The sequence below is a fragment of the Acinetobacter higginsii genome (genome assembly GCF_000369845.1).
GTDB lineage: Bacteria > Pseudomonadota > Gammaproteobacteria > Pseudomonadales > Moraxellaceae > Acinetobacter > Acinetobacter higginsii.
Genome location: NZ_KB850216.1, coordinates 1 through 57671, shown reverse-complemented (window position 1 = coordinate 57671; position 57671 = coordinate 1). Strand labels below are relative to the sequence as shown.

Sequence of the window (57671 nt, the reverse complement as noted above, 5' to 3'; positions counted from 1 at the left end):
ACCGATTTAAAAATATTTCTTTTTTAGCCACAAAGACACACTGACCAGCGCAATCAATACAGGGACTTCAACCAATGGCCCAATCACCGTGGTAAATGCCACAGGTGAAGCCAAACCAAAGGTGGCAATCGCAACCGCCAATGCCAACTCAAAATTATTACCTGCTGCGGTAAATGAAATGGCTGTCGTTTTGGCATAGCCATTGCCTATCCACTTACTCATAAAGAAGCTGATAAAGAACATGAGTACAAAGTAAATGGTCAATGGAATCGCAATACGAAGTACATCTAAAGGCAAGCTCACAACCTCTCCACCTTTCAAGCTAAACATCGCTACAATGGTAAACAGTAAAGCCAACAAGCTGAGCGGGCTGATCTTGGGCAAAAACACATGCTGATACCAGTCTAAACCTTTGGCGCGTACCAAGATCAAACGAGTCAGAAACCCAAGCAAAAATGGAATACCCAGATACACCAAGACAGCATGGGTAATGGTCCAAAAATCAATATGGATCACTTGCCCTGCAATACCAAAGTACGGCGGTAAAAACGTGAGGAATAACCAAGCATAAGTACTAAAGAATAGAATCTGGAAGATACTATTGAAGGCAACCAAGGCCGCGACATATTGATTATCACCACAAGCCAAACCATTCCAGACCAGCACCATCGCAATACAACGGGCCAAACCAATCAGAATCAGTCCTGTCATATATTCTGGATAGTTATGCAAAAAAATAATGGCTAATGCAAACATCAGAACAGGCGCAATAATCCAGTTCTGCACCAAGGATAAAGTTAAGGTTTTCTTATCTTTAAACACTTGTGGCAAGGTCGCATAATCCACTTTGGCTAAGGGTGGATACATCATCAAAATCAAACCGATTGCGATCGGGAGATTGACTGAATCGACACTCATTTGGTTTAAGCTGACTGAGGCTTGTGGCATAAAAATACCAATGGCAATGCCTACAGCCATGGCGATAAAAATCCAGAGCGTTAGGTTACGATCTAAAAAGGACAGTGTTTTCATGGCATTTTAATCACAACAATTTTTGGGTGCTAAGCTGTGCAGGTCTGGAAATAGGGTCACAGCTTGCATCTCCAAAACCGATAAAATCTCATGCCCCCAAGCTGGTAGTTGTGGATTGATACGGTAATACACCCATTGCCCCTGACGGCGATCTTGCAACAAACCCGAAGCACGTAATAACGCCAAATGACGCGAAATTTTCGGTTGGCTTAATTGTAGTTTTTCAGTCAGATCACAGACGCACAACTCCTGATGCTGGGCTACCAACATCACGATATTTAACCTTGTTTCATCTGATAAGCATTTAAAAAAATCAACAGCTTGCATTTCTCGATCCCCTTTCAATCTGTAATCTCACGGCACCTATTTACTGAATTCGCTGACCATGTTCATCAATCACCTGTTCGCCATCTTCTTTGCGAAATGCGCCTTTTTGAGGGAATGGTAAAATGTCGAGTACAAGTTCCGATGGTCGACAAAGACGTGTGCCCAACGTGCTAACCACAAAGGGACGATTAATCAGAATGGGATGTTCAAGCATAAACTCGATCAGTTGAGCATCACTCCAATCTTCACGATCAAGTGCCAACGCACGATAAGGCTCAACATTTTGGCGAATTGCATCTCTGACAGTTAATTGTGCATCCCGAATCAATCCAACCAACTCATCATGGCTTGGTGGAGTAATAAGGTATTCAATCACGGTTGGTTCTACCCCAGTATTTCGAATTAAAGCCAATGTATTGCGGGAAGTACCACACGCGGGGTTGTGATAAATGATGATGTCTGACATGACGTGCTAATCTGATAAATTGAATGAAACCAATATATATGTTTTACCATATATATGTAAATCCATATATTAAAGCAAAATGAAGATACCTAAAAATATATGATTAAAGTCATATGAATAAGATTTTATAAATTTTCAATGATTACTGTTTGGCGAAGAGCGCTTTAGATTGATAACGGATGAAAACGCATCCTAAAATGAGCTAAATCGTTCTAACTCATCAATCAGTTGCTTCTTTAGTTCATCATCATAAAGGTTGAATTTTAAGGTTTGGGTATAATTATCAACAAAGATGAGACGACTAAATTCACTGTTGACCAAACCTTTAGCAACTAAGAAGGCCTGATAAGCCGAAAGTAACACATTCAAACGATGATTCAGCGGTTTTTGGTCTCGTATTGTGGGCACTTTATTCTGCATATAAACAACTCCTCAATTTTCTAAGTCCCGCCCCTTTATTTAAAATAATCTAAAGTTCTATGGATAAGTCGTTCTCAATTTTTGTTATTGCAGTTTTTATTATATAAATCACGATAATGTTTTTAGATGACACTTTTATGACAGCTCTAACTTTCAGCAAAAATCAATGAACATCAGCTAGATAAGTTTTCCTGTATAGACTATGCTGCTTAAGCCACTTAAAAGCGATATCTCACAATGAACGATACATGTCTTTTAACAGAATTAGATCTCATCATTAATTATTATGTGACGAGAAATGGCTATCGGCCGACCCGAATTATTTTAGGTTATAAGACCTATGGCACACTAATGCAGGATCAGCGTTTTGCCGATGAGGTCATAAACTCAGCCCTTGATCCCAATAAGCGTAAATATAAGAAACTGAAAATTAAAGTCACCAAAGATGATCACCAACTCGAGTTAGAATAATCTAAATCACCCAGCGTCAGTATCATTTTCCTATCGGAACTAAAACATAGAAATTCCGAATCAAATAGTAGAAAATTGACAGCTCTAAATATTTTAAATGTAGTCACGACATGATTATCAAAGCGTCTCAGGATGACCATCTTACTTTATTAAATATATGGGAAAAATCAGTCCGAGCGACCCATGATTTTTTACCAGAAACCATGATTGCTGAATTAAAACCGTTAATTTTGAATGAATATTTCCATCATGTTCAGCTAAATAAATATGTGATTGATCAACAGATTGTAGGATTTCTAGGTACCAGTGATGACAATATTGAAATGTTGTTTATTCTGCCTGAGTATCGAAGATCAGGGATTGGTAAAGCCTTACTCGATTTTGCAGTCAAACAACTTCAAATCTATAAAGTCGATGTGAATGAGCAAAATCTGCAAGCGGTTAACTTCTATCAGAAAATGGGATTCCATACTGTGAGTCGTTCCGAACTTGATGGTCAAGGTAACCCCTATCCGCTTTTACATCTACAAATTACAGCTTGAACGAACTTGAGCTAAGCTGAGTCTTGCTCAAAAATAAATACTTGCTCAATCCTCAGACCAAATGCATGTGCAATTTTAAAGGCTAATGACAGACTGGGATCATAGCGACCCTTTTCTATGGCATTAATAGTTTGCCTTGACACGCTCACATAATCCCCCAAGTCGCTTTGTGACCAACCTTTGTGCTTTCTTAAATCGGGTAAATTATTCTTCATCTATATTTCCAAGTTCCAACCGCTGTAGCAATAGACCAAAGCATTGCCATCATCGGCCAAATGATAAACATGGTTAATTTTGGAAATCCAACATTTTCTAAAAATCCATAGCTAAAGCTAATGAGAGCAGTGCCAACAAAAGCAAGACCCAAGGCTTGCAATTGTATCTTTTGCTGCAACTCATCAAAACGTTTGAATTGCTTAATAATGATCAATGCAATCATCAGTGCAGGCAATATTGGCATTAATGAAACAACAATTTTAAGCCATTGTATCTCAATAAAATTTAATGCCTTTAATGATCCCACCAAAACCACGATATATAGTGCAATTGCAGCAATCAACTCAAATGAATTCCGATAGTTTTTCATAACCCACCATGTAAAGTAAACTTTACATTAATATATGAGTTCAACTCTTCAATGTAAAGCTTACTTTACATATTTTTCATTCTTAAACAGAAAACTGGTCATCTGGTTCTCGTCGAATTGATCATTTTGAAAGACAAGTTAAGCAAATGAGTCACTGAGCAAATTTACTTTTTCTTCTAATATGCGCCTACTGAATAGTAACCTTCGAGCTTTAGGTTCACATGACTCAATCGCCAAAAGTTAAACGCAGTTTTCTCAAAACACAAACCGCGCAAAAAATGCTGAATAGCCCTGCGAGCCGTCAAGCACGCAAGATCCTCTCTAATGCGCGAGATCGTATTTTACGTGGACAACAGCTTGCGCTCTCAGGCAAAACACCTTTTGATATTGTGTACCAGCGTGAAATCATCAGCCTACGTCACTACACAGCTGCGACTGACAGCACGGTCAAGCATCGTATTCCATTGGTGATCGTGCCACCCTTGGCAGCCAATATGCTGATCTACGATTTGTTCCCAAATCGCAGCTTAGTCCGTTATTTTCTAGCCCAAGGTTTTGATGTTTATCTGATTGACTGGGGCACGCCGAGTCTACGTCAAGCCAAATATAATCTTGGCACTTACGTTAAAACTTTTATGCCAGACTTTATCGAAAAGATTCGAGAGCATAGTGCTCAACAACAACTGTCACTGTTTGGTTGGAGTTTGGGTGGGGCGTTATCGCTTTGCTATACAGCCTTATCACAAGATAAAAATATTCGAAACCTGATGATTTTAGCCTCACCGATTAACACGCATAAATCAGGTTATATGGGCAAGTTTTATCAGCGTCTCACCGTTCCTGCGCAATGGATTCGCAGTAATACCAAATTCCGTATTCACCAAGTACCCAGCCGTGTCTTTCATATTCATGGCTGGCAAAATACCTTGGGGTTTAAACTCACCGATCCGATTGGAAACTTTAAAAACTATTGGGAGTTGTTAAAGAACCTCGATGATCGCCAATTTGTGATTAACCATGCTACCTCAAGCTCTTTTGTGGACAATATGCTGGCTTACCCTGGTGGTGTCATGCGCGATATTATTTTGCGTTTCTGGATTGATAATGAGCTATCAACAGGTTCTGTTCAATTTGGTGAGCAAAGCGCGAATCTAAAAGACATCGATTGTTCAGTACTGGCAATTGGCGGTAGTAGCGACATTATCGTCACCGCAGAAGCAGTACGCCCACTCATGGATTTAATCAGCAGCAGCGACAAGCAATTTGAAATTGTACCGGGTGGCCATATGGGCCTCGTCTCAGGCAGTCAAGCACCACAGTTGGTCTGGCCTGTGGTCACACAATGGTTAGCACCACGTTCTGAATAAATTGCTTCATACTAAAAACAAAAAAGCTGCCATCATCGGCAGCTTTTTAATATCGATCTCGCTTAATCATGCAAAATGCTGATAACGATGCAATACCAAACCTTCAACATTGACAGGTGTACCTAATAAATAACCCTGTAACTGGTTACAGCCGAGACTGGTCAAAATATCTGCTTGCTGTTGGGTCTCTACCCCTTCTGCAGTGACAATTAAACCTAATTTTGCAGCCAAATGGATAATGCTTTCCAGAATCGCTTCTTCTTTTGAATTTGGTTTGAGATCAATTAAGAAGCCACGATCAATTTTGAGTTCATCGACAGGTAAATCTTTTAAATATAAGAAGCTTGAATACCCAGTGCCAAAGTCATCAATCGCAATGCGGATGCCAAGCTTACGCAAACGCTCCAAAGTACGAATACTGGAATCAATATGATGCATAGCCGTGGATTCAGTAATTTCAAGAATGAGATGATGCGGTTGGATTTGGTATTGTTCTAATAATTGTTCGAGGACACTAAATAGCTTTTTATTTTCGAATTGTAATGCAGAGAGATTAACAGCAATTGGATAAAACGGACTATTACTTCGTTCCCATTTCTGGATTTGCTGACAGGCTTGTTCCAGTGCCCAATACCCCATTGGAATGATCAAACCCGTTTTCTCTGCCCCTTCAATAAACATTTGCGGGGTCAGCAGTCCCAGTGTTGGATGCTTCCAGCGAATCAGGGCTTCAACACCACAGACTTCATAATTGCATGTAAATTTAGGTTGATAGAACAATACAAATTGTTGTTCATCGACGGCTTTGTACAGATCATTGATCAATTTAGACTGACTACGTACATCTTGCTGATCTGACATTGTATGGAACATGGTATAGGTATTACGGCCCTGATCTTTTGAGATCAGCATGGCAACATCAGCATTAATCAGTAAGTCTTGAACATTGGTGCCATGTTCAGGATACATGGCAATCCCGACACTGGCAGAAATATTAATATCTTTTGCCGCAATCAAATAGGTTTCTTGGATGCAATGCAAGATATCTTCTGAAAGCTGCATTGCTTCATTGAAATCTGTATCTTCCGAAATTAAAACAAACTCGTCACCACCAATACGAAACAGCTTATGATTATCACCAAGCTTAGTGTATAAACGGTTTGCCATCTGAATCAGTAGCTGATCACCAATATGATGCCCAAAAGCATCATTCACGGATTTAAAACGGTCTAAGTCAATATATAAAAATGCTGCTTTCTGGCCATTTAAGCGATGATGATTAAACACCACTTCGGCATGTTCAGTCAGGTATAAACGATTCGGTAGCTTTGTGAGCGCATCATGTAAGGACTGGGTAGCAAGCTCTTTGTTGATAAGCGTAAGTTGTTCATTGCGTTCTTCTAACCGTGCTTCGAGTACGGCAACCGCAAAGCCTGCAACTAACACCAGACTGGTAATAAAGATAATCGTAAATAATAAGACGCTTTGCTCTGTCTGCTCAGAAGTCAGGATTTGCGCTAGGCTTTCATCAAAATAAGTCGCAGCCATACCCGTATAATGCATGCCAACAATACTTAGCGCCATTAACACGGCAACCACTGCTTTGAGTAAAGTACGGTAGGTAACTGCGGTTTTATATTTAAAAATGAAAAAGAAACTTAAGCCTGAACCACTGATTGCAATCAATACAGAACACAACACCAGTAAAGGATCATAATGCATGGCATGATTTTCAATGCTCAATGCGGCCATACCGGTATAGTGCATCCCCGATATACCGAGTCCCATAAATACAGCGCCAAGGATTAAGCGTGGTATCGGCCAAGTCGGTCTTGAGGTCAGCCAAACAGCAAAAATAGAGGCAGCTGCGCCAATCAAATAAGAAAGTACAGTTAAATTAACATCAAAGTGATAGCCTTCCGGCAAATGGCTAGCCAGCATTCCCACAAAGTGCATTGACCATATCGCTAACCCCAAGATTAGCCCGCTCGCAATCAAAATGCTTTTTTCAAACTTTTTATAAGCACCTTTAAAAACGAGTTCTTCCATCGAAACTGCAGCGTAACATGTCGCGACTGCAACCAAAATGGAAACGATGACCAATGTGCTATCGTAATCAACGTGAACCATAAAGGACTTCCATGATTATTCAGTACTTTTTTTTATATGATGAGCAAAATGCCCGAAATCCGAACGACGTTTTACACCCAAAGAAGCCATGAATATGGTATTCATAAACTTTCCTTAACAATAACATCATCTAGCATAAGGTCAAGTCTTTTTCACTTTATAAATCAATAGAATAAAAGCACATTTTCATTTCAAACCAATGAAAAATCTTGTTTTTTTATTACATTTTTTTTACCAAAAGACTCATTTTATTTTGCTAAATCATTTTAATTTTTAAGTTATTTCAATTTGTTTGTTTTTAATCGTGCAGATACCCCAAAGCATGCAACACTTTTTAGTTTAAATCATCGCTGCAAATGAGCAACAATATGATCAAAACATAAACAATATAAGCTTATTTTTCAAGCTATATTGTTATAACTCTGTTATCACAGCCCATAAAAAAGCCCTTGTACAAACAAAGGCTTTTAAAGATTAAACTAGAACTTAGTTCTTCTCTTTATCTACGATTTTGTTTGCTTGAATCCAAGATACGAAAAAAGATGAAAGCACTGCTTTCATCTTTTTGAGGCGCGTAAAGATAAACATAAAAAACCCACTCAAATAGAGTGGGTCTTCGCGTTCAAATCAATTGATTCGAGAAATTAGTTTTTCTCTTTATCAACAATCTTGTTCGCTTGAATCCAAGGCATGAGTAGGGAAATAGAAAAGCATCGCTTTTCCCCTACGCAAGAGAGAAGCTATGCTTCGCTAACGTACGTAACATTAGGATTTTCCATAAAAAACCCTTGAATAAACAAGGGTCTTTATTTGACTTAGAAAAAATTAGTTCTTTTCTTTGTCTACGATTTTGTTTGCTTGAATCCAAGGTACGAAAAAAGATGAAAGCACTGCTTTCATCTTTTTGAGGCACGTAAAGATAAACATAAAAAACCCACTCAAATAGAGTGGGTCTTCGCGTTCAAATCAATTGATTCGAGAAATTAGTTTTTCTCTTTATCTACGATTTTGTTCGCTTGAATCCAAGGCATCATCGCACGTAACTTATTACCCGTTACTTCGATACCATGTGCAGCATTTTGACGACGACGAGCAGTCATTGATGGATAGTTCAACGCACCTTCTTGGATGAACATCTTCGCGTATTCACCAGATTGGATACGTTTCAATGCATTACGCATTGCTTCACGAGACTGTTCGTTGATTACTTCAGTACCAGTCACATATTCACCGTACTCAGCATTGTTAGAAACTGAGTAGTTCATGTCTGCGATACCACCTTCGAACATCAAGTCAACGATTAACTTAAGTTCATGTAAGCATTCGAAGTAAGCCATTTCTGGTGCATAACCAGCTTCAACCAAAGTTTCGAAGCCCATTTTAACCAATTCAACCGCACCACCACAAAGAACTGCTTGCTCACCGAATAAGTCAGTTTCAGTTTCTTCACGGAAAGAAGTTTCGATGATACCTGTACGGCCACCACCTACGCCTGAAGCATAAGAAAGTGCAACGTTACGTGCATTACCAGAAGCATCTTGATGGATCGCGATTAAGTCAGGAACACCTGAACCACGTTGGTATTCAGAACGTACCGTGTGACCCGGTGCTTTCGGTGCAACCATGATTACGTCTAAGTCTTTACGTGGAACAACTTGGTTATAAAGAATAGAGAAACCATGAGCAAATGCTAAAGTTGCACCTTCTTTGATGTTTGGTTCAATCACGTCACGATAAAGTTGAGATTGGAACTCATCTGGCGTCAAAATCATGACTAAGTCAGCTTGAGCAACCGCAGCTGGAACTTCAGAAACTTTAAGACCTGAGTTTTCAGCTTTTTTCCAAGAAGTAGAACCAGCACGTAAACCAACAGTTACGTCTACGCCAGAATCTTTCAAGTTAAGTGCGTGCGCATGACCTTGAGAACCATAACCAATGATTGCAACTTTCTTGCCTTGGATGATTGATAAGTCACAGTCTTTATCGTAAAAAATTTGCATCTGTTTTCTCCATGAAAACTTTAAAATATGTTGGGTATTTCCCCCTCACCCTAACCCTCTCCCCAAGGAGAGGGAACTCCTTCTCCCTCTGGGAGAAGGTTGGGATGAGGGTTTTTAAAAACTTAAATTGTTAAAACTTTTTCGCCACGCGCGATGCCTGATACACCAGAGCGTACAACTTCAAGAATGGTATTTTCTGCAAGCGCATCAATAAAACCATCAATCTTGTCCGTTGTACCTGCGATCTGAATGGTATAGGTCGTTGGTGTTACATCAACGATTTGGGCACGGAAGATGTCAGCTGTACGTTTAATTTCCGCACGTGCTGCACCCAAGGCTTTCACTTTGATCAACATCAATTCACGTTCGATGTGTGAACCTTCTGACAAATCAACCACTTTTACCACTTCAACCAATTTATTCAGTTGCTTGGTGATTTGTTCAATTTTGTGATCATCGCCATAAGTCGTTAAGGTTAAACGAGATAAGGTTTCATCTTCGGTTGGTGCAACATTCAGTGTCTCAATGTTGTAATTACGTTGAGAAAACAACCCCACCAAACGAGAAAGCGCACCAGCTTCATTTTCAACGAGTACAGAAATAATATGTCTCATTATGTACGCTCCCCTTTGCCTAACCACATATCTTGCATTGATTGCCCAGCAATCAGCATTGGATATACATGTTCTGTACGGTCTACCATGACATTAATGAATACACATTTATCATTAATTGCCATCGCTTCAGCTAATTTAGATTCCAGCTCATCCGCATGATCAATCTGAATACCAACATGACCGTAAGCTTCCATTAACTTGGCAAAGTCTGGTAATGAATCTACATAAGAACTTGAATGACGTCCTTCGTAGTTCATGTCTTGCCATTGCTTTACCATGCCCAAGGCTTGGTTATTTAAGCAAAGGATCTTCACATTCAAGCCATATTGCTTACATGTCGATAATTCTTGGATACACATCTGAATCGATGCTTCACCAGTAATACAAACCACTTGCTGATCTGGGAATGCTAACTTCGCAGCCATTGCATATGGCAAGCCAACACCCATGGTGCCTAAGCCACCAGAGTTGATCCACTGACGTGGACGTTTGTATTTGTAGTAGTTCGCACCAAACATCTGATGCTGACCAACGTCTGAAGTAATGATGGCTTCACCATTGGTCACACGATCTAATGCCTCAACCACTTGCTGAGGTTTCATTACACCATTTTGACCTGCTTCATAACGTAAGCCGTGTACTTTGCGCCACTCATTAATCTGAGACCACCATGCTGCAATTGCTTCAGGGTTTGGCTTAGATACATTCATTTGTTTCAATTGAGCCAACATTTCTTGAAGTACAGGTTCTACCGCACCCACAATTGGGATATGCGCCATAATCGTCTTCGAAATGGTTGCTGGATCAACATCAATATGAATCACTTTGGCATTGAGACAGAATTTTGCAGGGTTATTGGTTACGCGGTCATCGAAACGCGCACCAATGGCCAAAATCACATCTGCATTATGCATTGCCATGTTGGCTTCATAGGTACCATGCATCCCTAACATTCCCACGAATTGTGGATCGTTACCAGGGAAAGCACCTAAACCCATTAAGGTATTAGTGACTGGATAACCTAATAAATGTGCAAGTTCTGTCAATAAGCCAGATGCATTACCTTGAACAACACCACCGCCCGTATAAATCATTGGGCGTTTAGCCGTAATCAACTCATCAATCGCTTTACGAATTTGACCTGAGTGACCACGTGAAGGCGGTTGATATGAACGCATCTTCACTTTTTCTGGATATTCGTAGGCAAATTTTTCTGCAGGGTTGGTCGCATCTTTCGGAATATCAACAACGACTGGACCCGGACGGCCAGACGAAGCGATATAGAATGCTTTCTTAATGATTGCAGGAATTTCACTTGCGTGACGCACTTGGAAACTGTGTTTTACGATTGGACGAGAAATACCAACCATATCGGTTTCTTGGAACGCATCCTCTCCAATAAGATGGCTTGCAACCTGACCAGACAAAATCACCATTGGGATTGAGTCCATGTAGGCTGTTGCGATTGGAGTGACGGTATTGGTAGCGCCTGGTCCAGAAGTGACCAGTACCACACCTGTTTTACCTGTTACGCGTGAGTATGCATCTGCCATGTGACCAGCAGCTTGCTCATGACGCACGAGGTAATGGTTAATTTTGTCTTGTTGAAATAGCGCATCATAAATATGTAATACAGCGCCGCCTGGATACCCAAAAACATGCTCTACGCCTTCGTCCGCAAGCGCACGAACGAGCATTTCACCACCAGATAAAAGTTCCAACGTGATTCACCCTAGTATTTTGCACAATTTATGGGAGACATAAATTGTGTTCATTCATTAACTTTTGCACTTCTTATAAGTGTGCGTATTCTACTCGTTTTTGCTGCAATAGGAAAAATTTTCTGAGACTCATCAGCCGTATAAACTTGATGACATCTCGAATCAAAATGTGCTGGGATAAGCATATTTCAAAAAATCATTCTCTCGGCTAGAAAGAATGTCCATTGCAAGCCATGACATTTATTCGAAGGGTGATCAAATAAACACATATAAAACTTGAGAAAGCATTCTTGTTTCTTTCATAAGCAATGTCAAGAACAAAGAAAAGGATTTTAACGAATATTTTTTAGCTGCCGTTTTTTTAAACACATTTCACAGAATAATTTGGTCTTGTTAAACGCCCATTTATCAAAAAACTATTTTCTTTTTGCTTTAAAATAGGCATTGTAAACTGCTTATTTAGACACTTTGATCGAATATATTCAGCATTCTCTTGGGGAGATCAAATATGAAAATATCTTATTTAAAAACAATCTTATACACAATTGCGACAACAACATTGCTACTCTGCTCCAGCCAAAACTATGCGCAACAATATTACAAATGGGTCGATGCCAATGGTTCAACCCATTACACCACCACCCCACCGCCGAAAGGGGCAAAACGTTTGGACAAAGTTTCAACGTATGGCAATAGCCATCAAAGCACCAATCCAACGAATCAACAAAGCCATCAAGCGAATCCTGAAGTCACACCGAATGTAACACAGCAAACATCGCCGACAGCGCCATCCACTCCAGCGAACTCAGTTAAACCACAAAGTCCTCCTCCTGCCGCAGCATCATCAGAGCGCTAAATAGCGATCTAAACCTGCAAGGTCATCTTCAACACGGCGGCCTTGCAGATAAAATCCCGATCTAAAAACTGACATTTCCTACAATTTTGCGCTATGCTGTGCAGCAATCTTAACTTTACTTTTTTGTTGTATCGCATATCCCTATGACGACTTCTCACATTGACTCCGAATATCAAGCAAGTGCCATTGAGCCTCAAGTTCAACAAGACTGGGACAATCGCAAAGTTTTTAAAGTTGCAGACACTGTAGAGGGCAAACATCGCTATATCCTGTCGATGTTCCCGTACCCAAGTGGCAAACTGCACATGGGGCATGTGCGTAACTACACCATTGGTGACGTGATTAGCCGTTTCCATCGCTTAAAAGGCGAAACAGTATTACAACCAATGGGTTGGGATGCATTTGGTTTACCCGCTGAAAATGCAGCGATTGCTCACCAAGTTGCACCAGCAAAATGGACTTTTGAAAACATTGCCTACATGCGTGACCAATTAAAAAAATTGGGTCTGTCTGTCGACTGGGATCGCGAATTTGCAACGTGTACACCAGAGTACTACCACTGGGAACAATGGTTATTCGTACAACTTTATAAGAAAGGCTTGATCTATCGTAAGTTATCAACCGTGAACTGGGACCCCGTTGACCAGACCGTACTTGCGAATGAACAAGTTGAAAATGGTCGTGGTTGGCGTTCAGGTGCATTAGTTGAAAAACGCGATATTCCAATGTACTACTTCCGCATTACCGACTATGCACAAGAATTATTAGACGATTTAGATACGTTAAAAGATGGTTGGCCACAACAGGTCTTAACCATGCAACGTAACTGGATTGGTCGTTCAACGGGAATGGAAATTACCTTCCCTTCTGCCAATCCAGCAATCTATGCAGATGGCCTAACTGTTTATACCACGCGCGCGGATACCTTGATGGGTGTGACTTATGTTGCTGTTGCAGCAGAACACCCAATGGCACTAAAAGCGGCTGAAAACAATCCTGAACTTGCAGCCTTTATTGAAGAATGCCGTATGGGTTCAGTTGCCGAAGCAGATTTAGCCACTGCTGAAAAGAAAGGTATGGCAACAGGTTTATCTGTTAAGCATCCAGTGACTGGCGCTGAACTTCCTGTTTGGATTGCCAACTATGTATTGATGTCATACGGTTCAGGCGCTGTGATGGCGGTTCCTGCACATGACGAACGTGATTTTGAATTTGCCAATAAGTTCAACTTGCCAATCAAACAAGTGATCGATGCCCAAGATGCTGATGATGCAGCGTATTCTGCAACTGAATGGCAAGAATGGTACGGCTCGAAAGATGGCAAATTGGTTAATTCGGGCGAGTTTGATGGTTTAGCATTCCAAGCTGCTTTTGATGCCTTCCTTGCAAAATTAGAACCACAAGCTTTAGCAAATTCTAAGGTTCAATTCCGTTTACGTGACTGGGGTGTATCTCGTCAACGTTATTGGGGTTGCCCAATTCCAATGATCAACTGTAACAGCTGTGGTCAAGTCACTGTTCCAGAAGATCAATTACCTGTGGTATTACCAACCGATGTGGTTCCAGATGGTTCAGGTAACCCATTGAACAAGATGCCTGAATTCTACGAAACCAAATGCCCTAGCTGTGGTGGCGATGCTCGTCGTGAAACCGATACCTTGGATACCTTTGTAGAATCCTCTTGGTACTATGCACGTTATGCCTCTCCAGACTTTACTGGCGGTATGGTAAAACCTGAAGCAGCACAAAGCTGGCTTCCTGTGAACCAATATATCGGTGGTGTTGAACATGCAATCTTGCACTTACTTTATGCACGTTTCTTCCATAAATTGATGCGTGATGAAGGTGTGGTACAAGGTAATGAACCATTTACCAACTTGCTCACTCAAGGCATGGTGTTGGCAGATACCTTCTACCGTGAAGCAGAAAACGGCAAGAAAACTTGGTTCAACCCTGCTGACATCGAATTAGAACGTGACGAAAAAGGTCGTATCCTGTCTGCGAAATATTCAGGTGATGGTCAGGAAGTTGTGATTGGCGGACAAGAAAAAATGTCTAAGTCAAAAAACAACGGTATCGACCCACAAGCGATTATTGATCAATACGGCGCAGATACTGCTCGTGTCTTCATGATGTTCGCTGCACCACCAGATCAATCACTCGAATGGTCTGATGCAGGTGTTGAAGGAGCTAACCGCTTCTTGAAACGTGTATGGCGTTTGGCTGCAGGCTTCTTGGAAAAAGGCAATCAAGCAACAGCGATCGATACTGCAAACTTATCAAAAGATGCGCAAGATTTACGTCGTAAAACCCATGAAACCATCCAAAAAGTGGGTGATGACATCGAACGTCGTCATGCGTTCAACACGGCAATTGCCGCATTGATGGAATTACTCAATGCCAGCAATAAGTTCGAAGCAAAAGATGACAATGATGTAGCTGTTGCACGTGAAGCAATCACCACATTGCTCACCTTACTTGCACCATTTGCACCACATTTGAGTCAAACTTTGTTAACTCAGTTTGGTTTGGAATTAACGACGATCGAATTCCCGCAAGTGGATGAGTCAGCGTTAACCCGTAATACACAAACGATTGTTGTACAAGTGAATGGTAAACTTCGTGGTAAGTTAGACGTCGCAGTCGATATCTCAAAAGATGATTTATTGGCATTGGCAAAAGCCTTACCAGAAGTGCAACAATTCTTGACTGGCCCTACCAAGAAAGAAATTGTGGTACCAAATAAACTTGTTAACTTAGTAGTTTAATAATCCTTTCTAACCTCTCTTAAAAAAGAGAGGTTTCCCCCTTCTATAAGAAAAGGGATTAGAAGAGATTTCATTCGAGGAATAAATATGCACTTAGCGCAACGTGCAGCTGCTATCGTACTCACTTTAGGCCTAAGTGCAGGCTTAGTCGGCTGTGGCTTTCATCTAAAGGGAAGTAATCCAACAGCAGCGCCACTGGTCTATAACAAACTCACGCTCGCCATGCCTGCGAGTACAAGCGAACTTGAAAATAAGCTTAGTATTTATCTCAGCGCGACCGGTGTTCAACTGAGTAATGCCAATGATGCTTATGTACTTCGTATATTGGATTACACCCCTCGCCGCCAATTACTGAATGGTAAATTGACAGAAGTGTTGTTACGTTTAACAGTGACCTTCCAGATTGAAGACCGCCAAGGCAAAAAAATTACCGAACCCCGTACCTTAACCGCTTCTCGTACCTATCAATACGACGTGGCAACGGTCAACACTGATAACCAACAAGAAGCTTATCTAAACCGTATTGTGATTGATGATGTGGCGCAGCAAATTACGCGTCAAATCGCAGCCAATCGTTTACCTAAAGCTCAACCTTAATTTGTCATTATGAAACTAGATTATGTTCAAGCCTTAAAACGTGTTGATGAGGCTCGCGGTGCATGGATTATGCATGGACAAGAGCCTTTGCTTGAACAAAATCTGCTCGACACTTTTCGTAAAAGCTGGCAACAACAAGACGTTGAACGCCAACGTTATGACATTAGTAGCGTCAATGACTGGAAAAATGTCTTTAATGCACTCAACAGTTTATCGCTATTTTCGCAACAACTTGCAATTGAAGTACATGGCAATATCAAACCCGATGCCAACGGCTTAAAACTGCTGAAGCATTATATTCAACATAATGAACATAACCTCTTACTGATTGTTTTACCGAAGCAAGACAGCAGCAGTTTAAAGTCGGCTTTTTTCCAAGTGGTCGAAGCCAATGGTGTTGTGGTTGCGCTGACGGCGACCTACCCACAAGACCGACAACGTATTTTAAGCATCGAAGCCGAAAAACTGGGGATTCAACTGAATCATGATGCTTGGCAATGGTTAATGCAGCATCATGAACATAACTTGTTGGCTGCTAAAAACAGTTTAATGCGGGTTGCGGATACTTTCCCCGATATCCAACAGATTCAGATTGAACAATTGTATTCCTGCTTACAGGACCAATCGCGTTATACAACTTATGATTTAAGTGATGCCTTGCTTGCTGGAAACTTGGCGCAGTCAGTCAAGATTTACCAATATCTAATCGCTGCGGGTGAGCCTGATAGTCTGATTTTATGGACCCTAAGCAAAGAAATGCGCTTACTGATGCAGCTATTTGAACAGCCACATAATGCGATTCAACTTGGGATCTGGAAAACCAAAGTATCACAATATCAACAAGCTCTACGTCGTTTAAATCCGCGACAATTCCTAACTTGGTCTGATTTATTGTTGCGTATTGATGCTGCGATCAAAGGTATGTCCAAAGAAAATCCAGAACAGCTGATGCTACAAGCCTTAGCTGAACTGTGTGGTACTACACTGTTTGCTCAACCTGCTTAGAGCATTCATCTCCATCACATAATAAGAATAATGGATCAACGCATGTCATTCCATTTAAGCCCTGACCAAATCAAGCAGATCAAAAATCTATTCCAACAAGCTGACAGCCTGATCATCAGTGCAGGTGCTGGTATGGGCGTCGATTCAGGTCTGCCTGACTTTCGAGGTAATCAGGGCATGTGGCAAGCCTATCCCGAGCTAGGTAAACAACGTATCGATTTCACTGAAATTGCCAATCCATCCGCATTTAAACGGCATCCTCGTTTGGCTTGGGGATTTTATGGACACCGTCTGGCATTGTATCGTCAGACCACACCCCATTCAGGCTTTCTACAACTGAAGCAACTGGCAGAAATATTAGATCTACCCACTTTTGTATTTACCTCGAATGTCGATGGCCAATTTCAAAAAGCGGGATTTAATCCTGATCACATTTATGAATGTCATGGTTCGATTCATCATCTGCAATGTCTGGACGCATGTACACCGACCATTTGGCCCGCAGATAAATTAAGGCCAGAAATCGATCATCAAGACTGTCAATGGCGGGGGCAATTGCCACAATGCCCACACTGTAGCGGTCTGGCACGACCAAATATCTTAATGTTCAATGATATGGGTTGGTTAAGCCACCAACATGATCAGCAGGCAAAACGCTTAAAAGCTTTTCTAAAAGATCATCAGCGTCCAGTTGTGATAGAAATGGGTGCGGGTACAGCCATTCCAACCGTGCGTTATTTTAGTGAGCAATTTGCGCCAGGTCTGATTCGAATTAACCTACGTGAATATACGCTCCCAGTACAAGGTGGTATCGCCCTTGCAACAACAGCCGAACAAGGAGTGCGTAGTATTTATCAGATTTTTATAGAATAACTTATCGGCAAAAAAGCAAATAATTCTCATTCTAGATTAAAAATATTCACGCTTTATCCTTATTTCACTTTTATACTAAGTCCAGTTTTTCACTTTTGACCTGCTGCCATGCCAAAAACAAACGCAAAAAAAATCCAACCTCGTAAAATCATTATGATCGCTATCGGGGTGCTGATTATTGCAGCGCTCGGATGGATGTTCTTCAAACCCAAAGCCCAAGCACCACAATATATTAGCGCTGAAGTCTCTCGCGGCGATATCGAAAATTCGGTATTGGCAACAGGGGTACTGGAAGCCACTAAAATGGTGAGTGTCGGTGCGCAGGTATCGGGTCAGGTGAAAAAAATGTATGTGCAATTAGGCGACCAAGTTAAACAAGGTCAGTTAATCGCACAAATTGATTCCATTCGCCAAGAAAACGAACTCAAAACAGCCGATGCCAGTATTAAAAATCAACAAGCGCAGCTGGCAGTACAGCAAGCCAATTTAGCCAAAGTTGAAGCGGAATATAAACGCCAACAAGCCATGTATAGCCAAGATGCCACTTCGCGTGCTGAACTTGAAAGCGCATTGGCAAACTTTAAAACAGCTCAGGCACAAATTGCGTCAATTAATGCACAGATCGAGCAATCTCGCCTGACCTTGGCAACTGCGAAAGAAGATTTAGGTTATACCCGTATCGTGGCACCGATGGATGGCACCATTGTGGCGATCGTGACCGAAGAAGGTCAAACCGTAAACGCCAACCAGACTGCGCCAACGATTGTGAAATTGGCCAAACTCGACACCATGACCATCAAGGCACAGATTTCTGAAGCCGATGTCATGAAAGTTGAACAAGGTCAAACCGTGTATTTCACCACTTTAGGCAATAGCGATAAAAAACATTACGCTAAATTGCGCCAAGTGGAACCTGCACCAAATTCGATTAATACCGAAACCAGCAGTAGCAGCAGTTCATCAACATCGAATGCTGCGGTGTACTACAACGCTTTATTTGATGTACCGAATGAAGACGGCAAACTTCGTATTGATATGACCGCACAGGTTTATATTGTGTTGGCAGAAGCAAAGAATGCACTGACTGTGCCTGCGGCAGCCATCCAAACTCAACGTGGTAACCGTGCTAAGGGTAGCCAGGCCAATGGTGCTTCATCAGCTGATCAAGCGAAAAAACCGGATGCTGACAAGACACAACGTCCAAAACGCCTAGAGCTCAGTGAAGAAGAAAAAGCACTGGTTGCACAAGGCAAAGCTTCAACAGGTATGGTTCGTGTCTTACAAGCTGATGGTACGGCTCAACCGCAACCAGTATTGATTGGCCTGAATAACCGTGTCACCGCACAAGTGCTGAAAGGTTTAAAACAAGGTGATCAAGTGGTGATTGCAGATGCCTCAGACAGTTCAAATGAAGCAGCCAAACGTAGCAATCAACGTGCAATGAGAATGTAATATGACTCAAAATCAAACACATTCATCACAGCCACTGCTTGAGGTCAGTCAACTCACCCGTGAATTTCCTGCGGGTGAAGGCACCGTACAGATTCTCAAAGGCATTGATTTAAAAATTTATGCAGGTGAGTTGGTTGCGATTGTCGGGCAATCAGGTTCAGGTAAATCCACCTTGATGAACATCTTGGGTTGTCTTGATAAGCCCAGCGCAGGAAGTTACAAGGTCAATGGTAGAGAAACACGCCAATTAGAACCAGATGAACTGGCACAATTACGCCGTGAATATTTTGGTTTTATTTTCCAGCGTTATCACTTATTGGGTGATCTCAGTGCTTCAGGTAACGTTGAGGTTCCTGCAATTTATGCGGGTGTAGACAGCCATCTTCGCCAGGAACGTTCTGCCGAACTGTTATCCGAACTAGGGTTAGAAGAACGTTTGCATCATCGCCCAAGCCAGCTATCTGGTGGTCAGCAACAACGTGTGTCGATTGCACGTGCGTTGATGAATGGTGGTGATGTGATTCTTGCCGATGAACCCACAGGTGCATTGGATAAGAACAGTGGTATTGAGGTGATGCGCATTTTGCGTGAGCTGAATGCCAAAGGTCATACCATTATTCTGGTCACCCATGATCTCAATGTCGCCAAAAATGCGACCCGAATTATTGAGATCAGCGACGGTAATATTATTTCAGACCGTGCCAACACACCTGAGCATAATGATCCCGAACTTGAGCATCAAACCTTAGAGCGTAACCCGCAGAAGAAAACCTCTGCTTGGCGTTCGTTCTTCGACCGTCTTGGTGAAGCATTCCGCATGGCATTACTCGCCATGAATGCACACCGTATGCGGACTTTTTTGACCATGCTCGGGATTATTATTGGTATCGCATCCGTAGTTTCGGTGGTGGCGCTAGGCAATGGTTCACAGAAGCAAATTTTAGAAAATATTAGTAGTCTGGGCACCAATACCATTACCGTGTATCAAGGTCGTGGCTTTGGTGATAACTCACGGACCTCACAAGTCAAAACACTGGTTCCTGCCGATGCCGAGGCACTGGCCGAACAACCCTATGTCGATGGGGTTAGTCCTTCTGCCAATACCAGTTTAACCCTGCGTTATAAAGATACTGAGGCAGCGGCAACGGTGAATGGGGTCAGTTCTGATTTCTTCTATGTCCGTGGTATGACCTTTAAATCAGGACAGCCTTTCGATAAGGCAAGTGTGACTGAACGTGCCCAAGATGTGGTAATTGATACCAATACTGAAAAGACCTTCTTTGCAGATGGCACCAATCCTGTCGGTCAAGTGTTGCTATTAGGGAGTGTACCAAGTCGAATTATCGGCGTGATTGATGCCCAACAAGGCTTTATGGGAAATTCAGACAGCCTGAATGTTTATCTGCCCTACTCGACGGTCATGAGCCGTATGCTGGGGCAATCCAATGTACGTAGCATTATCGTGCGTATCAAAGATGAATACCCAAGTAGCGCGGCTGAAAACGCGATTCTGACCTTGCTGGAACAACGTCACGGCGCACAAGATGTGTTTACCCAAAACTCTGACAGTATTCGTGAAACTATTCAGCAAACCACTGCAACCATGACCCTGTTAATTTCTGCAATCGCTGTGATTTCTTTAGTCGTTGGCGGTATTGGGGTTATGAACATTATGCTGGTTTCTGTGACTGAACGAACCCAAGAGATTGGCGTACGCATGGCGGTTGGTGCTCGACAAAGTGACATTTTGCAGCAATTCCTGATTGAGGCGATTCTGGTCTGTTTACTGGGCGGTATCTTGGGTGTACTGCTATCTTTAGGCATTGGACAGATCATCGGACACTTTGCCAAAGGCATCATTGAAATGAGTTATTCGACCACTTCCATTGTTGCAGCTTTTGTCTGCTCAAGCATGATTGGTATTGTATTTGGCTTCTTGCCAGCACGAAATGCAGCACAACTCGATCCAGTTGCTGCTTTAGCGAGAGAATAACCAGCAAAAATTGATCTCAGAAGTAAGATACTCGGGAATGTCATCCGCAACCTGCGTGGTATCAACAAGATATTGTTTCTGTGAGAAGTTAGATAAATGAAAAAATAGAACAGGTTTTGCGGATGACGATGGTTTTGCCTACTTTTCCCGAAAGAAAAGTAGGTCGAGCCGAAGGCTTAAACTGGAAATGGATGAGAACTCGATAAGACACTGTCTCGATAATCATGCTCTTTCAAATTATTAAGGGAATGACGATCAATGTTATTCAAACAACATAAAATCGCACTTGCACTTTGTCTCAGCACATCCTTAGCTGGCTGTTCTGCTGTGGTTAAAACACCCTATAACGCACCAACCGTCCAAGTGCCACAGCAGTTCCAGTACGATGCACAAAAAAGTAAAAGTATCAATTTAACTGATCAATGGTGGACGCTATTTAACGATACCCAGTTGAATCACTTGGTCGATCAAGTGCTCGCTAAAAATAGTGATTTAAGCGTCGCAGGTATCACCCTGCAACAAGCCCGACTACAAGCAGGGCTCGCTGAAAATAAACAAGGAATTCGAACCAGTTCTAGCGTTTCAGCAGGTCATAATTATGATCTACGTTCTGGCGATGGCTCTGACCGTGGTTTATCGACTAGTGTTGGCGTCAGCTATGAGCTCGATTTATTTGGCAAGCTTGCCAGTCAAACTGAAGCAAGCCGATGGGAAGCCTTAGCCACTGAGCAAGATTTACAAGCGACTGCACAAAGTCTAGTTGGTACGACAGCAAAACTGTATTGGCAGTTAGGCTATCTGAATGAACGCTATCAAACCATTCAGCAAAATTTAGCCTCAACTCAAAAAACCTATTCTTTGGTGCAATCACAATACAAAGCAGGTGCGGTATCTGGTTTGGACCTCACCCAGGCTGAACAATCGGTGCAAAGCCAAAAAGCCAGTCTCAGTCAGATTGAACAACAGCGTGTTGAAGCACGAACTGCCCTTGCAGTCCTGCTGCATGAACCTGTACAACAACTGAATATTCAAGAGCCTGCGCAGTTACCTCGCAATGCCTTGCCGAATATCGCGGTCGGACTCCCTGCTGATATTTTATCGCGTCGCCCAGACCTACAAGCATATGAGTTACGCTTGCGCAAGACTTTAGCGAATAAGGATGCAACTAAAGCCAGCTATTATCCTTCGATTAATTTGACTGGGAATGTTGGCTCTTCCAGCACGTCTTTAACGCAACTGTTAAAGAATCCTGCTTTAACTTTGGGTGCGAGCCTGAGCCTACCCTTTCTTCAATATAATGATATGAAGAAAGACATTGCGATCAGTGATCTTGAATATGAAAAAGCCATTACCCAATATCGTCAAACGCTATACCAAGCTTTTGCCGATGTGGAAAATGCTTTATCCAATCGCACTCAACTCAATCAGCAAGTGCAGTTACAGCAACGTAATGTCGAGCTGGCAGATAAGACTGAACGTTTAACCGAAGTGCGTTATCGCAATGGTGCAATTGCCTTAAAGAACTTATTGGATGCGCAGGAAACCACACGTAATGCCCGACTCAGCTTGGTTGAAACCAAGCAGAATCAATACAATGCCTATGTGACCTTAATGCAAGCCATGGGTGGGAGTCCAGTTAAAGAGCTGCCGAAACAATAGTCCTAGTGCTATTGTTTTACTCTGTTATTCTTTCACCAGATCTGGATTATTCGGGATCTGGTGAATACATTTGATAAAGTGTTTTCCTTGATTCATCAGAATTAGCCGAAGATTTTATCGTCTACCTACATGAGTTCTTTAAAAAAAGAAAATATAATTCAGATTACAGAATGGAATTAATTATTGAGACTACCTCTAGCGGTAAAACCATATCTCGCTGGAAAGAAATTGACTCTAAAAAGGTAAGAGAAGTGCTTTCGTCATAAATACATACCAATATAAAATATTTAAATAAAATTTGACACGCGTAGCATTCGCTCAAAAATGAGATAAGAGAAAATCCTATGGCAGCATGGCAATTTAAAGTCTGCTTAATACCCAAAAGCTGGTTCGATACCAATGGGAAAGAAGTATCAAGCTTTTATAATTCAGAAGGTCATTATGATGTCTCTTTTACTTGGAAAAATTCAACAACAAATGGAGTAAAAGAAGAAATTATAAAATATTACCCATTATCTGAATCATGGCATGAAAACTTATTAAGTTTTGGTTGTAAAAAACGAACTGATGTTCAAGTATGGTATGAGAAAGGAAAGTTAGAAGATATTCAATTCCGAATAGATATCCGTGGTAATTTTATTTCAGATATTGAACAGATCATTGCTATTGCACAAAAGCTTTCTTGTGTATTTTTTATACCTGAACAAAAGTGCATAGTTGAGCCAAATATATTCGAAGTGATCAGTCATCTAAAAAAATCAAATGCGTATTTATTCGCTAAAGATCCTGAACAATGGTTTAACAGTATAGAAAAACATAATACGTGAGTTCAAAAGATGGCTTATATTTTCTAGAATTTCATCACGTTGTTAAAAAAACAAAGCCGCTATAAAAGCGGCTTTATCAAATAATTTAGAGCAATCTAATTATTCATCATCCATCATGCTTTGGCTCATACCAACCGTATTGAAACCACCATCGACATACATGATTTCACCAGTAATGCCTGAAGCCCACGGCGAGCACAGGAACAATGCTGCGTTGCCCACTTCTTCAATGGTCACATTACGTTTTAATGGTGCAATCTTTTCATTGGCATCTAACATTTTACGGAAAGATTTAATGCCTGATGCTGCCAAAGTACGGATTGGGCCAGCTGAAATTGCATTGACACGAATACCGTCTACACCCAAGCTTGATGCTAAATAACGAACACCCGCTTCAAGTGATGCTTTGGCCATTCCCATCACGTTATAGTTCGGCATCACACGCTCAGAACCTTGATAAGTCAAAGTCAATAAACAACCTTGGCGCGCTTGCAATAATGGTTTCGCTGCACGAGCCATCGCGATAAAACTATAGGCACTAATGTCATGTGCAATTTTAAAACCTTCACGGTCGGTCACATCAGTAAAGTCACCATCAAGCGTATGCGCTGGTGCAAAACCGATTGAATGTACCACACCGTCTAAACCATCCCAGTGTTTTGCCAATTCAACAAAGGCATTGTCAATTTCTGCGTCAACAGCAACATCACAAGGAAAAACCAGTGTTGAACCAAACTGTGCTGCAAAATCATCGACACGCTTTTTCAGCTTTTCATTTGGATAAGTAAACGCAAGCTCCGCACCTTCACGGTGTAACGCAGAAGCAATACCGAAAGCAATCGATAATTTACTTGCAATACCGGCAATTAAAAAACGTTTACCAGCTAAAAGTCCTTGTGACATCTTATTCTCACTCGAAAAATTTTCACCACATGATGCCAATATTCCGTCGCTTGCGGAATTGCATAATCCATCTTTTTTACAATCTTGCATAAAAAAATCGCCTTCAAGAGAAGACGATTGATATTTTATCTTGGTTTGAGCTTAGTCATCGCCACGAAGCAGACTGAGTAAACGCAAGAATGAATAATACATCCACACTAATGTTGCCAATAAGGCGATGGCACAGATCCATTCAAATGCCTTTGGTGCGCGTTGTGCAGCCGCATTTTCAATCAAGTCAAAATCCAAGATCAGATTTAATGAAGCAATCACCGCAACAAAGGCAGCAAAGCCAATACCCAACCAGTTGCTTTCAAAGATATAAGGAATACTTGAACCAAAAGCCAAACGTAAAATGATTTGCACCACAAATACCAAGGCAATGGCAATCGAGGCAGAAATCACAACCGCTTTAAACTTTTCAGTGGCACGAATCACTTGGAATTTATATAAGGCAAATAAAACCAATGTGGTCACGAAAGTCGCAAGCAATGCTTGTAAAGGAACACCTGGATATTTCAACTGGAAAATAAACGATACGCCACCTAAAAACGCCCCTTCAAATAAGGCATAAGGAATGGCTAAAGCTGGTGCAGTATTGGATTTAAATGTGGTAATCAAGGCAAGGATTAAACCACCGACTGCGCCAATAATTGTTGCAGCATAGGCAATCGAAAGATTTGCTGTCATCGCACAGTAGAAAAATAAGGCCATACCTAGAACGGCAGCAATCACGGTTAGAAGTACAGATTTTTGGATCGCACCCTGAATGCTCATTGGCTCTGCCAAATCTTGATAGGTTTCTACCCGTGTTAAAATAGGGTTAGTACTTTGCATGTACGCTCTCTTTTTTATAGTTTGCAATTAAACATCGAGTTTAAGCGATTTTTTGAGCAAGCCCAAATTTTTTCACGCATTAAAAAAAGGAGCCTCAGCTCCTTTTATGTATTACCCAATAATCGATTACTTATCGTTATTCATGATAAAAAAGTATTCGCGGTAGTATTTCAATTCTGCAATCGAATCACGGATGTCATCCATCGCCAAGTGAGATGCATTTTTCTTTAAACCACTCATAATTTCAGGTCTCCAGCGTTTCGCTAACTCTTTCACCGAAGACACATCTAAATTACGATAATGGAAGAATTGTTCCAATTCAGGCATCAAACGATGCAAGAAACGGCGATCTTGGCAAATCGAGTTACCACACATTGGTGATGATTTTGGACTCACCCATTTCTTTAAGAACTCAAGGGTTTGCTGTTCAGCATCTTGAGCCTTAAGTTTACTACGGCGTACCCGCTCAATCAGACCCGACTGGCCATGTTGCTTGGTATTCCACTCATCCATCGCATTTAGAATCAAATCAGATTGATGTACCGCTAAAACAGGTCCTTCAGCCAAGATATTCAAATGGTCATCTGTAATAATTGTTGCAATTTCAATAATCTTGTCGTTATCGGTATCAAGACCTGTCATTTCCAGATCGATCCAAATTAATCGTGTATCAGGGGTGCTACTCATGGATGGCGATTCTAAAGTGCTTAAAAACATCAATAGTAGCAAATTAATTACATCTTGGCTGTAATTCTATAGTGGCTTCGTGCTATTTTTGCGGTCTTCAAAGTGTGGATTTTTTGGGATATGAATGGCTTTAATTCGTAAGCGTCGTTTAACCGAACAACAGCAGCGTCGTATTGAGAAACAGCATAAATCACGTCAAGACGACATTGACACATCGCAAGATTTAGATGGACTGGTTGTTCAGCATTATGGTCGTCAACTCGAAGTACAAGCTTTATCTGTGCCTGAACAGCACCCTGAAAAACCACAAGTGGCTGAAGGTGAGCCAGAACCGTTCTGGAAACCGATTGAACTCGACAGTGTTTGGCGTTGTCATACCCGTACCAACCTAGAACTTTTGGTCACAGGCGATCGAGTTAAATGGCAGGCTGATCCAATTACGGGCTTGGGCATTATCACGGCGATTTATCCAAGACAATCTTTACTGACTCGCCCCGACCGTTATCACAAAGTGAAACCCGTCGCAGCCAATATCAGTTTGATTGTGATTGTATTTGCACCTTTACCAGAACCTGCACCCACATTGATTGACCGCTATCTGGTCGCTTGTGCCGATGCCAATATTCCAGCACTGTTAGTCCTGAATAAATCAGATTTACTGACTGAAAATGACCCGATTCTCACCTTGCTCAGTGAATATGAATCTTTAGGTTATGAAACCTTGATTTGTCATTCGCAAGGTGACTTATCTGTGCTTTCAAACCGCATTGATAATGAAACGGTGGCTTTCGTGGGGCAGTCAGGTGTTGGAAAAAGCTCACTGATCAATACCATCGTTCCCGATGCGGCCCAGAAAACCAATATCATTTCTGAGAACTCGGCACTGGGTCAGCACACAACAACATCGACACGTTTGATTAAATTTGGAACAAACGGTGCGTTGATTGATTCCCCAGGAATCCGTGAATTTGGGCTGTGGCATCTCAGTTTAGAAAAGGTTCGTACCGGTTTTCCAGAGATTGAAGCGCATTTAGGGCTATGCCAGTTCCGTAACTGCACCCATACCCATGAGAAAAATTGTGCGCTGAAACAAGCGGTTGATGCTGGCGAAATTTTGCCGCGCCGTTTAGACAGCTATTTACGTTTACTGGATGAAATTCAGGAAGCACAGCAAAAAAGTTAATTTTCTTCGCTGCTTGCCCTTGAACTAAAGATTTTGATCACCATTGAGATAAGTTATACTCAGGGTCAATTTTGATTTTAACTTTAGGTGACTTGTGGAACGCTGGTTAGAGTTTATGGGGAATCACCCCTTCTTATTTGGTGCGCTCGGCGTGTTAATCGTGTTGTTCTTTATTTTAGAAGGGCAACGCAATGGTCGTAAAATTTCACCACAATCTCTAGGTATTTTGGTCAAGGCAAAAAATGCCATCTTGATCGACTTACGTGATGGAAAAGATTTCCGTGATGGACACATCAGTGGCAGTCGTAACATTCCATACAGCCAGATTACAAGTCATATCGATGAATTAAAAGCAAGTGATCGTCCACTGGTCTTCATTTGTAACTTAGGTCAGGTTGCAGGCTCAGCATTGCAGAAAGTTGGTCATACCGACAGCTACCGCTTAGACGGCGGTATTAGCAACTGGAAAGCTCAAGGCTTACCTTTAGTGAAAAGCAAAACCAAAGCTTAAGGAGAGATAAAATGACTACGCAAAACGTCACCATTTATTCAACGCTTTCTTGCCCATATTGCGTACGCGCAAAACAATTACTTGAGCGTAAAGGCGTTGCTTATAAAGAAATTAATCTTTCTAATGAAGCACCAGAAGTTCGTCTTGAGTTAATGCAACGTACCAATCACCGTACTGTGCCGCAAATTTTTATCAAAGACCAATTTATTGGCGGTTTTGATCAACTTTATGCTTTAGAGCGTGAAGGGAAACTCGACCAATTATTAGCTTAACAACATCTAAATCCAAGATTTAAGGAAAAACAATGAGCGAAGAACAAGTTCAACCACAACTCGCGTTAGAACGTATCTATACCAAAGACATTTCTTTTGAAGTTCCAGGTGCACAAGTTTTTACCAAGCAATGGCAACCTGAACTGAACATCAATTTATCTTCTGCAGCAGAAAAAATTGATCCAACTCACTACGAAGTGTCTTTAAAAGTTGTGGTTCAAGCAAACAACGAAAATGAAACTGCGTTCATCGTTGATGTAACTCAATCAGGGATTTTCTTGGTTGATGGTGTAGAAGAAGATCGCCTCCCATACATCTTAGGTGCTTACTGCCCAAATATCTTGTTCCCGTTCTTACGTGAAGCGGTCAATGATTTAGTGACTAAAGGTAGCTTCCCGCAATTGCTGCTTACACCAATCAACTTTGATGCTGAATTTGAAGCAAACATGCAACGCCTACAAGCGGATGCAGATGCGCAAGGTCAAGCATAAGGCTTTAGCCTTGAATCAAAAAAACCACAGCAACTGCTGTGGTTTTTTTATCATAATAAAAAAGATCCGAATAAAACGAGAATAAACCATGACCACAACACTTTATCCGCTATGCCAACAGGTCTTTCCTGAACTAACACAGGTTCCTCATCCTGCTCATGCACACGATTTTCATCAATTTATCAATTGGGCCAACACCTTACATTCCAACATTCAATATGTTGAGTTAAAAGAATACTATGACAATGACACCGACAAGTGCTATCAACTACAACAAGCCCAAGTCGATATTGAACAACTGAATAATCGTATTGAAGCTGAGGTTGAACAAGTCTTCGCTGAATATGCAGAGAGCGCTCCAGAACAGCAGAATGAAATTGATTTTGCTGAACATATCTATGCGATTTTATTTGACAATATCTATGCGGTTGCAGAACAACATGGTCTGGCCTTGCTGCTGATCTCGAATGAAAATCCTTATTGGATGCTGGTTCCCGACCAAACTCAGCAGATTAATCACCTGATTGAGGCTTTTAATGCAACGTTTTCAGATGTTGAGCTCTATCACTATGTTTAATATTGAGTAGCCTTATTCCACAATGGTTCTAAAAGTCAGATTCACCCGTGCCATACTGACTTTTTTGGTCGGCGGTAGGCGATGCAACCAATAGGTCTGCGTGGTGTCTTTCATCACCAATAAGCTACCATGTTCTAAATAAAGTTCGACTTTTTCTTTGCTCTGCTTATGTTTAAATGCAAATTTACGCTCAGCACCAAAACTAAATGAGGCAATCGCGCCATCTTTTTTTAAATCCGTTTCACCATCGCTATGCCACGCCATCCCCTCTTCACCGCTATGGTAAAGATTGAGCAAACAAGAGTTGAATGTCTCCATCGTTAAACTTTCGGCCAGTTGTTTTAACTCCAGTAATTCCTGTGTCCACGGCAAAGCATATTTATTCATATTGGAATAGGTATATTCAAAGCGTCGATCTCCATACCACGCTACTTTACGTTTAGTCGTCAATAACTTTCCAAAGATCAGTGCCTGATCATTTTCCCATGCAATGGTCTGCATCAGTTGATCAAAATAATGATCTGCCGCTGCGGTCTGCACCACTTTGCCGTAGTACTGTACCGTGCCGTCATAAGGCAAATGATTCTGACTTGGATCAGCTTCAATATCAAATAGTTGCATCTTTCCACTTCTTATAGGCTTGCTGCATACAATGTCCACATGGTCGGAAACTTTGTGCAATTGCTTCTTGCTCATCGACAAAAAATACCCGATTGTTTTTCAGCATGCGCTTCCCTGAAGCACAGGTCAATCTGCCATAAATTTTAAGCTGTGCATTCCCAGCATACAAAATTTCCTGCTGTTTCAGTTTCAGATGCAGCTCGGTCTGAGTTAAATCGCAATGCCGCCACATCTGACTAACTCACCGCATCATGGAAAATGATGCCTAAGCTATAACGCTCCCCTTGATGAATTGGGCTGACACCATGTTTCATCTGCACCCGATAATAGCCTTGACTGCCTTTTTCAGGCTTAAATTGGGTGGTGAAAATCAACAGATCACCCTGCTGTGGCTGCATCACCATAGCCTTAGATTGAGCCCTAGGAGTTTGTTGGCTAAAAACCAATTCTCCGCCACTAAAATCCACATTCGGCTGACTCAATACAATCACCAACTGTATCGGGAAATACACCTCACCATATAAGTCCTGATGAAGCGTATTAAAGCCGCCTTGTCCATATTTCAAAATCAGTGGTGTTGCCAACGTTTGTCCCTGTTGATGGCACTGCTGTAGAAATTCAGGATGAAAGGATGGAAAGGAGTGTTCTAACTTCAGCACCCGAAACCATGCATTGGCAATTGGTACCAAATAGGGATAGATCTCATGCCGTATCCGCTCAATCAGATTCGGTAAAGGGTAGGTAAAATATTTATATTCACCTCGACCAAAACGATAACGCTGCATCTCTACGGTTTTACGATACAGTTCGGTTTGCGGATATGCCTGTTTCAGCATCTCACATAGCTCGGTCGATAGAACCTGCTCAATCAGGGCAAAGCCCTGTTGATGCATTTGCTCAGTGATGGCCTCCCAATCCGCAGCTTGAATCTTGTCAATCACGGTTTGGATTTGTGTCAATTCAGATGGCTGCATGGGTTTGTACACCTTCCCAACCGATCAATGCTGTTTTACGCAATGTTCCCCACTCGTAACCACCAAAAGCACCTGTAGACTGAATCACTCTATGACACGGAATCAGGAATGCCACAGGATTACTACCAATGGCGGTGCCGACCGCTCGTGCAGCTTTGGGATGCTCAATCGCCTTGGCCAACTCCCCATAAGTCGAGAGCTGCCCCATCGGAATCTTGAGCAGACTTTGCCATACTTTAAGCTGAAACTCGGTGCCTTTTAAATGCAGTTTAATCTCTGCCAGTTGAGGTTGATCCTTTTGAAATAAGGCTAAGGCACTTTGTTGAAATGCATCACTCTGTTCAATAATCACAGCCTGAGGAAATTGTGCGGTTAACTGCTGCAAAGCATCAGCCCGATTATCCACAAAACTCAGTGCACAAATACCTTTATGTGTGGATGCAATCAGTACTTCACCAAACAAGGTCTCTGCGAATTGATAATGAATCGTCAGGCTCTGTCCACCATGTTTATATTCGGCTGGGGTCATCCCTTCAATCTGAATAAACAGATCATGCAATCGACTGGTACTGGACAGACCTGTGGCAAAGGTTGCATCAAAAATACTGCCCTGCTCTTGCTTTAAAATCTTCTTGGCATGTTCAACACTAATATATTGCAAAAACTTTTTCGGACTAGTACCGACCCATTCAGTAAATAAACGCTGAAAATGTGCAGGACTTAGATGAATATGCGCAGCGACCTCATCCAATTGTGGCTGTTGCTGAAAGTTCTGTTGAATATAGTCAATCGCTTGAGCAATACGCTCATAATTACGTTGTTGTGAGGACATATCATCACCTCTCATCATTCATGTTTTCACTGTAGCAACTTTGCCATTCCATGAAAATCTGAATCATGCTCAGTCTCAGCTTTATGCTCTGCCAGCCTAAGTCCCAATAAAAAAGCCGTACTTCTTGAAGTACAGCTCTATCATGTCGATGAACGACCTTTATCGCTTAATGGGTGTAATATTTATGCCCTTGGTCACGTAACTCGGCAATCTTTTTGCCTTGCTTCTTAGCATCATCCAGCTTGCCCGCTTGAACCAGCAATTTGGCTTTATCAATTTCTACAATAATTTGGTCAAATAAAGCGGTAGAGGCTGGCACTTTTTCAGTGGTATTCGGCGCCAATTTATACTGTTTAGAATGGGTCGCAGCAGCACGCATATTATCCAAAGCTGAGGTTGCCGCTTGAGGGGTTGCCGCTTGGTTAAACGCTTTATAATTCTTGCCCAGCGTTTTCATGTCATCTTCTAAACCCGCAGCCATTGCCGTATGGCTAAATGCAAACGCGGATAACATCACAACGGTGGCTAAAGTTTTTTTAATCATTAGGATATCCTATCAAAAACTGTGGCTATGCTTAATTTCTTGACGCAAAACATCGTGCTTTAACTTTAGAGCATCAATGGCAATTGCTGATTTAGCATACATAAAAAATGCAACGAAATCGTTGCATTTTGATAAAAAAGATCGCGTTTAGACTTTATAGGCGACGGCGTAAAGCATCGGCAATCGACTCAACCAACTGCTGCGAAATCTCTTGTTTTGATGCCTTTTCCAACTCACGCTTTTTCATGTGATAAGACTGAGCAAAGAACACGGTCATGGCATTTTCATCTGAGGCAAAACCGATATCTGGACGTGACACATCATTACAGGCAATCATGTCCAGTTTTTTCGCCACCAGTTTACCCGCAGCGTATTCTTCGACATTTTGCGTTTCAGCAGCAAAGCCAACCATGAATGGACGTTGTTCCTGCTGTGCAATGGTCGCTACGATATCAGGATTTTTGACCAAAGCCACCGCGAGCTCATCACCTGCTTTTTTAATCTTATGCTCAGCCACTTGTGCCACACGATAATCCGCCACAGCTGCCGTTGCAATAAAGATGTCACAGCCATCTTTGAGTTGATTCATACTGACATCAAGCATCTGCATTGCAGAACTGACATTCATACGTTGCACACCATTCGGCGTATCCAAGCTAACAGGACCAGCCACCAAGGTGACTTTTGCCCCTGCTGCATAACACGCCGCTGCCAGAGCAAAGCCCATTTTGCCAGTGCTGTGGTTGGAAATATAACGTACAGGGTCAATCGCTTCACGCGTTGGCCCAGCGGTAATGGTGACGCGCTTGCCTGCCAGTAAACCAAATTTTTCAGCCAAGGCACGTTGTGCTTTATGGAAATAGGCTGCAACTTGACGAGCCAAATCTTCGGGCTCAGGCATACGGCCTAGACCCACATCGCCGCAGGCTTGCTCGCCTGCATCTGGCATGATCACATGAACGCCATCTTCAACCAAGGTTTGCAAATTGCGCTGTGTGGCTTTTGCTGCCCACATTTGCTGATTCATGGCCGGTGCAACCCAAACAGGTGCTTTGGTTGCCAAATATAAAGTGCTGAGCAGATCATCTGCCAAGCCATTGGCAAATTTTGCAATGCTGTCACAGCTGGCAGGTGCCACCAGAACCAAATCGGCCCAACGTGCCAATTCAATATGTCCCATGCCTGCTTCGGCTTCAGGATCAAGCAATTCGGTATGCACAGGATTGCCTGAAAGTGCTTGAAAAGTAAGTGGGGTAATAAATGCTTGTGCGCCATGGGTCATGACCACGCGGACATCAAAACCGAAATCTTTTAAACGGCGCACCAAGATGGCACTTTTATAGGCAGCAATACCACCCGTAACCGCTAATATAATGTTTTTATGGGGAATAACACTTAGATCGAAGCTCACAAACAGGATACCTTACTGTTGCAGTGGCGCTCACAATAGCATTAAATAAGTGGATACCCAAGTAGCACCCTCAACATTTCAGCACGGACGATGATCGAAAATCGTGTTGACATGACGCAATATAAAAGGAAAAGACGCGCAATTATTTTTGCCCGTTAAAAAAATAATCACAATAAAATCAAAAGGAAATTGACGGTTGAATCAATCTATTAAAACTTGGCCTGAACAAGAGCGCCCAAGAGAACGACTTTTATCCCAAGGACCGCAAAGCTTATCCGATGCGGAACTGTTGGCGATTTTTCTGCGTTCAGGCTCAAAACAGCACTCTGCGGTGGAATTGGCGCGTCTTTTGATTCAACATTTTGGCGGACTTAATTTGATATTTGATGCCAATTTTGAAGATTTATCACAATTTAATGGTATTGCCTCCACCAAATATGCGCAGCTGATGGCGGTAAAGGAACTTGGACGGCGTTATCTGAATAATCATTTCCAGCAACAACGACTTTGTCTGGATACTTCAACCCTGGTGCTCGACTATTTACGTTATGAACTGCAAGGTGAAAAACAGGAAATTTTTGCGGTACTGTGTTTGGATGCCGAACTCAGAAAATTGCATTTTAAAAAGCTGTTCTTTGGCTCCCATCATTCCTGCGCTGTTTCACTGAATCAAACCTTACGCTATGCCCTGCAACAACAGGCCTGTCAAATCGTGGTAGCACACAACCATCCCTATGGCACTGCCCAACCATCGACCGAAGATATTTATCTGACCCAACAACTCAAACAAGCCTGCAAACTGCTGGAAATTCACCTGATCGATCATTTTATTATTTCGCCAGAAGGCTATTTTTCATTTTCTGAACAACAACTACTCAACCCTATTAAAACCAAGCAATCTCGCCTTGACAAAGCTTAAATCAAACAGGAATATCAAGACATAAAATTAATGATTCAAATAACATGATTGTCCGTGACCAGCCGAGTATTTTTAAAGTTTTATTCTCATGGCGAGGGACAATTTTACCCAAAATTTTGCCCTCTCTCGGTTTCGTGATGCTGATCTCTGCCATCATTGGCGGGGTCGAGTATGTCAATCTATATCGTTTCCCGGAAATTCCATTAGTCGGCTTCACGTTGATTGGTGTGGTACTGTCCATTTTCTTGGGATTTAAGAATACCGCTTGTTATGACCGCTGGTGGGAAGCGCGTAAACTCTGGGGCGTGTTGATTGCCACGGCACGCCATTTTGACCGTGATTGCCGCGTGCTGACTCAAGCACGTCGTGAACGTATCATTCAAAATGTGATTGTGTTTGCCAATGTGCTGCGTGATCGTCTGCGTCATCAAACCGCCAATCCAACCGAGCTGACTGAAACCAGTGGTCTGAGCCAACAAGCCTTGACCCAACTCTATCAGCAGCATAATGCGCCGCAGTACACCTTGAGTCTGATTCAATGGGAACTGTTACAAGCCATGAAAGAAGGCGAAATCTCGGATATTATCTATACCCAGATGAACCGCCATGTGGCCGCGTTAAGTGAAATGCAAACAGGTTGTGACCGGATCGCGAATACACCGATTCCATTCGCCTATTCGGTTTTACTAAATCGTACTGTGTATTTCTTCTGCTTTATGCTGCCATTCAGTCTTGGCTCTTTATTGGGCTTGGTGACACCGCTATTGGTCGGTATTTTGGCCTATACCTTTTTAGGTTTGGATGCGTTAAGCACTGAAATAGAAGAACCTTTCGGCACACAAAGCAACGACTTACCGCTAGATGCGATGGTCCGTTCAATTGAAATTGAATTACTTGGCACTTTAGGTCGACCAACCCCACCGCCAATTCAGGCGCATGACCATAACTTACTCTAATGACAATGCCCTCCCCTCCGATTGAGGGCATTTTTATGTGGCTTAACATCAGTTAAATAAATTGTGACGAGACGATAGACTTAAAACGTTCGGTAAACTGTCCATTCCAATAAGGATAATAAGGATAAGGCGGATAGACAGCACTGACCTGATTTAAACGTTCGATCTGTTCAATCGATAACTGAATATCTTTGGCAACAAGGTTATCTTGCAGTTGAGTTTGATTACGCGCGCCAATCAATACACTGGATACCGTTGGGCGCTGTAATAACCAATTTAAGGCAATTTGCGGAATCGTATAGCCAGTTTCTGCTGCAATCTGTTTTAACACCTCAATCACAGCATAGAGATGCACTTCATTCACTGGCGGCGCAAATTGCACGGTATCATGTAAGCGGCTTTGTGCTGGAATCGGATTCTCCCGATCAAATTTCCCCGTCAATCTGCCCCAGCCTAGAGGGCTCCATACCACCGCACCAATCTGCTGGTCATCATTTAAGGGCATCAGCTCCCATTCATAATCACGACCGATCAATGAGTAATAGACCTGATTCACCACAAACTTTTCATAGCCATATTGTTCAGCAATCGCTTGGGCTTTCATCAGTTGCCAGCCTGCAAAATTAGACGCCCCGATATAACGGACTTTACCACTACGCACTAACTCATCTAAAGTTTTCATTAACTGAGGCAATGCAGTAAAACTATCAAACTGATGCAGCTGTAATACATCAATATAATCCGTTCCCAAGCGAGTTAATGACTGTTCAACTGCGGACAATAAATAATGCCGACTAAATCCTGCATCATTTAGATGCTCTGAACTACGAATACCGATTTTGGTCGAAATAATAGTATGCTGCCGTTCTGATGCAAGTGCCTTACCCAACATTCGTTCAGACTCTCCATCTGAATACACATCTGCTGTATCAAAGTAATTAATGCCTGCATCTAAACCAGCGCGAATCATCTGGTTGGCTTCAGTTTGGCTGGCTTGTCCCCAAGCAGCAAAGATTTGTCCCTGCCCACCTAAGGTCCCTGCACCAAATCCCAACGCTGAAACCTTTAAACCCGAGTTTCCTAAAAAATGATATTTCATGATCTGTCTCTTAAACATATGATGGCTTAGATACAAAAATACCCCTAGGGATCTATTGGAAAAACCACGATAATCAAGAAATACTTTTCTGATTTTATTGATAATGAATACAGAAGATTTTCAATTTTTTATTCGAGTGGCAGACTTAGGTTCAATCAGTAAAGCCGCTCAGGACGCTAATATTTCGGTGTCAGTTGCCAGTCAGAAATTGCAGCGCTTAGAACAAAACCTACAATTGCGCTTGTTTCATCGCACCACGCGGAAACTGACCTTAACCGATGAGGGTCGTGTTTTACTTGAACATGGTCGACATTGGATTGCTGATTTTATTCACTTGCAAGAATCATTAAAGCTTAAAGATCGGCCGCTCACAGGTACACTTCGGATTACCACCTCCGCAACCTTTGGCACAAAAGTTTTGATGCCTGTGATTGCCGAGTTTGCGCTATTGCACCCTGAACTGAAAATTCATTTAGATCTGAATGACCAAAACATCGATCTGATTCAGCAAGGTATGGACTTGGCCATTCGCATTGGTCAATTAAAAAGCTCAAGCTTGATTGCCAAACGGTTGAGTACAAATCAACGCTTACTCTGTGCTTCTCCCACCTATTTACAACAATATGGTGTGCCAACAACCTTGTCCGATCTGAAGTTACATCGTTGTATCTTGCAACAACATGGTCATGGTCTGACCGATCAATGGCATTTGATCAATGCAGAAGGTCAGGTTGAACAGGTTCATGTCGAGGGATATTTTGCAACCAACTCCGGTGAAGGCGTTCGGCAAGCGGCCTTAGCAGGTCTTGGCATTTCCAATCATTCGATCTGGCATGTGGCTGAAGATCTCGCTTCAGGAAGATTAGTACAAGTTCTACCTGACTATCCTGTTGAAACAACGGCAATTTATGCAGTATTTCCTCATCGAGAGCTGATCGCGCCTAAAGTTCAACGCTTTTTGGATTATTTAATCGATTACTTTGAGCAGCGTGAATAATAAAACTTTAGTACGTCAGACTAATTTTCACCTTGCAATATTGATTATGACATTCCTGCAAAACCATGAAACAGCCATTGCGCACCCCATGCAAGCAGCATGAAAAAAACAAGCATGAGGCAAAGTTCTAATTTTTTCATATCACCGATGGTTTAAAGCTTTCCCAAATCCCTTTCTGCCCCTCTTTAAGACGTGGTGTCTGTCCCAATTTAATCCACGGCATATTCTCGCCATGAAAATCACTGCCGATCGAAACAGCTAAATCAAACTGTTGAATCATACGATCGACCATTTGACGTGTCGAAGCAGGTTCAATACTTGGTGGTAGTTCCACTGCATCGCCACCCGACTCGGCAAATAATTCAATCAAATAACGGATATTGGTGGCAGACAGGTCATATCGTGTCGGATGTGCAAGTACGGCGAATCCCTGACTGGCATGAATCACATCAATGGTTTCTTTTAAACCCATTCCCTCAAATTTCACAAAGGCTTTTTTACCTTCTTTCAGAAAACGGTCAAAAGCCTGCTGTGGGCGACTGACAATATTCTTTTCGACTAGGGCTTTAGCAATATGGGTTCGAGTGACACGATCTGCTTCCCCATCCACTTGGGCAATCACATCAGGATAGATATCAAAATCGATACATTTTTCTAAGAGCTGACAAATCACTTTTGCCCGTTCGGCACGGACTTTTTTCTGTTGCTCCAGCATCGCCTTGATCGGCGCTTCATCTTGCATATTCAGGGCAACGATATGTACACCATAACTCTTCTTGGTATTTGGTCGAGACCATTGACTGGAAATTTCCACGCCAGAAATGATTTGAATATCATGTGTTTGTGCATAGTCTTGAGCACGCAACAAACCATCCATAGTGTCATGATCTGTCACTGCAAGGGTGTGGATTTTTAAATCGACCGCAGCCTGTACCAGTTGCTCAGGAGAGAAGGTACCATCGGAAATGAGTGTATGTGTGTGTAAATCGACACCGAACATGGTTTGTATTATGCTATCTGACCTATTTCATCATCGTACTGTAACATGAAAGCGTTGCTCGACTATCTTCCAATTATTATCTTCTTTTATTTCTATAAAACCACTGATCCTAAAGATAGTCATCATCCTTTGCTACAGTTGGTGGGTAGCTCTGGAAATCTCGATCAAAATCATATCCTTGTTGCAACATGTGCGCTACTCATTTCAACCTTAGTGGTTTATAGCTGCTTGTTCTTTTTCCAAAAATTTAAATTGGAAAAAATGCAGTGGTTTATCGTGTTAATGTCTGTGGTTTTTGGTGGAATTACCCTGATCTTTAGTGATGTGACCTATATTAAAATGAAGGCGATCATCATCAATATTGGTATTGGATTAGGCTTTCTGGTGACGCCACTCTTTAATAAAGAACGTATGCCAATTATCCAAAAACTTTTAGGCTCGTTATTAGAGCTTAGCCCTAAAGGTTGGCTCAAATTGAACTGGGCGTGGTGTGGACAATTCTTTTTGCTTGCGGCTTTGCATTTCTTCTTTGGTTTTGTCTACATGCAAGGAAAATATTGGGGCGAATTCACCGCTTTCGGCGATATTATCGTTTCTATCAGTTACCTAGCTGCTATACTGTTTTTCTTAAGAAAGCATTTTAAAACCACTGAATAGATTTTAAATCATCGAGCTACTGCCATGCCATATTTTGTGCTGACTTGTACTGATCGCGAAGGTACTTTGGAAAAACGTTTAGCCACCCGACCGCAACATATTGAACGTCTGCAAAAGTTAGATGATGAAGGACGTTTAATTACGGCAGGTGCACATCCGAAAGATCCAAATGATCCACAAGCTGGTTTTTTTGGCAGTACTATGATTGTCGAGTTTGATAGTCGTGAATCCTTAGATGCTTGGATTCAGGAAGAGCCATTTTTAAAAGAAGGGATTTACTCAAATATTGAGGTAAAACCTTTCAACAAAGCTTTTCCAAAAGGGTAAATCATGCAAGTTGTCGTAAAAAGCGTATTGGCTTTATGTTTATTTAGTTCTCCTGCATGGGCGGTTGAGCCAGCAACACCTGCGGCTCCAGCAGCCAACACAGCCCCAGTGCAACCCAATGCCACAACTGCTGCGCCAGTCAATGCAACTACCGCAGCAGCCAAGCCTTTGACCGCTGAACAAATTGCCAAAGCCAAACAGCAGCAAGATGCAAAAGTCAAAGCCATGATTCAAGATCAAGCCAGCCGCTTGAAACAACTTGAACATGCCAATTTAGAAGCTCTTTCGCAGAACCAAGAATTACAGTTAAAAAATGACAACCTGACCGTACAAGTTCAAGTATTACAAAGTGAACGCAGTGCGCAAATGTTTTTATATGGCGCAATGACCATTGCTGTGGGTGTCATTCTCGGCTTCTTAATTGCCAGTTATGTTCACACTAAACGTCGTCGTCAGTGGTAAATCCCAACATTTTATTTATGTCTCAATCTGCAAAATTACAAACAGCCGAATTAGACTGGGAACTGGTCGATGGTATTGAAGTTCCCATTTCTAAACAATTTGGCGATGTCTACTTTTCCAAAGATAACGGTTTACTTGAAACACGCCATGTGTTTTTAAATGGTAATGACCTAACTGAACGACTAGCAGAACTAAAAGATTTTCAATGCTTTTGTGTGGGTGAAACAGGTTTTGGTACGGGCTTAAACATTCTGACCCTGTGGCAACTTTGGCAGCAGGTTCGTCCAGATAATCACAGTCACTTACATGCCATCAGTGTTGAAAAATTCCCATTGAATAAAGCGGATCTAATCCGTGCACTGAATGTCTGGCCTGAACTTAAGCCACTTGCAGAACAGCTGATTCAACAATATCCCCTGCCTATCGCGGGCTGCCACCGCTTAAGCTTTCCTGAAGAACGTTTTAGTATTGATTTATGGTTGGGCGATGCTCAGGATATTTTTCCAAGTATCCCGAAGACTCAAGCCGTGAATGCATGGTTTCTCGATGGTTTTGCTCCATCATGCAATCCAGATATGTGGCAGGAAAATGTACTCAATCACATCGTGCGTTTATCTGAGTTTGGAACGACCTTTGCGTCCTTTAGTGTTGCCGGTGTGCTGAAACGTGGACTGAAACAACATGGCGTACACATTAGTCGCCCACGAGGTTTCGGTCATAAACGTGAAATGTTAAAAGCTATTTGGTCTGATTCGTCACAAGCGCTAACCGATTCTACTGATGCAGCACCAGAAATTAAGGTTCAATCTAAACTAGCACCAACGGCTTCCAATTCAAGACCTCGTCAAATTGCCATCATTGGCGCTGGAATCGCTGGTTTAAGCACAGCATGGGCATTTGCTCAACGTGGTCATCAAGTCACCGTTTACGAGCAAAATGAGCCGCTCTCAGGCGCATCAGGCAATCCCCTTGCGCTACTCAATCCTAAGCTGTGTCCAATTGAACAAGCTCATGAACATTTGATGACCCTAAGCTGGCAACATGCATTGAATTTTTATCCTAGATTCAAAGCATTTAGACCCATTCAAGTCCAACAAATAGCTTTAAAAAATGCGGATGAATTACTCAGCTTAGCGGAACAGTATCCTTCGGGCGTGTTATCCACTCAAGATCAGCAAGATGCAATACCTGAAACTGATTATCCAAGCTTGACGCTACATCAGGCTGGTGCAGTTTCTCCACAGCAACTGCGTGATGAAATTTTGCACCATCCGAATATCAAAATCGAAAAGGCAAAAATTTCTCGCTTAAATAGCGCAGACAACCAAACAGAGCTTTGGCAAGATCAACAGCTCATCGCAACAGCCGATGATGTGATTGTGTGTTGTGCCAAGCAAAGTGCTGAGCTGTTTGAAAACTACCCCGTGTTAAAACCAATTCGTGGACAAGTCAGCTGGGTTGAGAATCGCGAACAAGCTTTAGCTCTAGATCAAGCCTATAGTTATGGCGGTTATTGTATGCAACTGGATGCCGCTCAATTGATTCTAGGTGCATCTTTTTATCCCAATCGAGACGATGTTGAAGTTTTAGCAGAAGATCATGTGCATAACTACGAACTTATCCACAGTGTCTTCCCTGAATATGCGCAACAGCTTCCATCCACTGAAACATGGCAAGGCCGTGCATCTGTGCGTGCACAAAGTCTGGATTACTTTCCTCTAGTTGGAAAAATGCAAAATCACCAGCAAATCTATACTTTTGCAGGTTTAGGTTCAAAGGGATTCTTGTTTGCGCCGTTGTGTAGCGAAGTATTAGCGGCTTTAGTACTCGGAGAACTTTGTCCAATTCCACAATCATTATTGGATAAACTCAATCCACAGCGTTTTCAAAAGAAGATTAAAGCAAAAAAACCGTATTATTCTGGTTAAATATCTTTTAATTTTAAAATAACTGACATCTAAAATTTTGAATTGGCCAAAATACAGCTGTATTTTGGCCAATCTTTTGAGTGCTTTAAGCGCCTTGTTCTAAAGGCAAGCCTGCATCACGCGCTGCGCGTGTGCCACCCATTAACACAACATATTCACGAGAACCATCCATACCGTCTAACAGTTCTGCTGCACGCGGTGCTTTACTTCCGCCACCACATAAAATATAAATCGGCTGATCCGCTGCAACTTGAGTCAAACTATCCGCAGTGATATCAGTAATTGGACGATTCACCGCCCCTTTAACATGAGCCTCTGTATACGCTTTGGTATCTCGGACATCCCAGATGACAGCGCCTTCTGGGAACTCAAATGTTGTAATTTCTTGTTTACGGATCATTGTGCACTCCTTTGATGTAAACAACACTTGGCAAATGAAGAAAACCCCCTTAGCATCTCAAATATTCTTTCCCTTTGTAAAGGTCTAACCATGCCTTCTTTTGATATTGTTTCTGAATTAGAGTTATTTGAAGTTAATCACGCTGTACAAAATACAGAAAAAGAGATCGCAACACGTTTTGACTTTCGTGGACAAGACGTTTCAATTGAGTTAAATGAGAAAAATAAAGAAATCAAAATCTCAACTGAAAGCGATTTCCAATGTGAGCAAGTTTATACCATGCTTGAAAATCACTTCTATAAACGTAAAATTGATGTACAAGCTTTAGATCCGCAAAAAGCCACAGCTTCTGGTAAAAATGTCGTGCAAGTGATCAAGCTGAAAGATGGACTTGACTCAGATACTGCAAAAAAAATTAATAAAGCCATTAAAGAAAGTGGCATCAAAGCGCAATCTTCTATCCAAGGAGACAAAATCCGTGTCACGGATAAAAAGCGCGATACTTTGCAACAAGTCATGAACTTTTTACGTGAACAACAATTTGGTCTGCCACTGCAATTTAATAATTTCAAAGATTAAGCAATAGGTTCACTATGGCAAAAGATAACCGCCTTTATAAGCTGGTTAAAACCACTTCTAAATTTCCGAAAGGAATCCGTAGCACGCTCTGGAGCAAAGCTTTTGGTCGTGTGGTTCCGATGGTTGGAACAGCAAATATTCGCTATTTAGAAGTGGATAAAGACCACGTCACTGTTCGCATTGAAAACCAACGCAATATGCAAAATCATATTAAAGGCGTTCATGCGGCTGCGATGGCTTTATTGTCTGAAACGGCAACGGGCTTTTTAACCGGTTTACATGTACCAGATGATCGGATTTTGTTGATCAAATCATTGCATGTTGACTATTTAAAAGTTGCTCAAGGCGGTTTAACAGCAACTGCAACATTATCAGCAGATCAACAAAAGTTTATTGCCGATAATGATAAAGGCGAGTTATTGGTGCCGGTGACCGTGATTGATGATTCAGGTAATGAACCAATCCAATGCCAAATGCTTTGGGCTTGGTTACCAAAACGTAAAAAATAATAACTGACCTAGACTATTCTAGTGGCAGTATTAGCATCAGGATGCAAAGATCACTCTTTGTGTTCTGATGCTAAAAATGAAAAAAATACTTCTGCTTTCTCATTTTTTTATCGCACTCAATCTAGCAACCTATTCTAGTCAAGTGCTCGCTGCTGATTCTTCAGCTCCAACGCTCTCAAAACAGATCCCTTCTTTAGCTGAACAAAATAAGAAAATTGTCACTGATTTTTATGAAGGTGTTTTCTTGAAACACCAAGTGAAACAATATGCCGATCGTTATATTGGGGATCAATATATTCAACACAATCCGAATGTACCTGACGGTAAGGCACCTTTTGTAAACTTCTTTAGCCAAAAATTTAGCAATAACCCTCAGGCAAAGAATGTCATCAAGAAAGCAATTGCTGAAGGAGATTTAGTCGTCCTGCATGTGCATTCTACAGAGAATGACAGCGATCGAGGCCGAGCGATTATTGATATATTCCGTGTAGAAAATGGAAAAATTGTAGAGCATTGGGATGTGATACAGAATATTCCTGAAAAGAGCCAGAATTCCAATACCATGTTCTAAACAGCACACAAAAAAATAAAGCCCAAACTGATTTGGGCTTTATTTTTTAAAGACTTAAATAAATTTTTCAATGATCAGCATCAGCTCTTGCAAATATTCTGCATCAATCTGATCAAATTGATTCAGTTCATCACTATCGACATCCAACACGCCCACACATTCCCCAGCCTTCATAATCGGCAAAACAATTTCCGATCTTGAGGCAGAACTACAGGCAATATGTCCTGGGAACTGATCTACATCTGGCACGACAATCACTTGCTGCTGTTGCCATGCCGCACCACATACGCCACGACCTTTGGCAATACGGGTACAGGCAATTGGGCCTTGGAATGGTCCTAGAACCAATTCATTGTCTTTGACTAGATAAAAGCCAATCCAAAACCAGCCAAATTGCTGTTTTAACGCCGCGCATATATTGGCGAGATTGGCAATCACATCGCTTTCATCTTCAACAATTGCCTGAATCTGAGGAAGGATACTTTGATATTGCTCGGCCTTATGGCCTTGCTGCAAAACTAATTCTTCTGCCATGCTTCATTCCAAATCAAAAATAGTCTTGGCTTCATTCACTCGATAAAAGAGAACTTAGCTTGCTGCAAATGCCTGTTTAATCTCTTCTGAAATCAAGCGTTTCTTGCCATTCACATCCACCGCAACAAAGGTAAATACGCCTTCGGTAATACGCACTGGCTCACGCGAATCATCATGACTGTTCCATACCTCAATTTGGACTTGTACAGAACTACTGCCAACTTTCAAAATTTTGGTATAACAGCTAATCACATTCCCGACCTTAACAGGTACCAAAAAGGTCATCTGATTAATCGCAATCGTCGCACAACGACCTTTACTAAAACGTTCAACATGAATCGCTCCTGCGAGATCCATCTGAGAGACAATCCAGCCGCCAAAAACATCACCACTCCAATTGGTATCTGCTGGCATGGCAATGTTTTGTAGTGATAATGTCCCTTCTGGATGAGTTGGGCGTTCGCTCATGTTAATGTCCTTGGTGTTGCTGTAATTGCTGGTCTAGCCATTGTTGTAACTCGGGTGCACGTAATGCCCCGCTGATTCTCGCCAATTCAGTGGTTTTATTCATCAAGACCAAAGTCGGAATACTCCGCACATTAAATGCAGCACTTAAACGTGGATTGGCTTCGGTATCAATTTTGGCAAAAACCACATAGGGATTTTGCTTTGCCACTTGAGCAAAATGTGGTGCCATCATCTTGCAAGGACCACACCATTCTGCCCATAGATCGATCAATACTGGCAGATCTGAATTGCTGATGAAGTTACTGAAATTTTGTTCATTGAGTTCAATCGGCTCTAAAGGCAATAACGCTTTATGGCATTGTCCACAGTTAGGATGAACCGCTAATTTTTCTTCGGGTACACGATTTTTTGCACCACATGATGCACAGACAATAATCATCTACATCACTCCAATATGTTGATGTAAAAATTCTAATTGGGTTGTGACTGCTTTTTCAAACCAAGAACCATGATAAACATCAAAATGTTTCATTTCCCACTCATGATAGCTCACAAATGGCGCAATATTGGTCGCAGCTTCCCGACTCGATTCGATTGGAATCAAAGTGTCATGCTTTGCTGCAATAAATAAAACAGGGATATTAATCTTACGAACAAACTGGATTGGTCGATAACGCATTAAATTAAAGAAGACCCGCGCAGGAACTTCCCCACTCCAGTAGTAATCTGGATTTACAATCGAGTGATATCCGTAGTAACTATCTGAGGTCTGTAGGAAACACAGCCGAAATTGATCGACCACAGGTAAGGTTTTAGGTGCCAAGCCCATCTTAGAGCCCATATAATCCTGACTGGAACGCTTTAATGCTTCGGGATAACGTTGCAAAGGGTAAAGCTTGGCCGTCTCAGCACCATCAACATAGGGGACTTGTACCATGACCGCCTGAATGTTTTTCAGGTCTGTTGCTAGACTTAAGGCATATCCACCACTAAGTGAGGTTCCCCATAAAATAATCCGTCGACTATCAATCAGCTTGCAATTTGAGGCATATTGAACAATGGTTTTCCAGTCACCAAGCTGAGCACTGAGTGAAACCAATTCACGTGGTTTCCCTGTACTGCCGCCCCAATAACGATAATCAAATAAAATGACTGCATAACCTGCTTGGGCAAAACGCTGTGCATATTGAACCAGTTTAAATTGACGCAAACCTGCAAAACCGTGCGCCATGATAATCACAGCAGCTTTGGTATTGGCTTTAGGCAGATAAAAATCTGCAGCGATGGTTTCATCGCCACTTGGAACATACAACGGCTCAACAGTGTAGGTATGCATGCGCGCTCCATTGCCCTTATCTTTTACTTATCATCATTTATTTAATACAGACATTTAAACTCAAGATCGAGCTTAATGCTATGATAGAGCATAAAATGTTTTGTTTGTTTTTGGAGTGACAAGATGACAGAGAATGTTGGTTTTGCAGGTCAAATCGGCCCTGAGCATGTTGAGCAAGTGGTTGAAAAAGGATTTAAATCGATTATTAATAACCGTCCAGATCTGGAAGGTGGTCCCGAACAACCTACAAGTGCCCAAATTGAAGAATCTGCGCGCAGTGCAGGTCTAGACTATGTCTATCAACCAGTTGTTGCTGGGCAAATCACTGAACTCGATGTCCGTACATTCGCCAATCATTATAATGAACTGCCAAAACCAATTTTAATGTTCTGTCGTACGGGTAACCGTTCAAATAATTTATATCAGATTGCTAAACAAATGGATTTACTGGACGATTAAATTCATTACATTTTATTACCTGATCCAAATAGTTAAACCTTTGTTTTTATAAGATGATGGTTCTTTTTCAATAGATCAAGAACCATGTCAAAACTCGCTATTGTCCTGTTATGTATTCTCTCTATCTCAGCTTGTAGTTCTTTCCAAGTTCGCCCGACAGCGACGGTGAGTGTGGGTACAAGTTTATAAAAAACAGCACCGAAGTGCTGTTTTTTTATCTTTGCTTAGGTTAAGAGCTTTTTTGAGGGGTTTCTTAGTCATTTATTTCCCATTCAAAAAAGATTGCAGAAATAAAAAGGAAGCTCGAAAGCTCCCTTTTTTCACTAAGCCTTATGGACAAGTGAATGATGTTCCATACGGACTAACCTCATTTGGAGAATAAGTACCATCACTTGAATAATCATTCGCTAAAGGTGCTAAACCTAAATTATAAGTGGTTCTATTCGGCAATGATGCAACTGTAGATGAAGCACCGATCTGTACATTCAGCCATTGTGCGTAAATTTTTGGATAGCGCATTGCAAAGTCAAACTTACCATTTGCATCGGTAGTAAATGTATTTTGAGTATTTCCAGATTGACTTACAAATGTAACAACTTTAACAGGTGTATTATTCACACCAACAGCAGTACCATTTGGATCCGCAACACAAGCATGTACATTATTCACAGTTGTACTCGCAGCAATATCATCTGTAAAGTCAGTTGGCGTACCCATGTTATTCATTGGTTTACCATTAGAATCCAAGTAAATATTTGGAGCACTTAGATTAAAATACGGCTCATTTGCAAACACCCATTTTTTGCTTGGTGCAGCACCTGAAACTGGCGCTAAAGCCCATAGATTACGACCTTTGATATAAGTCAGTGGAGTCACATCCAGGGTCACCGTTTGATTTGCCAATGGCTTACCATCAAAATCAACCACGCTGACAGACAAATTCTTGGTGTAATACACCCCATCATTTGATGAAGCAACTTCCGTTGGGTTAACACCAATCACAATCGATGCTTTCGGAGTTTGTACAACCGCTGGCACAATATCAATTGCAAAAATCTGCGTTGCTTCAATACGTCCAGTTTCGTTGAAATGCGCAGTCAAATGTAAATCATCATTGACGAAATCAACAGCCGTGTAATTACGACGTGTTGTTTCATCGACTTTAATTTTAAAAACAGCTTGACCATTCGTATCCGTTGTTAATCCTGATGGACCAACAATAATAGCGCCATTACGAGCTAAGTCATCAATACTCAAAGCCACATATTGGCCTGCAACACCACCACCGTTCGCATCAACCAAAGTGATGGTGACATCAGCAGTATCGTCACGTACATTCATGGTTGGTTTAGAAGATGCTAAGCGCAAACTATAGCGAGCAGGTTGCAGGGTTGGTGTACCGGAATTATCTACCGTACCAATACGATAAACTTGTGTAGCTTTAGCGCTATTTTCATCAGTATGGCTAGCAGTCAACTCAATGCCACTTGCCAATAATAATTGCTTATCAACCGTTGCGCCATCAATAGCAACAGAGAAGAATGCATTCCCATTTGAATCCGTTTTGACTGTTTGCGGTGTACCACTTGTATTACTTGGTGCACTGCTACCTGGGTTTCCAATAATTAGTCCAGCAGAGTTATTCGCTGCAAGGGTAACATCTTGATTACGTACAGGCTGATTATTTTGGTCTAAAAGTGCTACCGTCACAATGGATTTATCTCCATTGACATCCATTTGTGATTTGCTCACATTACTGAAAACGAGGTGATACTTACTGAAAACCTCATTCACATTAAAATGAACTGTTTGGGTACGGACGACCCCATTCGGTAAAGTAATTGAAGCACGAACAGTGACGCCATTTGCCAATAAGTCCGTATATTGTTTACCTGTAACTTTAGTAAGTTTCAAACTCGCTTTTGCATTACCACTTGTGTCAGTTGTAATAACAGCCGTTTCTTGGCCATTGATCGTCACACCATTTAATGCAGAATCAATCACAGTAAATGTTACAGGATAGCTCTTGATCCCTGTTGCCGTATTATCAATCAATTTGGCAAAAACATCTGCAGTATCGCCTGTAGCCAATAAATCATCTTTCGAGGTATTCATGGTGAGGTTCATTGCTTCTGTTGGAACAGAGATATTCACTTTACCAATTTGTGTAACAACAGGTTGTGACGTACTATTATTGTTATAGGTTGAAACAGCATAGGTAATACCTTTTTCAACCAACAGTCGATCAATGTCATCACCATTCTCTACCGTCACAGTAAAATAAGCGATACCATTTGCATTGGTGGTCGCACTGGTCTTATCTACTTTGACTCGTGAACTTAAACCTGATGCTAAGCCAAAATCAATTTCCTTATTTGCTAAAACACCGCCATTGGTATCAGTTGCTTTAACTGCCACAACAGTTGCGCCACCTAATACAGAAATCGATGGCTGCGAAAGTGATGTTGTTAATGCTGTAACATCTTTCGCAGCTGGCGCTTTTACCATTACTTGCGTTGTTTGACTGAGTTTAGAACCATCGGCTTGCACTACAGATGCTGCAAGTGTAATCCCGTTGGCAACCAAGTTTTCAATCATCTGGTCATTGGCTGCTTTTACATTAATTGTAAAAGTAACCTCGCCATTGGCATTGGTCTTTTTGCTTGCTGCGCCAACAAAAGTGACACCATTTGCAACAGCTGCCGCATTCAAGCCAAAGCCAACTAATTTATCCTTGAGTGGATTACCATCTTTATCAAATACTTTTGTGGTAAAGGTGAAAGTATCATTATCCGCAAAAACAATCCCTTTTGATGTCAGCAACTCAATACGTTGTGCATCTTTCGCAATCTCAGCATCATCTGCCACAAATTGTAATACTGTGCTTTGCGTGATATTTGTACCTGCTTCTGACGTATAAGTCGCAGTAGCTTGAATCCCAGCTAACAGACCTTTGATTTGTTCAGCTGTTAAATTGGCTGGTGCGGTATAACTAATCGCAAAGTTTGCAGAACCATCTGCTGCCGTCACTTGGCTTGACGGTGTAACTTTGATATTTAAACCTGCTGGTACATTATTCAAAGCCAGTTTAATCAGCTTTCCAGCAATCGCTTTCCCCTTATTATTAAAGGCTTTTACGATAATATTGGTCGAGTCGCCAGTTGTTTTTAAGGCACCTTTCGTATTGTCTGTCGTTAAATAGCTAATCTCATTTAAAGTTGCAGCTGAACTGACCGTAATTTGAGTTTTTTGGGAAATGCTTCCTGTACCATCACCTTGTACTGCTATAGCACTCAGACTAATTCCAGAAGCCACCAAAGCATCTACAGCTTCTTTAGTCGTTGTATTTACTTCCAATAATACTTTGGCCTGCCCATTATCATCAGTTTTAACAACAGTTAAACCACCAATAACATCTTTAAAATTAAGACTATTCTTAATAATATTATTATCAACGGCCCAGTTATCAATTGCCAAAGTCACTTGGCGATCTTTAATTAGATTGCCATCTTTATCTTTAAGTGTAACTGTCGTCTCTACTGTTTTAGAAGATGTCTTATCTAGAATTAGATTAGGTTGATCAACGACCAAGTCCATCCGCTGGATATTCACTTGATCTACAATAAATTGTTGAGTCAGGTTTTGTGTCGTATCCACTCCTGCACTATTGGTATAACTAGCAACAACTTGAATACCCGCTAACAGTCCTTTGATCTGTTCAGGAGTTAAAACTTTAGGGGCTTTATAAGTTATAACAAAATTTGCAGTTCCGTTGGCATTTGTCGTATTCGTCGCTGCATCAAGCTGAATATCCAAGCCTGTTGGAACATTCTTTAATGCCAATTTAACAACTTTACCGCTTAAAGCCATTCCATTACTATTAAATGTACTGACTGTAATTGTTGATGAACCACCCGTTGTTTTAATATCATTTGAGTTTTTTAAAGTTAGATAACCAACTTCATTTACTACAGCTTGAGATAAGATATTAACCTTGGTATTTTGAGTCTTATTTGTACCATCTGCTTGTATAGCAGAAGCCGTAATATTGACCCCTGAACTAACTAATGCAGAGACAGCAGAAACATCTTTAGGATTGACAAACAGAGTAAACTCATATTGGCCATTTACATCGGTAGATACCGTAAATGTTCCTGATCCTTGTAGTGCACCATCAATAGCAACACCATTTTGCAACTCTTCTTGGTTAATCGCTAAAGTTACTTGACGCCCAGCAATTGGTTTACCAGCATCATCTTTTAATGTAACTTTTGCTTTCACCTGCTGTGCTACCTTTGAGGCTACCACAAGTACAGGCTCATCAACAGTTAAATCCATACGTTGAATATTTTTAGCGGACTCAAAATATGCAAGCTTAACGGTTTGAGAAACATTATTATAATTGGCGTTAATAACTAAACCATCTTGTATAAGTTTGGTTTTATCCGTGTCTGAAAGATTAGATGGATCATATACAACGGTAAACTTGACTTCACCAGCAGCATTAGTCGTCAGTATCGAGTTTTCTTTAATACGGATTCCTGTAAATTGCGGTAAGTTCAAGACAATGTCTTTATTCGCAAGCGCAACACCGCTACTGTTATAAGCCCTAACAGTGATAACTCTTTCTGCATTATTGGCAACATTAATTGCATCGAGCTGCTCAATAGCAAGATAAGCAACATCAACTGTTCCCTGAACTGAAGCAGCAACCATAACTTTTGCTGTTTGAAAAATACTTGTCCCACTATTTTGCTGAGCCGTTGCCGTGATCAATAACCCAGCAGCAACCAAAGCATTGACTGCGTCCGTATTTGGAGCTTTGAGCTGAATGGTAAATTTCGCCTCACCATTCTCAGTCACTTTTGCTGGTGCTGTGACAATTTGTACCCCATTGTTTTTAGCAATATCTGATAGGGTAAGATTAATTTTACGACCATTAATCGGCTGACCATTTTCATCTACAGCCTTAACAGCAACTTCAAAAATATCATTCGAAGCGACAGCGACACCTTTGGCCAAAGAAATCGAAAGCTGTTTGACATCAACATCACTGGTCTGATCGTAATAACGAACATAAGATGTTTGAGTAATCGCTGCACCAATAGTCGGTTGATATGTCGCCGTTAACAATACGCCCTGAGTTTTTAACAGACTCAAAATGCTTGCATCTGTTACTAGACCATCATATTGAATTACAAAAGTCGCTTCACCTTGAGCATTTGTCTTGGCTTTTGAGCCTGTAATAATCGTTAAACCATATTCTTTGGCTTTATCAATATTTAAAGTAATATCTTGATTCGCTAATACGCCACCATTCCGATCGACAGCACGGACTGTTACAGTGGTTTGACCTTTATTGGTATTAATCATTGAATCAGAGCTGATACTCAAATAGCTCACATCAACAGCTTGTAATGGTGCAGCCTCCACCATAATTTGCATATTTTGTTTAACAGAAGAGCCGTCCGCTAGCGTTGTACCAACGGCAATGGTAATACCTGATTGCACAAGATTATCAATTGATTGCTGATTATAAGCATCAACATTCAATGTAAAGGTTGCATAACCACTTGCATCTGTTTTCTGAGTAATTGCTTTGTCACCACCAATTGTGACTCCATTTTCATTCACTGCAGAGGCAAGGCCGAGCGTCACTAATTTATTTGCAACAAAACCACCATCTGCACTAATCGCACGTACCTTAACTTGTACAGTATCATTCTTAGCAGAAACAACGCCCTTACTTGCTGTTAACTCTAAACGTTGGACATCTTTCTCTAAGATGGCATTTTTATTAGTAAAATTAAGTCTAGTCGTTTGCGTTAATACGTTATTGTTAACTGTCGTATAACTTGCCGCAACAGTAACGCCATTATTTACCAAGTTATTAAGGTCATTCAGTGAAACACTATTTTTATCAAATTTTACTGTAAACTGAGCTTGACCATTATTATCTGTATTGAGTTTAGAACCTTCAACAATAGTTAATCCATTACTTTGGCTATTTGGTACCGTCAGACTAATTTGTTTATTCGCAACTGCACCACCTTTCGCATCTTTCGCAGTTACAGTAACAATCGCTTGTCCACCGCTCACATCAATCGAATTAGAGCTCACGGCATTTAAAAAAGAAACACTTTCCGTTGCAACTGATACAACAGAAATCGTACTTGTTTGTGTAACAACAGAGCCATCTATTGATGTTGCCGAAATCTTAATCCCATTATTAACTAATAATTGCCCCGTTGGGTTTAAACTATTAGCTTCTGTTTTAATTGTGAACTTCGCTTTACCATTAGCATCAGTTTTTACAGTCGGGGTGATTAATTTTGCGCCATACTCAATCGCTAAATCATCTAATTTTAGGCTAATGTCTTTACCTTCAACAGCAAGACCTTCCGGGTTTTTAGCCGTTGCTTCAACTTCGATCATTCCACCAATAGCATCTACTTTATTATTCGATGAAGTTGATAATGAAAGACTACTCATTACACTTTTAACTGACACAACCTGAGCTGTAGAAATTTGCGTTTTTACTGCGCCAGACTGCTCTGTTAGCGTCGCTTCAAGAGCAATACCAGATGCAATTAAAGCAAGACGATCTGCCTCTTTACCTTGAGGTAATGCTAAAGTAAATGAAACATAACCTTCATTATCTGTTACAGCGCTAGAGGCGCCTTTGATTGTTACGCCATTTGTTTTAAAATCTTTTACATTAAGAGCGACTTTTTCATTAGGAACACCACCTCCATTCGTATCTAATGTCCTAATACGGATAACAGTTTCTCCTCCAGAAACCTGTAAAGGACTCACATCATCAAATTTCAACTCATATTGACTTTGAACAACAGTTCCTGCTCCTGTTACTGTTGCTTTAATTTGGTTTTGAATTTTGGTATCGACAACAGTTGCTGTAAACACAAGCTCTGTCAAATTTTTGTTAGAACCATTTAATTTTACAGTAAATGTTACAGTTCCATCATCACCTGTTGTTTTAGTTGAAGCATCACTGGTAGCACCATTTTTCTCACCATCCTTAATATTTAGATTAATCTTGGCCCCCGCAACACCACCACTATCTTTATCTACTGCCTTCGCTGTAATAACCAGTTCATCCCCTTGAACTTTTAAGGTACCTTTACTTAATTGAAGTGTAACCCCAGCAACCTCTTTCGTCGTTGTTGGCGTGCTAGGATTACCAGAATTACCCGAATCTGTACTAGAACCCGTATTCCCATAATAGCCACCACCCCCTCCACCACAAGCGACCAATGCAACAGAAGTTGCTAATACTGTCGTATTTACCCCGATTTTTTTTAAACCCTTGAAATATGTCATAACAATAATTTCCATCTTATTTAATATTTAGCCTTACAATACGATTAAGACTTTTGTACAAAAATTTACTCGAAATAATATATTTTATCAATTCGTAATACCAGCTTTATTCCTTAGGAAAGTGAACTGCTTAACATTAATATCTGTTATTTTTGTCTAAAAATTCCCCGCAATAAAAAACACCCCCAACCGTTAGGTTGAGGGTGTTTAGATTTAAAAGCTGGCGATGACTTACTCTCACATGGCAAGTGCCACACTACCATCAGCGCTAAGAGGTTTCACTTCTGAGTTCGGGAAGGGATCAGGTGGTTCACTCTTGCTATTGTCGCCAGCAAACTGTTGTGGTGCTTTCGGGTCTTATTCGTAGTGTATTCACTACATGCCTTACTTACTATCCAAAGAGTTATTAACGGATTAGATTATTGAGTCGGTATTGTAACTAGTTTCTTCACTAAATCAAGTTCAATCAGTTGTTTTCACTTCTGACTGTTTGGTTTTGAATCGAATTGAGCTTTATATACAACTGCTTGGGTGTTGTATAGTCAAGCCTCACGAGCAATTAGTATTGGTCAGCTTCACACGTCACCGTGCTTCCACACCCAACCTATCAACGTCCTAGTCTCGAACGGCTCTTTAGAGGAATAAATTCCTAGGGAAATCTTATCTTGAGGTAGGCTTCCCGCTTAGATGCTTTCAGCGGTTATCCCTTCCGAACATAGCTACCCGGCGATGCGACTGGCGTCACAACCGGTACACCAGAGGTTCGTCCACTCTGGTCCTCTCGTACTAGGAGCAGATCCTCTCAAATTTCCAGCGCCCACGGTAGATAGGGACCGAACTGTCTCACGACGTTCTAAACCCAGCTCGCGTACCTCTTTAAATGGCGAACAGCCATACCCTTGGGACCTGCTTCAGCCCCAGGATGAGATGAGCCGACATCGAGGTGCCAAACACCGCCGTCGATATGAACTCTTGGGCGGTATCAGCCTGTTATCCCCAGAGTACCTTTTATCCGTTGAGCGATGGCCCTTCCATACAGAACCACCGGATCACTAAGACCTACTTTCGTACCTGCTCGACTTGTGGGTCTCGCAGTTAAGCGCGCTTTTGCCTTTATACTCTACGCGTGATTTCCGACCACGCTGAGCGCACCTTCGTACTCCTCCGTTACTCTTTAGGAGGAGACCGCCCCAGTCAAACTACCCACCAGACATGGTCCTCGCCCCGGATTACGGGGCAGAGTTAGAACCTCAACATTACCAGGGTGGTATTTCAAGGACGGCTCCATTAGAACTAGCGTTCTAACTTCAAAGCCTCCCACCTATCCTACACAAGTAAGGTCAAAGTTCAATGTCAAGCTGCAGTAAAGGTTCACGGGGTCTTTCCGTCTAGCCGCGGGTACACTGCATCTTCACAGCGATTTCGATTTCACTGAGCCTCTGCTGGAGACAGCGCCGCCATCATTATGCCATTCGTGCAGGTCGGAACTTACCCGACAAGGAATTTCGCTACCTTAGGACCGTTATAGTTACGGCCGCCGTTTACTGGGGCTTCGATCAAGAGCTTCGCTTACGCTAACCCCATCAATTAACCTTCCAGCACCGGGCAGGCATCACACCCTATACGTCCACTTTCGTGTTTGCAGAGTGCTATGTTTTTAATAAACAGTTGCAGCGGCCTGGTTTCTGTGGCTGCCAATAGCTCAGGGAGCAAGTCCCATCACCGTCAGCAGCGTACCTTCTCCCGAAGTTACGGTACCATTTTGCCTAGTTCCTTCAGCAGAGTTCTCTCAAGCGCTTTGGTCTACTCGACCTGACCACCTGTGTCGGTTTCGGGTACGATTCCTGTGTAACTGAAGCTTAGAGACTTTTCCTGGAAGCATGGTATCAGCCACTTCACTGTACAAGTACAGCTTGCTATCAGTTCTCAGCATAGAGTACCCCGGATTTGCCTAAGATACATGCCTACAACCTTCCACCTGGACAACCAACGCCAGGCTGACTTAACCTTCTCCGTCCTCTCATCGCATTACACAGAAGTATTGGAATATTAACCAATTTCCCATCGACTACGCCTCTCGGCCTCGCCTTAGGGGTCGACTCACCCAGCCCCGATTAACGTTGGACTGGAACCCTTGGTCTTTCAGCGAACGGGTTTTTCACCCGTTTTGTCGTTACTCACGTCAGCATTCGCACTTCTGATACCTCCAGCATACTTCTCAATACACCTTCATCGGCTTACAGAACGCTCCCCTACCACTTGACTTAAAGTCAAATCCGCAGCTTCGGCACATAGTTTTAGCCCCGTTACATCTTCCGCGCAGGCCGACTCGACTAGTGAGCTATTACGCTTTCTTTAAAGGGTGGCTGCTTCTAAGCCAACCTCCTAGCTGTCTATGCCTTCCCACATCGTTTCCCACTTAACTATGATTTTGGGGCCTTAGCTGGCGGTCTGGATTGTTTTCCTCTTGACTACGGACGTTAGCACCCGCAGTCTGTCTCCCGGATAGTACTCATTGGTATTCGGAGTTTGCATCGGTTTGGTAAGTCGGGATGACCCCCTAGCCGAAACAGTGCTCTACCCCCAATGGTATTCGTCCGAGGCGCTACCTAAATAGCTTTCGGGGAGAACCAGCTATCACCAGGCTTGATTAGCCTTTCACCCCTATCCACAAGTCATCCCCTGGCTTTTCAACGACAGTGGGTTCGGTCCTCCAGTTAGTGTTACCCAACCTTCAACCTGCTCATGGATAGATCGCCTGGTTTCGGGTCTATACCCAGCAACTAAACGCCCTATTAAGACTCGATTTCTCTACGGCTCCCCTATTCGGTTAACCTTGCTACTGAATATAAGTCGCTGACCCATTATACAAAAGGTACGCAGTCACCGAACAAGTCGGCTTCCACTGCTTGTATGCATGCGGTTTCAGGATCTATTTCACTCCCCTCACAGGGGTTCTTTTCGCCTTTCCCTCACGGTACTGGTTCACTATCGGTCAGTCAGGAGTATTTAGCCTTGGAGGATGGTCCCCCCATATTCAGACAAGGTTTCACGTGCCTCGCCCTACTCGTCATCATTGTGTGTGCCCTTTCGTGTACGGGAATATCACCCTCTACGTTCGCACTTCCCAGAGCGTTCCACTAGAACACACACAACTTAATGGGCTGCTCCCCGTTCGCTCGCCGCTACTAAGGGAATCTCAATTGATTTCTTTTCCTAAGGGTACTGAGATGTTTCACTTCCCCTCGTTCGCTTCATAAGCCTATGTATTCAGCTTATGATACCCGCCTTATAGCGGGTGGGTTCCCCCATTCAGAAATCTCCGGATCAAAGGATATTTGCCGCCTCCCCGGAGCTTATCGCAGGCTATTACGTCTTTCATCGCCTCTGACTGCCAAGGCATCCACCACATGCACTTAATTACTTGACTATACAACCCCAAACAGTCGTTAACACATACAAGTGAGTGTTATCGTTGCAAACTTAATTGCTACTATTCGTTGTCTGTGAACTTAATCACCATACAGCTTCAATCTAA

At 41.9% G+C, this 57671-nt stretch carries 55 protein-coding genes and 2 rRNA genes; 28 read left to right on the top strand and 29 right to left on the bottom strand.

The window, feature by feature from the left end:
* Positions 1 to 6: 6 nt before the first annotated feature.
* From arsB to F885_RS06595, 4 genes are all read right to left on the bottom strand, one after another.
* The gene (gene arsB / locus F885_RS06580) at positions 7 to 1032 is read right to left on the bottom strand and encodes an ACR3 family arsenite efflux transporter (protein WP_005319279.1); all 1026 of its coding nucleotides are present in this window, start codon (positions 1030 to 1032) and stop codon (positions 7 to 9) included.
* 6 nt (positions 1033 to 1038) lie between these two features.
* Positions 1039 to 1359: a metalloregulator ArsR/SmtB family transcription factor gene (locus F885_RS06585; RefSeq protein ID WP_005206842.1), complete on the bottom strand. Its 321-nt coding sequence runs from the start codon at positions 1357 to 1359 to the stop codon at positions 1039 to 1041.
* Positions 1360 to 1399: 40 nt separating this feature from the next.
* Entirely contained in the window at positions 1400 to 1825 is a 426-nt protein-coding gene (gene arsC / locus F885_RS06590) for an arsenate reductase (glutaredoxin) (RefSeq protein WP_005206840.1), read from the bottom strand.
* A 192-nt stretch (positions 1826 to 2017) separates the two neighbouring features.
* Positions 2018 to 2245: a hypothetical protein gene (locus F885_RS06595; protein ID WP_005206838.1), complete on the bottom strand. Its 228-nt coding sequence runs from the start codon at positions 2243 to 2245 to the stop codon at positions 2018 to 2020.
* Positions 2246 to 2482: 237 nt separating this feature from the next.
* On the opposite strand from F885_RS06595, the gene F885_RS21125 reads away from it, so the two are divergent.
* Both F885_RS21125 and F885_RS06605 read left to right on the top strand, forming a co-directional pair.
* The gene (locus tag F885_RS21125; RefSeq protein WP_004804338.1) at positions 2483 to 2716 is read left to right on the top strand and encodes a hypothetical protein; all 234 of its coding nucleotides are present in this window, start codon (positions 2483 to 2485) and stop codon (positions 2714 to 2716) included.
* A gap of 110 nt (positions 2717 to 2826) precedes the next feature.
* Positions 2827 to 3258: a GNAT family N-acetyltransferase gene (locus F885_RS06605; RefSeq protein WP_005206836.1), complete on the top strand. Its 432-nt coding sequence runs from the start codon at positions 2827 to 2829 to the stop codon at positions 3256 to 3258.
* A gap of 11 nt (positions 3259 to 3269) precedes the next feature.
* Here F885_RS06605 and F885_RS06610 read toward each other — a convergent pair whose 3' ends face one another.
* Both F885_RS06610 and F885_RS06615 read right to left on the bottom strand, forming a co-directional pair.
* On the bottom strand, positions 3270 to 3473 hold the full coding sequence (locus F885_RS06610) for a helix-turn-helix transcriptional regulator (protein WP_005206827.1): 204 nt from the start codon (positions 3471 to 3473) through the stop codon (positions 3270 to 3272).
* Positions 3470 to 3844 (bottom strand): hypothetical protein, encoded by a 375-nt coding sequence (locus F885_RS06615; RefSeq protein ID WP_005319274.1) that lies wholly within the window; start codon positions 3842 to 3844, stop codon positions 3470 to 3472. Before F885_RS06615 ends, F885_RS06610 begins: the two co-directional genes overlap by 4 nt.
* A 221-nt stretch (positions 3845 to 4065) precedes the next feature.
* Between F885_RS06615 and F885_RS06620 the strand changes: the two genes are divergently transcribed.
* Positions 4066 to 5211, top strand: a complete 1146-nt coding sequence (locus F885_RS06620; RefSeq protein ID WP_005319271.1) for an alpha/beta fold hydrolase — start codon at positions 4066 to 4068, stop codon at positions 5209 to 5211.
* A 66-nt stretch (positions 5212 to 5277) separates the two neighbouring features.
* Here the strand turns inward: F885_RS06620 and F885_RS06625 are convergent, their stop codons facing one another.
* From F885_RS06625 to F885_RS06640, 4 genes are all read right to left on the bottom strand, one after another.
* Positions 5278 to 7341 carry a putative bifunctional diguanylate cyclase/phosphodiesterase gene (locus F885_RS06625; RefSeq protein ID WP_005319268.1) on the bottom strand — a complete coding sequence of 688 codons (2064 nt, stop codon included), beginning with the start codon at positions 7339 to 7341 and terminating at the stop codon, positions 5278 to 5280.
* Between the two features lie 983 nt (positions 7342 to 8324).
* Positions 8325 to 9341 carry a ketol-acid reductoisomerase gene (gene ilvC / locus F885_RS06630; protein WP_004655853.1) on the bottom strand — a complete coding sequence of 339 codons (1017 nt, stop codon included), beginning with the start codon at positions 9339 to 9341 and terminating at the stop codon, positions 8325 to 8327.
* Between the two features lie 122 nt (positions 9342 to 9463).
* Entirely contained in the window at positions 9464 to 9955 is a 492-nt protein-coding gene (gene ilvN, locus F885_RS06635; RefSeq protein ID WP_004804329.1) for an acetolactate synthase small subunit, read from the bottom strand.
* Positions 9955 to 11679 (bottom strand): acetolactate synthase 3 large subunit, encoded by a 1725-nt coding sequence (locus F885_RS06640; RefSeq protein WP_004804328.1) that lies wholly within the window; start codon positions 11677 to 11679, stop codon positions 9955 to 9957. Before F885_RS06640 ends, ilvN begins: the two co-directional genes overlap by 1 nt.
* A gap of 508 nt (positions 11680 to 12187) precedes the next feature.
* Here F885_RS06640 and F885_RS06645 point away from each other — a divergent pair.
* From F885_RS06645 to F885_RS06685, 9 genes are all read left to right on the top strand, one after another.
* Complete coding sequence (locus F885_RS06645) at positions 12188 to 12535, top strand: DUF4124 domain-containing protein (RefSeq protein WP_005319264.1); 348 nt, start codon at positions 12188 to 12190, stop codon at positions 12533 to 12535.
* Positions 12536 to 12678: 143 nt separating this feature from the next.
* Entirely contained in the window at positions 12679 to 15303 is a 2625-nt protein-coding gene (leuS, locus tag F885_RS06650; RefSeq protein ID WP_005319262.1) for a leucine--tRNA ligase, read from the top strand.
* An 87-nt stretch (positions 15304 to 15390) separates the two neighbouring features.
* Positions 15391 to 15900 (top strand): LPS-assembly lipoprotein LptE, encoded by a 510-nt coding sequence (locus F885_RS06655; protein ID WP_004804322.1) that lies wholly within the window; start codon positions 15391 to 15393, stop codon positions 15898 to 15900.
* A gap of 9 nt (positions 15901 to 15909) precedes the next feature.
* Positions 15910 to 16905, top strand: a complete 996-nt coding sequence (gene holA, locus F885_RS06660; RefSeq protein WP_005319259.1) for a DNA polymerase III subunit delta — start codon at positions 15910 to 15912, stop codon at positions 16903 to 16905.
* A gap of 42 nt (positions 16906 to 16947) precedes the next feature.
* Complete coding sequence (locus F885_RS06665) at positions 16948 to 17778, top strand: SIR2 family NAD-dependent protein deacylase (RefSeq protein ID WP_005319255.1); 831 nt, start codon at positions 16948 to 16950, stop codon at positions 17776 to 17778.
* A 108-nt stretch (positions 17779 to 17886) separates the two neighbouring features.
* On the top strand, positions 17887 to 19230 hold the full coding sequence (locus F885_RS06670) for a MacA family efflux pump subunit (protein ID WP_005319253.1): 1344 nt from the start codon (positions 17887 to 17889) through the stop codon (positions 19228 to 19230).
* 1 nt (position 19231) lies between these two features.
* Positions 19232 to 21223 carry a MacB family efflux pump subunit gene (locus tag F885_RS06675; RefSeq protein ID WP_005319250.1) on the top strand — a complete coding sequence of 664 codons (1992 nt, stop codon included), beginning with the start codon at positions 19232 to 19234 and terminating at the stop codon, positions 21221 to 21223.
* Between the two features lie 258 nt (positions 21224 to 21481).
* The gene (locus F885_RS06680) at positions 21482 to 22882 is read left to right on the top strand and encodes an efflux transporter outer membrane subunit (protein WP_005319247.1); all 1401 of its coding nucleotides are present in this window, start codon (positions 21482 to 21484) and stop codon (positions 22880 to 22882) included.
* Positions 22883 to 23226: 344 nt separating this feature from the next.
* Positions 23227 to 23709, top strand: a complete 483-nt coding sequence (locus F885_RS06685) for a hypothetical protein (protein WP_005319245.1) — start codon at positions 23227 to 23229, stop codon at positions 23707 to 23709.
* A gap of 99 nt (positions 23710 to 23808) precedes the next feature.
* Here F885_RS06685 and F885_RS06690 read toward each other — a convergent pair whose 3' ends face one another.
* From F885_RS06690 to orn, 3 genes are all read right to left on the bottom strand, one after another.
* Positions 23809 to 24612, bottom strand: a complete 804-nt coding sequence (locus F885_RS06690) for an enoyl-ACP reductase FabI (RefSeq protein ID WP_005184938.1) — start codon at positions 24610 to 24612, stop codon at positions 23809 to 23811.
* 141 nt (positions 24613 to 24753) lie between these two features.
* Positions 24754 to 25488 (bottom strand): Bax inhibitor-1/YccA family protein, encoded by a 735-nt coding sequence (locus F885_RS06695; protein WP_005319241.1) that lies wholly within the window; start codon positions 25486 to 25488, stop codon positions 24754 to 24756.
* 126 nt (positions 25489 to 25614) lie between these two features.
* Positions 25615 to 26175, bottom strand: a complete 561-nt coding sequence (gene orn, locus F885_RS06700) for an oligoribonuclease (protein ID WP_005184949.1) — start codon at positions 26173 to 26175, stop codon at positions 25615 to 25617.
* A gap of 124 nt (positions 26176 to 26299) precedes the next feature.
* Here orn and rsgA point away from each other — a divergent pair, with 124 nt between their 5' ends.
* The 5 genes from rsgA (at position 26300) to F885_RS06725 (ending at position 29209) form a co-directional block, all read left to right on the top strand.
* Positions 26300 to 27358 (top strand): ribosome small subunit-dependent GTPase A, encoded by a 1059-nt coding sequence (gene rsgA, locus F885_RS06705; RefSeq protein WP_005319238.1) that lies wholly within the window; start codon positions 26300 to 26302, stop codon positions 27356 to 27358.
* Positions 27359 to 27452: 94 nt separating this feature from the next.
* Positions 27453 to 27869, top strand: a complete 417-nt coding sequence (locus F885_RS06710) for a rhodanese-like domain-containing protein (RefSeq protein WP_005319236.1) — start codon at positions 27453 to 27455, stop codon at positions 27867 to 27869.
* An 11-nt stretch (positions 27870 to 27880) separates the two neighbouring features.
* A complete protein-coding gene (gene grxC, locus F885_RS06715; protein ID WP_004804307.1) occupies positions 27881 to 28141 on the top strand; it encodes a glutaredoxin 3 in 261 nt (86 codons plus the stop codon).
* 32 nt (positions 28142 to 28173) lie between these two features.
* Positions 28174 to 28632 (top strand): protein-export chaperone SecB, encoded by a 459-nt coding sequence (gene secB, locus F885_RS06720; RefSeq protein WP_004655889.1) that lies wholly within the window; start codon positions 28174 to 28176, stop codon positions 28630 to 28632.
* 88 nt (positions 28633 to 28720) lie between these two features.
* Complete coding sequence (locus F885_RS06725; RefSeq protein ID WP_005319232.1) at positions 28721 to 29209, top strand: hypothetical protein; 489 nt, start codon at positions 28721 to 28723, stop codon at positions 29207 to 29209.
* Between the two features lie 12 nt (positions 29210 to 29221).
* Here F885_RS06725 and F885_RS06730 read toward each other — a convergent pair whose 3' ends face one another.
* From F885_RS06730 to coaBC, 6 genes are all read right to left on the bottom strand, one after another.
* Positions 29222 to 29830 (bottom strand): alpha-ketoglutarate-dependent dioxygenase AlkB family protein, encoded by a 609-nt coding sequence (locus F885_RS06730; protein ID WP_005319229.1) that lies wholly within the window; start codon positions 29828 to 29830, stop codon positions 29222 to 29224.
* Positions 29817 to 30062 (bottom strand): Ada metal-binding domain-containing protein, encoded by a 246-nt coding sequence (locus F885_RS06735; protein ID WP_005319226.1) that lies wholly within the window; start codon positions 30060 to 30062, stop codon positions 29817 to 29819. The genes F885_RS06730 and F885_RS06735 overlap by 14 nt, the downstream gene beginning before the upstream one ends.
* A 4-nt stretch (positions 30063 to 30066) precedes the next feature.
* Positions 30067 to 30804 (bottom strand): 2OG-Fe(II) oxygenase, encoded by a 738-nt coding sequence (locus F885_RS06740; RefSeq protein ID WP_005319223.1) that lies wholly within the window; start codon positions 30802 to 30804, stop codon positions 30067 to 30069.
* Positions 30791 to 31636, bottom strand: a complete 846-nt coding sequence (locus F885_RS06745) for a methylated-DNA--[protein]-cysteine S-methyltransferase (protein ID WP_005319221.1) — start codon at positions 31634 to 31636, stop codon at positions 30791 to 30793. Before F885_RS06745 ends, F885_RS06740 begins: the two co-directional genes overlap by 14 nt.
* A gap of 166 nt (positions 31637 to 31802) precedes the next feature.
* Positions 31803 to 32180, bottom strand: a complete 378-nt coding sequence (locus tag F885_RS06750; protein WP_005319218.1) for a cytochrome b562 — start codon at positions 32178 to 32180, stop codon at positions 31803 to 31805.
* Positions 32181 to 32334: 154 nt separating this feature from the next.
* Positions 32335 to 33591: a bifunctional phosphopantothenoylcysteine decarboxylase/phosphopantothenate--cysteine ligase CoaBC gene (coaBC, locus tag F885_RS06755; protein ID WP_005319215.1), complete on the bottom strand. Its 1257-nt coding sequence runs from the start codon at positions 33589 to 33591 to the stop codon at positions 32335 to 32337.
* Between the two features lie 196 nt (positions 33592 to 33787).
* On the opposite strand from coaBC, the gene radC reads away from it, so the two are divergent.
* Entirely contained in the window at positions 33788 to 34510 is a 723-nt protein-coding gene (radC, locus tag F885_RS06760) for a RadC family protein (protein ID WP_005319212.1), read from the top strand.
* Between the two features lie 44 nt (positions 34511 to 34554).
* Positions 34555 to 35466, top strand: a complete 912-nt coding sequence (locus tag F885_RS06765; protein ID WP_004655906.1) for a bestrophin family protein — start codon at positions 34555 to 34557, stop codon at positions 35464 to 35466.
* 52 nt (positions 35467 to 35518) lie between these two features.
* On the opposite strand, the gene F885_RS06770 is transcribed toward F885_RS06765, so the two are convergent.
* On the bottom strand, positions 35519 to 36565 hold the full coding sequence (locus F885_RS06770) for an aldo/keto reductase (RefSeq protein ID WP_005319209.1): 1047 nt from the start codon (positions 36563 to 36565) through the stop codon (positions 35519 to 35521).
* A gap of 103 nt (positions 36566 to 36668) precedes the next feature.
* On the opposite strand from F885_RS06770, the gene F885_RS06775 reads away from it, so the two are divergent.
* Positions 36669 to 37562: a LysR family transcriptional regulator gene (locus F885_RS06775; protein WP_005319206.1), complete on the top strand. Its 894-nt coding sequence runs from the start codon at positions 36669 to 36671 to the stop codon at positions 37560 to 37562.
* Positions 37563 to 37698: 136 nt separating this feature from the next.
* Here F885_RS06775 and F885_RS06780 read toward each other — a convergent pair whose 3' ends face one another.
* A complete protein-coding gene (locus F885_RS06780) occupies positions 37699 to 38562 on the bottom strand; it encodes a PHP domain-containing protein (RefSeq protein ID WP_005319204.1) in 864 nt (287 codons plus the stop codon).
* A 45-nt stretch (positions 38563 to 38607) separates the two neighbouring features.
* Between F885_RS06780 and F885_RS06785 the strand changes: the two genes are divergently transcribed.
* Genes F885_RS06785 through mnmC form a run of 4 tightly spaced genes read left to right on the top strand, consistent with a single transcriptional unit; the run spans position 38608 to position 41936 of the window.
* Complete coding sequence (locus tag F885_RS06785) at positions 38608 to 39219, top strand: septation protein IspZ (RefSeq protein WP_005319201.1); 612 nt, start codon at positions 38608 to 38610, stop codon at positions 39217 to 39219.
* Positions 39220 to 39243: 24 nt separating this feature from the next.
* Positions 39244 to 39546, top strand: a complete 303-nt coding sequence (locus F885_RS06790) for a YciI family protein (RefSeq protein ID WP_005319199.1) — start codon at positions 39244 to 39246, stop codon at positions 39544 to 39546.
* Between the two features lie 3 nt (positions 39547 to 39549).
* Positions 39550 to 40008, top strand: coding sequence for an SH3 domain-containing protein (locus F885_RS06795; protein ID WP_004804289.1), 459 nt, complete (start codon positions 39550 to 39552; stop codon positions 40006 to 40008).
* Positions 40009 to 40025: 17 nt separating this feature from the next.
* On the top strand, positions 40026 to 41936 hold the full coding sequence (gene mnmC, locus F885_RS06800) for a bifunctional tRNA (5-methylaminomethyl-2-thiouridine)(34)-methyltransferase MnmC2/FAD-dependent 5-carboxymethylaminomethyl-2-thiouridine(34) oxidoreductase MnmC1 (protein ID WP_005319197.1): 1911 nt from the start codon (positions 40026 to 40028) through the stop codon (positions 41934 to 41936).
* Between the two features lie 85 nt (positions 41937 to 42021).
* Here mnmC and F885_RS06805 read toward each other — a convergent pair whose 3' ends face one another.
* Positions 42022 to 42336, bottom strand: a complete 315-nt coding sequence (locus F885_RS06805; RefSeq protein ID WP_004804287.1) for a rhodanese-like domain-containing protein — start codon at positions 42334 to 42336, stop codon at positions 42022 to 42024.
* Positions 42337 to 42426: 90 nt separating this feature from the next.
* Here F885_RS06805 and F885_RS06810 point away from each other — a divergent pair, with 90 nt between their 5' ends.
* The 3 genes from F885_RS06810 to F885_RS06820 all read left to right on the top strand — a co-directional run bounded on the left by F885_RS06810 (position 42427) and on the right by F885_RS06820 (position 43995).
* Positions 42427 to 42915 carry a YajQ family cyclic di-GMP-binding protein gene (locus F885_RS06810; RefSeq protein WP_004655922.1) on the top strand — a complete coding sequence of 163 codons (489 nt, stop codon included), beginning with the start codon at positions 42427 to 42429 and terminating at the stop codon, positions 42913 to 42915.
* Between the two features lie 14 nt (positions 42916 to 42929).
* Positions 42930 to 43424, top strand: coding sequence for a DUF4442 domain-containing protein (locus tag F885_RS06815; protein WP_004804285.1), 495 nt, complete (start codon positions 42930 to 42932; stop codon positions 43422 to 43424).
* 67 nt (positions 43425 to 43491) lie between these two features.
* Positions 43492 to 43995 (top strand): nuclear transport factor 2 family protein, encoded by a 504-nt coding sequence (locus F885_RS06820; protein WP_005319195.1) that lies wholly within the window; start codon positions 43492 to 43494, stop codon positions 43993 to 43995.
* 54 nt (positions 43996 to 44049) lie between these two features.
* On the opposite strand, the gene F885_RS06825 is transcribed toward F885_RS06820, so the two are convergent.
* Genes F885_RS06825 through F885_RS06840 form a run of 4 tightly spaced genes read right to left on the bottom strand, consistent with a single transcriptional unit; the run spans position 44050 to position 46333 of the window.
* Positions 44050 to 44529 carry a GAF domain-containing protein gene (locus F885_RS06825; protein ID WP_005319193.1) on the bottom strand — a complete coding sequence of 160 codons (480 nt, stop codon included), beginning with the start codon at positions 44527 to 44529 and terminating at the stop codon, positions 44050 to 44052.
* Positions 44530 to 44583: 54 nt separating this feature from the next.
* Entirely contained in the window at positions 44584 to 44997 is a 414-nt protein-coding gene (locus F885_RS06830; RefSeq protein WP_004655929.1) for an acyl-CoA thioesterase, read from the bottom strand.
* Between the two features lies 1 nt (position 44998).
* Positions 44999 to 45436, bottom strand: coding sequence for a thioredoxin TrxC (gene trxC / locus F885_RS06835; protein WP_004655931.1), 438 nt, complete (start codon positions 45434 to 45436; stop codon positions 44999 to 45001).
* A complete protein-coding gene (locus F885_RS06840) occupies positions 45437 to 46333 on the bottom strand; it encodes an alpha/beta hydrolase (protein WP_005319191.1) in 897 nt (298 codons plus the stop codon). It lies immediately after the preceding gene.
* 123 nt (positions 46334 to 46456) lie between these two features.
* Between F885_RS06840 and F885_RS06845 the strand changes: the two genes are divergently transcribed.
* Complete coding sequence (locus tag F885_RS06845; protein WP_004804274.1) at positions 46457 to 46792, top strand: protein tyrosine phosphatase family protein; 336 nt, start codon at positions 46457 to 46459, stop codon at positions 46790 to 46792.
* 330 nt (positions 46793 to 47122) lie between these two features.
* On the opposite strand, the gene F885_RS06850 is transcribed toward F885_RS06845, so the two are convergent.
* The 3 genes from F885_RS06850 to F885_RS06860 all read right to left on the bottom strand — a co-directional run bounded on the left by F885_RS06850 (position 47123) and on the right by F885_RS06860 (position 57563).
* Positions 47123 to 54133, bottom strand: a complete 7011-nt coding sequence (locus tag F885_RS06850; RefSeq protein ID WP_005319189.1) for a beta strand repeat-containing protein — start codon at positions 54131 to 54133, stop codon at positions 47123 to 47125.
* A 218-nt stretch (positions 54134 to 54351) separates the two neighbouring features.
* A 5S ribosomal RNA gene (gene rrf, locus F885_RS06855) occupies positions 54352 to 54466 on the bottom strand.
* 205 nt (positions 54467 to 54671) lie between these two features.
* A 23S ribosomal RNA gene (locus F885_RS06860) occupies positions 54672 to 57563 on the bottom strand.
* Positions 57564 to 57671 lie beyond the last annotated feature (108 nt).

What these genes read in the sequence shown, in the direction of transcription:
- F885_RS06775 (WP_005319206.1), top strand. Translation starts at nt 36,669, where the DNA reads ATGAATACAGAAGATTTTCAATTTTTTATTCGAGTGGCAGACTTAGGT.
- F885_RS06770 (WP_005319209.1), bottom strand. Translation starts at nt 36,565, where the DNA reads ATGAAATATCATTTTTTAGGAAACTCGGGTTTAAAGGTTTCAGCGTTG.
- F885_RS06610 (WP_005206827.1), bottom strand. Translation starts at nt 3,473, where the DNA reads ATGAAGAATAATTTACCCGATTTAAGAAAGCACAAAGGTTGGTCACAA.
- F885_RS06645 (WP_005319264.1), top strand. Translation starts at nt 12,188, where the DNA reads ATGAAAATATCTTATTTAAAAACAATCTTATACACAATTGCGACAACA.
- F885_RS06620 (WP_005319271.1), top strand. Translation starts at nt 4,066, where the DNA reads ATGACTCAATCGCCAAAAGTTAAACGCAGTTTTCTCAAAACACAAACC.
- F885_RS06830 (WP_004655929.1), bottom strand. Translation starts at nt 44,997, where the DNA reads ATGAGCGAACGCCCAACTCATCCAGAAGGGACATTATCACTACAAAAC.
- F885_RS06845 (WP_004804274.1), top strand. Translation starts at nt 46,457, where the DNA reads ATGACAGAGAATGTTGGTTTTGCAGGTCAAATCGGCCCTGAGCATGTT.
- secB (WP_004655889.1), top strand. Translation starts at nt 28,174, where the DNA reads ATGAGCGAAGAACAAGTTCAACCACAACTCGCGTTAGAACGTATCTAT.
- F885_RS06805 (WP_004804287.1), bottom strand. Translation starts at nt 42,336, where the DNA reads ATGATCCGTAAACAAGAAATTACAACATTTGAGTTCCCAGAAGGCGCT.
- F885_RS06765 (WP_004655906.1), top strand. Translation starts at nt 34,555, where the DNA reads ATGATTGTCCGTGACCAGCCGAGTATTTTTAAAGTTTTATTCTCATGG.
- F885_RS06790 (WP_005319199.1), top strand. Translation starts at nt 39,244, where the DNA reads ATGCCATATTTTGTGCTGACTTGTACTGATCGCGAAGGTACTTTGGAA.
- F885_RS06795 (WP_004804289.1), top strand. Translation starts at nt 39,550, where the DNA reads ATGCAAGTTGTCGTAAAAAGCGTATTGGCTTTATGTTTATTTAGTTCT.
- F885_RS06625 (WP_005319268.1), bottom strand. Translation starts at nt 7,341, where the DNA reads ATGGTTCACGTTGATTACGATAGCACATTGGTCATCGTTTCCATTTTG.
- F885_RS06685 (WP_005319245.1), top strand. Translation starts at nt 23,227, where the DNA reads ATGGCAGCATGGCAATTTAAAGTCTGCTTAATACCCAAAAGCTGGTTC.
- orn (WP_005184949.1), bottom strand. Translation starts at nt 26,175, where the DNA reads ATGAGTAGCACCCCTGATACACGATTAATTTGGATCGATCTGGAAATG.
- F885_RS06725 (WP_005319232.1), top strand. Translation starts at nt 28,721, where the DNA reads ATGACCACAACACTTTATCCGCTATGCCAACAGGTCTTTCCTGAACTA.
- F885_RS06825 (WP_005319193.1), bottom strand. Translation starts at nt 44,529, where the DNA reads ATGGCAGAAGAATTAGTTTTGCAGCAAGGCCATAAGGCCGAGCAATAT.
- rsgA (WP_005319238.1), top strand. Translation starts at nt 26,300, where the DNA reads ATGGCTTTAATTCGTAAGCGTCGTTTAACCGAACAACAGCAGCGTCGT.
- F885_RS06820 (WP_005319195.1), top strand. Translation starts at nt 43,492, where the DNA reads ATGCTAAAAATGAAAAAAATACTTCTGCTTTCTCATTTTTTTATCGCA.
- F885_RS06815 (WP_004804285.1), top strand. Translation starts at nt 42,930, where the DNA reads ATGGCAAAAGATAACCGCCTTTATAAGCTGGTTAAAACCACTTCTAAA.
- ilvC (WP_004655853.1), bottom strand. Translation starts at nt 9,341, where the DNA reads ATGCAAATTTTTTACGATAAAGACTGTGACTTATCAATCATCCAAGGC.
- ilvN (WP_004804329.1), bottom strand. Translation starts at nt 9,955, where the DNA reads ATGAGACATATTATTTCTGTACTCGTTGAAAATGAAGCTGGTGCGCTT.
- leuS (WP_005319262.1), top strand. Translation starts at nt 12,679, where the DNA reads ATGACGACTTCTCACATTGACTCCGAATATCAAGCAAGTGCCATTGAG.
- F885_RS06730 (WP_005319229.1), bottom strand. Translation starts at nt 29,830, where the DNA reads ATGCAACTATTTGATATTGAAGCTGATCCAAGTCAGAATCATTTGCCT.
- F885_RS06680 (WP_005319247.1), top strand. Translation starts at nt 21,482, where the DNA reads ATGTTATTCAAACAACATAAAATCGCACTTGCACTTTGTCTCAGCACA.
- F885_RS06740 (WP_005319223.1), bottom strand. Translation starts at nt 30,804, where the DNA reads ATGCAGCCATCTGAATTGACACAAATCCAAACCGTGATTGACAAGATT.
- F885_RS06850 (WP_005319189.1), bottom strand. Translation starts at nt 54,133, where the DNA reads ATGACATATTTCAAGGGTTTAAAAAAAATCGGGGTAAATACGACAGTA.
- arsB (WP_005319279.1), bottom strand. Translation starts at nt 1,032, where the DNA reads ATGAAAACACTGTCCTTTTTAGATCGTAACCTAACGCTCTGGATTTTT.
- F885_RS06665 (WP_005319255.1), top strand. Translation starts at nt 16,948, where the DNA reads ATGTCATTCCATTTAAGCCCTGACCAAATCAAGCAGATCAAAAATCTA.
- F885_RS06780 (WP_005319204.1), bottom strand. Translation starts at nt 38,562, where the DNA reads ATGTTCGGTGTCGATTTACACACACATACACTCATTTCCGATGGTACC.
- F885_RS06615 (WP_005319274.1), bottom strand. Translation starts at nt 3,844, where the DNA reads ATGAAAAACTATCGGAATTCATTTGAGTTGATTGCTGCAATTGCACTA.
- grxC (WP_004804307.1), top strand. Translation starts at nt 27,881, where the DNA reads ATGACTACGCAAAACGTCACCATTTATTCAACGCTTTCTTGCCCATAT.
- F885_RS06595 (WP_005206838.1), bottom strand. Translation starts at nt 2,245, where the DNA reads ATGCAGAATAAAGTGCCCACAATACGAGACCAAAAACCGCTGAATCAT.
- F885_RS06840 (WP_005319191.1), bottom strand. Translation starts at nt 46,333, where the DNA reads ATGCATACCTACACTGTTGAGCCGTTGTATGTTCCAAGTGGCGATGAA.
- mnmC (WP_005319197.1), top strand. Translation starts at nt 40,026, where the DNA reads ATGTCTCAATCTGCAAAATTACAAACAGCCGAATTAGACTGGGAACTG.
- F885_RS06690 (WP_005184938.1), bottom strand. Translation starts at nt 24,612, where the DNA reads ATGTCACAAGGACTTTTAGCTGGTAAACGTTTTTTAATTGCCGGTATT.
- F885_RS06655 (WP_004804322.1), top strand. Translation starts at nt 15,391, where the DNA reads ATGCACTTAGCGCAACGTGCAGCTGCTATCGTACTCACTTTAGGCCTA.
- arsC (WP_005206840.1), bottom strand. Translation starts at nt 1,825, where the DNA reads ATGTCAGACATCATCATTTATCACAACCCCGCGTGTGGTACTTCCCGC.
- F885_RS06675 (WP_005319250.1), top strand. Translation starts at nt 19,232, where the DNA reads ATGACTCAAAATCAAACACATTCATCACAGCCACTGCTTGAGGTCAGT.
- F885_RS06695 (WP_005319241.1), bottom strand. Translation starts at nt 25,488, where the DNA reads ATGCAAAGTACTAACCCTATTTTAACACGGGTAGAAACCTATCAAGAT.
- holA (WP_005319259.1), top strand. Translation starts at nt 15,910, where the DNA reads ATGAAACTAGATTATGTTCAAGCCTTAAAACGTGTTGATGAGGCTCGC.
- F885_RS06785 (WP_005319201.1), top strand. Translation starts at nt 38,608, where the DNA reads ATGAAAGCGTTGCTCGACTATCTTCCAATTATTATCTTCTTTTATTTC.
- F885_RS06585 (WP_005206842.1), bottom strand. Translation starts at nt 1,359, where the DNA reads ATGCAAGCTGTTGATTTTTTTAAATGCTTATCAGATGAAACAAGGTTA.
- F885_RS06750 (WP_005319218.1), bottom strand. Translation starts at nt 32,180, where the DNA reads ATGATTAAAAAAACTTTAGCCACCGTTGTGATGTTATCCGCGTTTGCA.
- F885_RS06670 (WP_005319253.1), top strand. Translation starts at nt 17,887, where the DNA reads ATGCCAAAAACAAACGCAAAAAAAATCCAACCTCGTAAAATCATTATG.
- F885_RS06605 (WP_005206836.1), top strand. Translation starts at nt 2,827, where the DNA reads ATGATTATCAAAGCGTCTCAGGATGACCATCTTACTTTATTAAATATA.
- trxC (WP_004655931.1), bottom strand. Translation starts at nt 45,436, where the DNA reads ATGATTATTGTCTGTGCATCATGTGGTGCAAAAAATCGTGTACCCGAA.
- F885_RS21125 (WP_004804338.1), top strand. Translation starts at nt 2,483, where the DNA reads ATGAACGATACATGTCTTTTAACAGAATTAGATCTCATCATTAATTAT.
- F885_RS06810 (WP_004655922.1), top strand. Translation starts at nt 42,427, where the DNA reads ATGCCTTCTTTTGATATTGTTTCTGAATTAGAGTTATTTGAAGTTAAT.
- F885_RS06735 (WP_005319226.1), bottom strand. Translation starts at nt 30,062, where the DNA reads ATGTGGCGGCATTGCGATTTAACTCAGACCGAGCTGCATCTGAAACTG.
- F885_RS06745 (WP_005319221.1), bottom strand. Translation starts at nt 31,636, where the DNA reads ATGTCCTCACAACAACGTAATTATGAGCGTATTGCTCAAGCGATTGAC.